At 72.6% G+C, this 44,629-nt stretch carries 45 protein-coding genes and 3 pseudogenes (1 of these 48 only partly in view); 27 read left to right on the forward strand and 21 right to left on the reverse strand.

Going from position 1 to position 44,629, the window contains the following annotated elements:
- Together ACWCXC_RS05585 and ACWCXC_RS05590 are read left to right on the forward strand one after the other, a co-directional pair.
- Positions 1-431 carry the 3' end of a phosphotransferase enzyme family protein gene (locus ACWCXC_RS05585; protein WP_450886786.1) on the forward strand. Its footprint begins 436 nt before the window's first position, so only the last 431 of its 867 coding nucleotides appear in the window; its start codon lies off the left edge, out of view; it ends in the stop codon at positions 429-431.
- Between the two features lie 42 nt (positions 432-473).
- Positions 474-977 (forward strand): DUF1877 family protein, encoded by a 504-nt coding sequence (locus tag ACWCXC_RS05590; protein ID WP_450680013.1) that lies wholly within the window; start codon positions 474-476, stop codon positions 975-977.
- Between the two features lie 55 nt (positions 978-1,032).
- Here ACWCXC_RS05590 and ACWCXC_RS05595 read toward each other — a convergent pair whose 3' ends face one another.
- Together ACWCXC_RS05595 and ACWCXC_RS05600 are read right to left on the reverse strand one after the other, a co-directional pair.
- Entirely contained in the window at positions 1,033-1,596 is a 564-nt protein-coding gene (locus tag ACWCXC_RS05595) for a nitroreductase family protein (RefSeq protein ID WP_450680012.1), read from the reverse strand.
- A gap of 66 nt (positions 1,597-1,662) precedes the next feature.
- Positions 1,663-2,100, reverse strand: coding sequence for a glutaredoxin domain-containing protein (locus tag ACWCXC_RS05600; protein WP_450886788.1), 438 nt, complete (start codon positions 2,098-2,100; stop codon positions 1,663-1,665).
- A 141-nt stretch (positions 2,101-2,241) separates the two neighbouring features.
- Between ACWCXC_RS05600 and ACWCXC_RS05605 the strand changes: the two genes are divergently transcribed.
- Positions 2,242-3,228, forward strand: coding sequence for a phosphotransferase family protein (locus ACWCXC_RS05605; protein WP_450886790.1), 987 nt, complete (start codon positions 2,242-2,244; stop codon positions 3,226-3,228).
- Between the two features lie 52 nt (positions 3,229-3,280).
- On the opposite strand, the gene ACWCXC_RS05610 is transcribed toward ACWCXC_RS05605, so the two are convergent.
- A complete protein-coding gene (locus ACWCXC_RS05610) occupies positions 3,281-3,658 on the reverse strand; it encodes a hypothetical protein (RefSeq protein WP_450680009.1) in 378 nt (125 codons plus the stop codon).
- 172 nt (positions 3,659-3,830) lie between these two features.
- Between ACWCXC_RS05610 and ACWCXC_RS05615 the strand changes: the two genes are divergently transcribed.
- From ACWCXC_RS05615 to lnt, 3 genes are all read left to right on the forward strand, one after another.
- Entirely contained in the window at positions 3,831-4,697 is an 867-nt protein-coding gene (locus tag ACWCXC_RS05615; protein ID WP_450680008.1) for a universal stress protein, read from the forward strand.
- A gap of 139 nt (positions 4,698-4,836) precedes the next feature.
- Complete coding sequence (locus tag ACWCXC_RS05620; RefSeq protein ID WP_450886793.1) at positions 4,837-5,340, forward strand: nuclear transport factor 2 family protein; 504 nt, start codon at positions 4,837-4,839, stop codon at positions 5,338-5,340.
- A 124-nt stretch (positions 5,341-5,464) separates the two neighbouring features.
- On the forward strand, positions 5,465-7,108 hold the full coding sequence (lnt, locus tag ACWCXC_RS05625) for an apolipoprotein N-acyltransferase (RefSeq protein WP_450680006.1): 1,644 nt from the start codon (positions 5,465-5,467) through the stop codon (positions 7,106-7,108).
- Between the two features lie 545 nt (positions 7,109-7,653).
- Here lnt and ACWCXC_RS05630 read toward each other — a convergent pair.
- Positions 7,654-8,553, reverse strand: coding sequence for a Gfo/Idh/MocA family protein (locus tag ACWCXC_RS05630; protein ID WP_450886796.1), 900 nt, complete (start codon positions 8,551-8,553; stop codon positions 7,654-7,656).
- 19 nt (positions 8,554-8,572) lie between these two features.
- The gene (locus tag ACWCXC_RS05635) at positions 8,573-9,808 is read right to left on the reverse strand and encodes an FAD-dependent monooxygenase (RefSeq protein ID WP_450886798.1); all 1,236 of its coding nucleotides are present in this window, start codon (positions 9,806-9,808) and stop codon (positions 8,573-8,575) included.
- Between the two features lie 84 nt (positions 9,809-9,892).
- Here ACWCXC_RS05635 and ACWCXC_RS05640 point away from each other — a divergent pair, with 84 nt between their 5' ends.
- Both ACWCXC_RS05640 and ACWCXC_RS05645 read left to right on the forward strand, forming a co-directional pair.
- On the forward strand, positions 9,893-10,576 hold the full coding sequence (locus ACWCXC_RS05640) for a TetR/AcrR family transcriptional regulator (protein ID WP_450886800.1): 684 nt from the start codon (positions 9,893-9,895) through the stop codon (positions 10,574-10,576).
- A gap of 102 nt (positions 10,577-10,678) precedes the next feature.
- On the forward strand, positions 10,679-11,122 hold the full coding sequence (locus ACWCXC_RS05645; RefSeq protein ID WP_450886802.1) for a hypothetical protein: 444 nt from the start codon (positions 10,679-10,681) through the stop codon (positions 11,120-11,122).
- A 22-nt stretch (positions 11,123-11,144) separates the two neighbouring features.
- Here the strand turns inward: ACWCXC_RS05645 and ACWCXC_RS05650 are convergent, their stop codons facing one another.
- The 7 genes from ACWCXC_RS05650 to ACWCXC_RS05680 all read right to left on the reverse strand — a co-directional run bounded on the left by ACWCXC_RS05650 (position 11,145) and on the right by ACWCXC_RS05680 (position 17,314).
- Positions 11,145-11,630, reverse strand: coding sequence for a hypothetical protein (locus tag ACWCXC_RS05650; protein ID WP_450886804.1), 486 nt, complete (start codon positions 11,628-11,630; stop codon positions 11,145-11,147).
- 220 nt (positions 11,631-11,850) lie between these two features.
- Positions 11,851-12,534, reverse strand: coding sequence for a uracil-DNA glycosylase (locus tag ACWCXC_RS05655; protein ID WP_383637603.1), 684 nt, complete (start codon positions 12,532-12,534; stop codon positions 11,851-11,853).
- Between the two features lie 99 nt (positions 12,535-12,633).
- Positions 12,634-14,211, reverse strand: coding sequence for an ABC transporter substrate-binding protein (locus tag ACWCXC_RS05660; RefSeq protein WP_450886806.1), 1,578 nt, complete (start codon positions 14,209-14,211; stop codon positions 12,634-12,636).
- A gap of 118 nt (positions 14,212-14,329) precedes the next feature.
- Positions 14,330-15,085 (reverse strand): SDR family oxidoreductase, encoded by a 756-nt coding sequence (locus ACWCXC_RS05665; RefSeq protein ID WP_450679999.1) that lies wholly within the window; start codon positions 15,083-15,085, stop codon positions 14,330-14,332.
- 20 nt (positions 15,086-15,105) lie between these two features.
- The gene (gene fabG, locus ACWCXC_RS05670; RefSeq protein ID WP_450679998.1) at positions 15,106-15,867 is read right to left on the reverse strand and encodes a 3-oxoacyl-ACP reductase FabG; all 762 of its coding nucleotides are present in this window, start codon (positions 15,865-15,867) and stop codon (positions 15,106-15,108) included.
- Positions 15,868-16,082: 215 nt separating this feature from the next.
- Positions 16,083-16,466, reverse strand: a complete 384-nt coding sequence (locus ACWCXC_RS05675; RefSeq protein WP_450886809.1) for a DUF3037 domain-containing protein — start codon at positions 16,464-16,466, stop codon at positions 16,083-16,085.
- Complete coding sequence (locus tag ACWCXC_RS05680) at positions 16,463-17,314, reverse strand: HipA family kinase (protein ID WP_450679996.1); 852 nt, start codon at positions 17,312-17,314, stop codon at positions 16,463-16,465. The genes ACWCXC_RS05675 and ACWCXC_RS05680 overlap by 4 nt, the downstream gene beginning before the upstream one ends.
- A 633-nt stretch (positions 17,315-17,947) precedes the next feature.
- On the opposite strand from ACWCXC_RS05680, the pseudogene ACWCXC_RS05685 reads away from it, so the two are divergent.
- Positions 17,948-19,125: pseudogene (locus ACWCXC_RS05685) on the forward strand (IS110 family transposase).
- Between the two features lie 23 nt (positions 19,126-19,148).
- Here ACWCXC_RS05685 and ACWCXC_RS05690 read toward each other — a convergent pair.
- On the reverse strand, positions 19,149-19,544 hold the full coding sequence (locus tag ACWCXC_RS05690) for a hypothetical protein (protein WP_450886811.1): 396 nt from the start codon (positions 19,542-19,544) through the stop codon (positions 19,149-19,151).
- A gap of 120 nt (positions 19,545-19,664) precedes the next feature.
- Positions 19,665-20,075: a RidA family protein gene (locus ACWCXC_RS05695; protein ID WP_450886813.1), complete on the reverse strand. Its 411-nt coding sequence runs from the start codon at positions 20,073-20,075 to the stop codon at positions 19,665-19,667.
- 77 nt (positions 20,076-20,152) lie between these two features.
- On the opposite strand from ACWCXC_RS05695, the gene ACWCXC_RS05700 reads away from it, so the two are divergent.
- Together ACWCXC_RS05700 and ACWCXC_RS05705 are read left to right on the forward strand one after the other, a co-directional pair.
- On the forward strand, positions 20,153-20,530 hold the full coding sequence (locus ACWCXC_RS05700; RefSeq protein WP_450886815.1) for a winged helix-turn-helix transcriptional regulator: 378 nt from the start codon (positions 20,153-20,155) through the stop codon (positions 20,528-20,530).
- A gap of 108 nt (positions 20,531-20,638) precedes the next feature.
- Entirely contained in the window at positions 20,639-21,622 is a 984-nt protein-coding gene (locus ACWCXC_RS05705) for an alpha/beta hydrolase (protein WP_450679992.1), read from the forward strand.
- Positions 21,623-22,239: 617 nt separating this feature from the next.
- Here the strand turns inward: ACWCXC_RS05705 and ACWCXC_RS05710 are convergent.
- Positions 22,240-22,332, reverse strand: a pseudogene (locus ACWCXC_RS05710) (transcriptional regulator); the annotation flags it as partial.
- 7 nt (positions 22,333-22,339) lie between these two features.
- On the opposite strand from ACWCXC_RS05710, the pseudogene ACWCXC_RS05715 reads away from it, so the two are divergent.
- Positions 22,340-22,692: pseudogene (locus tag ACWCXC_RS05715) on the forward strand (alpha/beta fold hydrolase); the annotation flags it as partial.
- Positions 22,693-22,936: 244 nt separating this feature from the next.
- Here ACWCXC_RS05715 and ACWCXC_RS05720 read toward each other — a convergent pair.
- The gene (locus ACWCXC_RS05720) at positions 22,937-23,569 is read right to left on the reverse strand and encodes a TetR/AcrR family transcriptional regulator (RefSeq protein WP_450679991.1); all 633 of its coding nucleotides are present in this window, start codon (positions 23,567-23,569) and stop codon (positions 22,937-22,939) included.
- Between the two features lie 103 nt (positions 23,570-23,672).
- Here ACWCXC_RS05720 and ACWCXC_RS05725 point away from each other — a divergent pair, with 103 nt between their 5' ends.
- From ACWCXC_RS05725 to ACWCXC_RS05745, 5 genes are all read left to right on the forward strand, one after another.
- Entirely contained in the window at positions 23,673-24,605 is a 933-nt protein-coding gene (locus tag ACWCXC_RS05725; protein ID WP_450679990.1) for an NmrA family NAD(P)-binding protein, read from the forward strand.
- 321 nt (positions 24,606-24,926) lie between these two features.
- Positions 24,927-25,493 carry a hypothetical protein gene (locus tag ACWCXC_RS05730; RefSeq protein WP_450679989.1) on the forward strand — a complete coding sequence of 189 codons (567 nt, stop codon included), beginning with the start codon at positions 24,927-24,929 and terminating at the stop codon, positions 25,491-25,493.
- A 662-nt stretch (positions 25,494-26,155) separates the two neighbouring features.
- A complete protein-coding gene (locus tag ACWCXC_RS05735; protein WP_450886818.1) occupies positions 26,156-26,278 on the forward strand; it encodes a hypothetical protein in 123 nt (40 codons plus the stop codon).
- 201 nt (positions 26,279-26,479) lie between these two features.
- Positions 26,480-27,076 carry a hypothetical protein gene (locus tag ACWCXC_RS05740; protein ID WP_450886820.1) on the forward strand — a complete coding sequence of 199 codons (597 nt, stop codon included), beginning with the start codon at positions 26,480-26,482 and terminating at the stop codon, positions 27,074-27,076.
- Positions 27,077-27,184: 108 nt separating this feature from the next.
- On the forward strand, positions 27,185-27,823 hold the full coding sequence (locus ACWCXC_RS05745) for a hypothetical protein (protein WP_450886822.1): 639 nt from the start codon (positions 27,185-27,187) through the stop codon (positions 27,821-27,823).
- Between the two features lie 468 nt (positions 27,824-28,291).
- Here ACWCXC_RS05745 and ACWCXC_RS05750 read toward each other — a convergent pair whose 3' ends face one another.
- From ACWCXC_RS05750 to ACWCXC_RS05765, 4 genes are all read right to left on the reverse strand, one after another.
- Entirely contained in the window at positions 28,292-28,531 is a 240-nt protein-coding gene (locus ACWCXC_RS05750) for a hypothetical protein (protein ID WP_450679986.1), read from the reverse strand.
- Between the two features lie 234 nt (positions 28,532-28,765).
- Positions 28,766-28,915, reverse strand: a complete 150-nt coding sequence (locus ACWCXC_RS05755) for a hypothetical protein (protein WP_450679985.1) — start codon at positions 28,913-28,915, stop codon at positions 28,766-28,768.
- Between the two features lie 149 nt (positions 28,916-29,064).
- Positions 29,065-29,211, reverse strand: a complete 147-nt coding sequence (locus ACWCXC_RS05760) for a hypothetical protein (protein WP_450679984.1) — start codon at positions 29,209-29,211, stop codon at positions 29,065-29,067.
- A gap of 184 nt (positions 29,212-29,395) precedes the next feature.
- A complete protein-coding gene (locus tag ACWCXC_RS05765) occupies positions 29,396-30,196 on the reverse strand; it encodes a DUF5937 family protein (RefSeq protein WP_450886825.1) in 801 nt (266 codons plus the stop codon).
- 228 nt (positions 30,197-30,424) lie between these two features.
- Between ACWCXC_RS05765 and ACWCXC_RS05770 the strand changes: the two genes are divergently transcribed.
- Both ACWCXC_RS05770 and ACWCXC_RS05775 read left to right on the forward strand, forming a co-directional pair.
- Positions 30,425-30,898, forward strand: a complete 474-nt coding sequence (locus ACWCXC_RS05770; protein ID WP_450886827.1) for a cupin domain-containing protein — start codon at positions 30,425-30,427, stop codon at positions 30,896-30,898.
- A gap of 90 nt (positions 30,899-30,988) precedes the next feature.
- The gene (locus ACWCXC_RS05775) at positions 30,989-31,663 is read left to right on the forward strand and encodes an SDR family NAD(P)-dependent oxidoreductase (protein ID WP_450886829.1); all 675 of its coding nucleotides are present in this window, start codon (positions 30,989-30,991) and stop codon (positions 31,661-31,663) included.
- Between the two features lie 162 nt (positions 31,664-31,825).
- On the opposite strand, the gene ACWCXC_RS05780 is transcribed toward ACWCXC_RS05775, so the two are convergent.
- The gene (locus tag ACWCXC_RS05780; protein WP_450886831.1) at positions 31,826-32,119 is read right to left on the reverse strand and encodes a DUF1330 domain-containing protein; all 294 of its coding nucleotides are present in this window, start codon (positions 32,117-32,119) and stop codon (positions 31,826-31,828) included.
- A gap of 553 nt (positions 32,120-32,672) precedes the next feature.
- Here ACWCXC_RS05780 and ACWCXC_RS05785 point away from each other — a divergent pair.
- Genes ACWCXC_RS05785 through ACWCXC_RS05820 form a run of 8 tightly spaced genes read left to right on the forward strand, consistent with a single transcriptional unit; the run spans position 32,673 to position 44,534 of the window.
- Positions 32,673-33,824 (forward strand): hypothetical protein, encoded by a 1,152-nt coding sequence (locus ACWCXC_RS05785; protein ID WP_450886833.1) that lies wholly within the window; start codon positions 32,673-32,675, stop codon positions 33,822-33,824.
- A complete protein-coding gene (locus ACWCXC_RS05790) occupies positions 33,821-36,388 on the forward strand; it encodes a lantibiotic dehydratase (RefSeq protein ID WP_450886835.1) in 2,568 nt (855 codons plus the stop codon). Before ACWCXC_RS05785 ends, ACWCXC_RS05790 begins: the two co-directional genes overlap by 4 nt.
- On the forward strand, positions 36,385-38,193 hold the full coding sequence (locus ACWCXC_RS05795; protein WP_450886837.1) for a hypothetical protein: 1,809 nt from the start codon (positions 36,385-36,387) through the stop codon (positions 38,191-38,193). Before ACWCXC_RS05790 ends, ACWCXC_RS05795 begins: the two co-directional genes overlap by 4 nt.
- Positions 38,183-40,129 carry a TOMM precursor leader peptide-binding protein gene (locus ACWCXC_RS05800; RefSeq protein WP_450886839.1) on the forward strand — a complete coding sequence of 649 codons (1,947 nt, stop codon included), beginning with the start codon at positions 38,183-38,185 and terminating at the stop codon, positions 40,127-40,129. The genes ACWCXC_RS05795 and ACWCXC_RS05800 overlap by 11 nt, the downstream gene beginning before the upstream one ends.
- A 14-nt stretch (positions 40,130-40,143) precedes the next feature.
- A complete protein-coding gene (locus ACWCXC_RS05805; RefSeq protein WP_450679975.1) occupies positions 40,144-41,661 on the forward strand; it encodes a nitroreductase family protein in 1,518 nt (505 codons plus the stop codon).
- Positions 41,662-41,683: 22 nt separating this feature from the next.
- Complete coding sequence (locus ACWCXC_RS05810) at positions 41,684-42,706, forward strand: thiopeptide-type bacteriocin biosynthesis protein (protein WP_450886842.1); 1,023 nt, start codon at positions 41,684-41,686, stop codon at positions 42,704-42,706.
- Positions 42,706-43,695 carry an ABC transporter ATP-binding protein gene (locus tag ACWCXC_RS05815; protein ID WP_450886844.1) on the forward strand — a complete coding sequence of 330 codons (990 nt, stop codon included), beginning with the start codon at positions 42,706-42,708 and terminating at the stop codon, positions 43,693-43,695. Before ACWCXC_RS05810 ends, ACWCXC_RS05815 begins: the two co-directional genes overlap by 1 nt.
- Entirely contained in the window at positions 43,686-44,534 is an 849-nt protein-coding gene (locus tag ACWCXC_RS05820) for an ABC transporter permease (protein WP_450886846.1), read from the forward strand. The genes ACWCXC_RS05815 and ACWCXC_RS05820 overlap by 10 nt, the downstream gene beginning before the upstream one ends.
- The last annotated feature ends 95 nt before the right edge of the window (positions 44,535-44,629 follow it).

The following is a 44,629-nucleotide window of genomic DNA, read 5'->3' on the forward strand; positions in this document are numbered from 1 at the left end:
CGGTGCGTTCGCCCCGGCTCGCGGACGCGGACCGCGCTTTCCTGAGCGGCAGGCTGGACGATCTGAGGCGGGCGGTCGACGGCTTCGGTGCGGCGGAGCAACTGCTGCACGGTGAACCGCATCCGGGGAACGTACTGAACACCAAGGACGGGCCGCTCTTCATCGACCTGGAGACCTGCTGTCGCGGTCCCGTGGAGTTCGATCTCGCCCATGTCCCCGAGGCGGTCCGCGCACACTACCCCGGCATCGACCAGGGGCTGCTGGACGTGTGCCGGCAGCTCGTGCTCGCGATGGTCGCCGCGTGGCGCTGGGAGGCGGGCGACGAGTTCCCGAGGGGCAGGGAATTCGGGGACGAGCTGCTGCGCGTGCTGCGCGAGGGGCCGCCGTGGCCGACGCTCGACACCGTGGTCGTACGGCTGGAGGGACGGTAAAGGGGGTGCGTGGTCCGGCCGGAGCGGGCGAGACTGCGTCGCATGGCCCTGACCCAGCAACTGGCACGCGTGTCCCCCGCGTATCTCGACCGGTGCCGTGAGACGGCCGCGTCGGCCGAGGACGGGGACCCCCGGTGGGACCCGCCGGGCCAGGACACCGTGGACCTCGGCTGGGCGCTGTGGGAACTGCTGGGCTTCTACCGGCATGTGCGGCCTCAATCGCCGCACATCGGCGTGCTCGACCGCAGCATCACGGGGGACCCCGGCAACGAGATCCCCTATCTCGACCATCCCGGGGTCTACGACGGCATCGACGGCCCTCCCGCACTGCTGACGCCCGCGGCGGTGGCCGAGGTGGCTCGCGCGCTCGCGGACATGGAGATCGACTCCTTGATGAAGAGGCTCCCGGCGTACCGGAGAGCGGGCGGATTCGCCGGATTCACCGACGACCCCGCCCCGTATCTGACCGAGCACGTCGCCACGCTGCGGAGCTTCTACGACGTCGCCGCGCTGAAGGGCATGGCCGTCGTCGTCTGGGTCGACTGACTACTCGGGCAGGGCTGCCCGGCCCCGGGTGCCGTTCTCCGTGCCCGTTCGGGGGTCACTCCTCGGACGTCCACGGCGCCGAGCGGACGTGGGCCGTGCTGTGGCGGGTGCGATGGGGGGACGGGGCTTCGGCGGCGGTGCCGAGGGCGAGCATGGAGACGATGACCCAGCCGGGGTTCGGTGCGAGTTCCTTGGTGAGCGCTTCCCGGTCGAAGGCGCGGAACTGGTGTGCGGCGAGACCCATGGCCTGGGCCTGGACGGTCAGATGGGCGACGGCCTGGCCGAGATCGTAGTCGGCGAACTCGGAGTGGACGAGGGGGGTGTCGTCGACGTAGCGGCGGGTCAGGGCGACGAGGAGGAGGCTCGCGTCGCGAGCCCAGCGGGCGGAGCTCGGGGCGAGGTGGGGAAGGAGACGCTCGTGCTCCGGTTCGCCCGGCCGGGCGGCGAAGAAGGCCCACGGCTGGGAGTTCCCGGCGGAGGGCGCCCAGCGGGCGGCGTCCAGGAGACGGTCGAGGGTGCGGTCGTCGACGACCGTCGACGGGTCGAACCGGGAGGGGCTGTAGCGCTGGGCGAGCAGGGGGTGTATGCCGTCGCCTGCCGGTTCCTGAGGGCGGGTCATGCTCGGCTGCAACCGGCCGGTCCGCTCGCTTATTCCGGTGCGCGGGGCCTGACGGGGCCGGTCCCCTCAGGGGGCGGCGGTGAGCTGTTCGCGCACCCACCCGGGGGTGGGATTGGTGTGGGGCCGGCCCGCCACGAACACCGTCGGCACCGTCTCGTTGCCGTCGTTGGCCGCCCGTACCTCCGCCGCCGCGACCGGATCGTTCCAGATGTTGACCCAGTACATCCGGCGGGCGCTCGCACCCAGCCGCAGCCGCATGCGGATGCAGAACGTACAGCCCGGCCGCCAGAGGACGACCGGCCTCCCCTCGGCGGCGCCCCGGCGCAGTGCCTCCTCCGCGCCGATCGACCCCGGGAAGATCAGCGGCGAGTTCACCACCGCGATCACCACGAAGATCAGCGACACGGCCCCCGCGCCTGCCGTGTTCCCCTCGGCGAACAGCGCGGCGCCCAGCACCGCGCCGCAGAGCAGGAAAAGGACGGGCAGGCCCCATACGCGTCTCATGCGTGCAGGCTATCGGCGCCGCCGGTGCCCGCGTCCGGCAGGTATACCGCGCGCACGGCAGCCCTTCACCCTCGACCCAATACCGACCGAGTGGTAAGCATTGCGTCGGCGCGGTCAGCGCCATCGACGAAGGGACCCGGAGTGGAGAGCATCACCAAGAACAGGCAGCCGGCCGGCGTGCTGCGCGCCATGGTCGAGCGGGCGTACGGGGCGGACCGGGTGCCGGTCGCGGACGGATGGTTCAGCGAGCTGGGGCACGGCTGGTTCAACGTCGCGTACCGGATCCGGCTGCGCGACGGGGCCGAGGTCGTGCTGAAGATAGCGCCGCCTCCCTCGGTGGAGGTGATGACCTACGAGCGCGGGGCCATGGAGACCGAACTGCGCACCCTGGACCTGCTGCGCACGCGCACGTCCGTGCCGGTGCCACGCGTCGACTTCGCGGACCGGAGCCGTGAACTGTGCGACGCCGACTACTTCTTCATGGCCTTCGTGGACGCCGACAACCTCGCCCTCGTCGCCGACGCGCTGCCCGCCGCCGCGCGCGAGGCGTACATGGAGCGGCTCGGCGCGGCCAACCGCGCGATCAACGCGGTGCACAGCGAGGGTTTCGGACCGTTGGCCGGGCCGCCCGTCGCGACGTGGCGTGAGGCGTTCACCACCATGGTGGAGGACGTGCTGCGCGACGGGGAACGGCGGAAGGTGGACCTCGGGCGGCCCTACGAGGAGTTCCGCGCGGTCCTGGCCGCGCACGCCGGCAGCCTCGACGAGGTGACGGAACCGTGCCTGGTGGAGTGGGACCTGTGGGCGGGGAACGTGATGGTCCGCGACGGACGGATCGCCGCCGTCATCGACCACGAACGCGCCTTCTACGGCGATCCGCTGATCGAGGTGGGCTTCGCCGGCACGCAGCTCGACGCGTTCGGCGACCCGGCGCCCTTCCTGCGCGGATACGGCCACGGCCCGCTGTCGGCCGCCGAGGAGGTGCGCCGGCGTCTGTACGGCATGCACCTGATGCTCGTCATGGTCATCGAGACGGTGTACCGCGGCCACACCACGACCGAGCAGTACGACTGGGCGCGGGCCCGTCTGGACGAGGCCATGGCCCTGTTCGACCCCGTCCGCCCGTGACGGCCTCGCGCACCCCCGCCCGCTCCGGCGCCACCCCCGTGCCCGGCACGGGCTACGCCCCGGCCTCTCCCTCTCCCCCGGCACCGAACTGCTCGGCGCGCAGGGCCAGGTCCTGGAGGACGTCGGCCGACGACACGTCCGTACGGCCCGCGTCGTGCACCTGGGCCAGCGTCGCGAACGCCAGGGTGAACGCGCCGACGAGCTGTTCCACCGCGCCGCCGACCTCGCGGCCGACGAGGACGACCACGTCCTCGATCGTCGCGTTCTCGGAGATGGCGATCCGGGGCATCGTCTCGTTGAGGAGGGCGGTGACGACGGTCGAGTCGGCGGCGCGCTCCTCGCGGCCGGGGTCCTCCTCCATGAGGCGGCGCATCTCGCCCGCCTCGGTGAGGATGCCGACCACGCGCTTCAGGACTTCGCTCTGCTCCATTCCGCGAGCATAGATCCCGGTATGCCCGTCACCGCGGACGCACCGCTTCCGGCCCGCCGCGCCCGGTGCTGCGACGGGACCGGGCGGCACGTAGCGTACGGAAGGGGGCATACGCCGCCCTCGGGGGACGCACCACGGATCGGCCGGACCCGGCCGGATGCAGGAGGCAGCCATGACCAGCACCGAGCGTCCCGTGATCGCCGCGGTCGACGGCTCGACGCACAGCCGCGACGCCCTCGACTGGGCGGCCCGCGAGGCGGACCGGCGGGGGCTGCCCCTGCTGATCGTCCATGTGCGGCTGCTGAGCCGCCGTACGGACCAGGAGGCGCAGCAGCGCGAGGCCGACGACCTGCTGGCGCGGTCCGTACGCCAGGTGGGCGAGACCGTTCCGGGACTGCGGCCCACGACGCTGGCGCCGCTGGACTTCCCGTCGGCCGCGCTGGTCTCGCTGAGCCGGGACGCCTCGCTGGTGGTGGTCGGCTCGCGCGGGCTCGGCGGATTCCGTTCCCTGATGCTGGGGTCCAACAGCCTCGCGACGGCGTCGATGGCGAAATGCCCCGTGGTCGTGGTGCACGGCGGGCAGCCGGACGACGAGGAGGAGCGGAACGGGACGGATGTCTTTCCGGACGTCGTCGCGGGGGTCGCGGCGGACGAGAGCAGCGAGGGCGTGCTGGAGTTCGCCTTCGAGACGGCGGCGGCCCGGCCGGGTGCGCGGCTGCGCATCGTGCACGGCTGGACGATGTTCTCCTCGATGCTGTCGGGCGGGCCGGTCTTCGACCGGGACGCGGCCGCGAACGCGGCGGAGCGGTCCCTCGCGGAGCTGACGGCGGGCTGGCGGGAGAAGTATCCGCAGGTGGAGGTCATGAAGGAGCCGGTGAACGGCTCCGCTTCGCGCACCCTGGTGACGGCCTCGGCGACGGCGGCGCTGACGGTGATCGGCCGGCGCAGGGGCGGTGAGTCCCTGGGCCTCGGCCTCTCCCCGGTCGCGCAGACGACGCTCACGCACGCGCTGGGTCCGGTGGCCGTCGTCCCGTGCTGAGCGTCCGTTGCCGGCGGGCGCTGCCGGTGCCTTCCGGCCACGGTCCCGTCGCACGCACCGGCCGGGCCGCCCACCCGGCCGGTGCGGTTCCCGACGCACGCCTCTTGGCCCCTGCGGTCCACGGCCCCACACTGAGCCGATGACGCAGCGCGTGGACCTCTCGACCGTGATGGACCGCCTCGCCGTCGACGCGGTGGTCACCGGCTACGCGGTGGCCGTGGACGACGGGGCCTGGACGGACTACGTGGCCCTGTTCACGGCGTCGGGCCGGGCCGACTACCGCTCGGCGGGCGGCACCGAGGGCCCGGCCGCCGAGGTCGCGCACTGGCTCGCGGAGACGATGCGGCTCTTCCCCGTACGGCAGCACCTCATCGTCAACCGGCGACTGGACCTTCAGGACCTGGGCGGCTACCCGGGGGACCGGGCCCGGGTGCAGGCCGACTACCTGAACCCGATGCGGCTCGTCGGCGGGCGGTCCCAGGACGGCGACGGGTCGGCCCCCGAAGCGTCCACCGCGCCGAACTTCGTCGCGGGCGGGCGGTACGTCTTCGATCTCGCCCGCACCGGCGAGGGCTGGCGGATCGAAGGGGTGACGGTCCACGAGAAGTGGCGGAGCCTGTCCGGGGATCTGGCCGGCGGCTGACCGGCCGGTCCGTGCCGGTCGGCCGCCGCTGCCCCACACGTGGGGGAAGATGCGCACACCGGGGGACGATCCGCGGGAACGGTTCCGGACGATGTCTGCCCCCGGACAGGACGAGGAGGCGCGCATGCCGAGCGGAACCGGGGCACGCGGGACGTACGGCCGGGTCCTCGGCTCGCCCGTGGGCCGGGGGGCGGTCGCGGTCCTCGCCGGGGCGCTGCCGGCGCTGGCCTTCCCCGCGCCGGGGCTCTGGTGGTTCGCCTACGGCGCCCTGGTGCCGTTGCTGCTGCTGATCCGGTCGGCCGGTACGGGACGCCGCGCGGCGCTCGACGGCTGGCTCGGCGGTACGGGATACATGCTGGCGGTGCACCACTGGCTGATGCCGAGCCTCCATGTGTTCATCGTGGTGCTGGCCGCCCTCCTCGGTCTGTTGTGGGCCCCCTGGGGGTTGCTGGCCGGGCGGATGCTGCGCGGGCCCCTGTCGGCGGGTTCCGCGGCGGCGGCGGTGGCCGTCGTTCCGTGCGGCTGGCTGATGATCGAGACGGTGCGGTCCTGGGAGGGGCTCGGCGGGCCGTGGGGCCTGCTCGGGGCGAGCCAGTGGCAGGTGGCTCCCGCGCTGCGGCTCGCCTCGGTGGGCGGGGTGTGGCTGGTGACGCTGCTGGTCGTCGCGGTCAACACGGCCGTCGTGCTCTTGGTGGCGGCGCCCGCACCGGCCCGCCGGGCGGCGCTCGGGTCGCTGGTGGTGGCCGCGTCCGCCGTGGGCGCGGTGGCCGCGTGGGCACCCCGGCCCGAACCGTCGGGCACGGCCTCGGTCGCCGTCGTCCAGCCGGGGATCGTCGAGGGTCCCGGCAGCGTGGAGCGCCGCTTCGCGCGCGGCGAGGCCCTGACGCGCTCGCTGGCGGGGCGGGACCTCGATCTCGTGGTGTGGGGCGAGAGCAGTGTCGGCGTCGACCCGGTGCGCCACCCGGAGGTCACCGCACGGCTCGCGGCGCTGTCACGCCTGGTCGGCGCGGACGTCCTCGTGAACGTGGACGCCCGGCAGACCGACGCCTCGGGCCGTACCGGCATCTTCAAGAGCGCGGTGCTCGTGGGACCCCATGGCCTGACCGGGGACCGTTACGACAAGATGCGGCTGGTCCCCTTCGGCGAGTACGTCCCGGCCCGCTCGGCCCTCGGCTGGGCCACGTCCATGGGCAGGGCGGCGGGCGAGGACCGGCTGCGCGGGACGGGCCCGGTGACCATGGCGCTTCCGGACGCCGCCCGGGATCTGCGTATCGGCCCGCTCGTCTGCTTCGAGTCCGCCTTCCCCGACATGAGCCGCCGGCTGGCCCGGGACGGGGCGCGCATCCTCGTCGCCCAGTCGTCCACCTCCTCCTTCCAGCACAGCTGGGCTCCCCGCCAGCACGCCTCGCTCGCCGCGCTCCGCGCCGCCGAGTCGGGCCGCCCCATGGTCCACGCCACCCTCACCGGCGTCAGCGCGGTCTACGGCCCGCGCGGCGAGGAGATCGGCGGCCGCCTCGGCACGGGCACGAGCGGGACCGAGGTCTACGCGGTGCCGCTCGCCCGGGGCACCACGCTGTACGCGCGACTGGGCGACTGGCCCCTGTACGGGGCGCTGGTCGTCCTGCTCGCCCTCTTCGCCACGGAGGGCGTCCGGCACGCACGTCGGCGGGGCGGGCCGGGGGCGTCGGCCGGCGGTCCCGCGCGGACGCCGGATGCGGAACGGTCCGGGGGTGAGCGCGCGGGTGCTCCCGCCGCGACAGGGCCCTGAGTCCGCGACGGGGCCCTGAGCCCGCCCGGACGCGCGGCGGGGCCGGGTCCCGCCACCTGCCCCGCCTTGGCGACCGGGTCCCGCCACCTGCCGCGCCTCAACGGGAGTCCGGGCCGTTCACCGTCACGACGGTGCCCATGGCGTCCACCGTCAGCGCGACCCGTTCGAGCCGGCGCGTGCGGCTCAGGACGAGCCGGACCGGGCCCAGAGGAAGCAGGTGAGCGCGGTGAGAACGGCGTGCGGCGCGTGGTGGACGGGGTGCCCCCGGACCATGACCACCTGGGTCTCGGCGCGGGACTCCACGCGCCGGCCGGCCGCGACGCGCCGGTTGACGGCCCAGTCGAGGATCAGGGCGCGCTGGAGGGCGTCGGGCGGTCTGCCGTCCGGCGCGTAGGAGCCCGGCGTGGCTGGAGGGCATCCCGTCCCGGTGGCTCGCGGTGGCGTCTCACCAGGTCACCTCCACGGGGCGGCGGTCTTGTCCCCGGCGCGCCCGGGGCCCTCGTGTCACGCATCCGGAGCAGTGCCCGGCCGGGCGGGCGGCGGCCTCAGGCGCAGTCGAGGTCGCGCAGGACGCGCTCGCACAGCTCGTGCGTGGCGAGGGCGTCCCGGGCACTGAGGAGCGTGCCGGCCCGCACCGCGTCGAGGAACGTCAGGACGCTCTGCTCGATGCCCCGCTGGCGGGCCACCGGCACCCAGTCGCCGCGCCGCCGCAGGCTCGGCTGGCCCTTGTGGTCGATGACCTCGGCGAGGTTCAGCACCTCGCGCTTGGCGTCCTGGCCCGACACCTCCAGCCGCTCCTCCGTGGAGCCGCTGAGCCGGTTCATCGCGCCGATGGCCGTGAATCCGTCGCCGGAGAGCTGGAGCACCACGTGGTGCATGAGGCCGTCGCGGATCCGGGCGCGGACGGCGGTGTGCTCGACCGGGCCGGGCACCAGGAAACGCAGGGTGTCGACGACGTGGATGAAGTCGTCGAGGACCATCGTCCGCGGCTCCTCCGGCAGCCCGACCCGGTTCTTCTGCATGAGGATCAGATCGCGGGGGTGCTCCGCGCACTGGGCGTAGCCGGGCGCCACCCGGCGGTTGAAGCCGACGGCCAGCGAGACGCCGCGTGCCTCCGCGAGCTCCACCAGGCGCTCGGAGTCCGCGAGTTCGTACGCGAGCGGCTTGTCGACGTACGTGGGGACGCCCGCGTCGAGCAGCCGGGCGGTGATCTCCGGGTGCACGGCGGTCGGGGCGTGCACGAACGCCGCGTCCAACCGCTGGGCGAGGAGCGCGTCGAGGTCGGTGTGGCATCGGTCGGACGGGATGCGGTGGGCGGCGGCGATCTCGGCCAGCGTGGCGGGGGTGCGGGTCTGGAGGTGCAGCTCGATGCCCGGCAGGGTGGTGAGGACCGGCAGGTACGCCTTCCGCGCGATGTCCCCGAGCCCGATGCAGCCGACCTTCACAGGATGTTCCTCTCGCTGGTCAGCGCCGCGTGTCGCGGGTCCCCTCCGGGGTGTGCCCCGCCGGCGCGTCGTTCGTCCGGGCAGCATACGCGGGGCCGGGCGGGCGCCAGTCGGCGATGCCGTCGAAGGTCCGCAGGACCAGGCCCGGTCCGAGCCGGGAGACCGCGGACATCAGGCGGTCGCGGACGGCGACGGCGGGGGCGGAGGACAGGGCGGCCAGCCGGGCCACCCGGGCGGCCGTGCGGACGACGGCCGCCGTGCGCGGCAGCCGGTCGGCGGTGTACGCGGCGAGCCCCGCGCCCCCGTCGCCTCCGGGCGCCAGGTGGTGGGCGAGGACGACGGCGTCCTCGATCGCCTGGTTGCCGCCCTGGCCGAGGGTGGGGGCCATGGCATGGGCGGCGTCGCCGAGCAGGGCGGTGCGGCCCCGGTGGTGGGCGGGCAGCGGGACGGTCATGTGGTGGACGTCGTTGCGCAGGACGTCCTCGGTCCGGGCGGCGGCGAGGACGTCCGGGACGGGGGTGTGCCAGTCGCCGAAGCGGCGCAGCAGTTCGGCCCGCTCGTCCCCGGCCCGCTCCCCCGCCGGGGCGACGGCCGCCGCGTACGCGTAGACGCGCCCGTCCTTCAGCGGCTGGGTGCCCCACAGCGCACCGCGCCCCCACGTCTCGTGCGGGGCGAAGGGCTCGGGCGGGGCCGGGACGACGACGCGCCAGGTGGTGATTCCCGCGTACGAGGGCCCGGGGTGGGCGGGGAAGAGCGCGCGGCGCACCCCGGAGTGGATGCCGTCGGCGCCGACGACGAGGTCCGCCTCGACGGTCCCGTCCGGGATGCCGACGACGGCCCGCCGCCCTCCGGCGGTGCCCCGGTCCAGGAGGCGTGCGGAGCAGCCGGTCCGCAGGGCGCCGTCGGGCAGTTCGGCGGCGATGCGGTGGACGAGGGTGGCCCGGTGGACGAGCACGAGCGGTCCACCGAACCGTTCGGCCGCCGCCGCGCTGTCCGTACGGGAGAGCCAGCGGCCGTCCGGCCTGCGCATGCCGCCCTCACCCTGCCAGGCGGCGAGTGCGCGGACGGCGTCGCCGAGCCCGATGACGTCCAGGGCCCGCTGGGCGTTGGGGGCGAGGCCGATCCCGGCGCCGACGGGCTCCAGGGAGGCCGCGCGCTCCAGGACGGTGACGCGCCAGCCGGTGCGGCGGAGCGCCACCGCCGCCGTGAGGCCCCCGATCCCGGCGCCGATGACCACCGCGTGCGGCGTCTCCATGACTTCCCCCCGCCCCCCAGGCACTACACCTGTAGTGACGCCGCCACGTTACTACAGACGTAGTGTCGCCGGTAGGTTGACCTCATGGCCGCACGCACCACCGGTTCCGCCCGAGCCGATCTGATCACCGACGCCGCCCTCGCCCTCCTCGCGGAGCGCGGCATGCGCGGGCTGACCCACCGGGCGGTGGACGAGCGCGCGGGGCTCCCCCAGGGGTCGACGTCCAACTACGCGCGCACCCGGCAGGCGCTGCTGGAGGCGGCCGTGCGGCGCCTGGCCGAACGCGAGGCGCGGGTGCTGGCCCCGGCCGAGCTGCCGCTGTCCGGCGGCCCGGCGCCGGAGGCCCCCGCCCTCGACGCGTTGATCGGGGCCCTCGCCCTGGCGCTGCACCGGTATCTGACCCGTCACCCCGAACTGCTGGTCTGCCGCTACGAACTGGCCCTGGAGGCCACCCGCCGCCCCGAGCTGCGGGCGTTCTTCGACGCGACGGGCCGGCAGTTCCGCGAACCGTTGCTGGCCCTGATGACGGCCGTCGGCTCTCCGGACCCGGAACGGCACACGCTGTCGCTGGTGGCCTGGTGCGAGGGGCTGATGTTCTCGTGCGCGGCGGGGTCCTTCCACCGGGAGGTCCCCGGCGAGGCGGACCTGCGCACCGGCTTCCGCGAGCTGCTGCGCGGCATGCTCGGGGACAGCGGCATGTCCGGAGACCGCGGCACGACCGGGGACGGCGGCGGACCCGGGGACGGCGGCGCGTCCGGGGACCGCTGAGCGTCCTCACCGCGCGCCCCGGGGACGACCGGGTCACTCGTGCGGGCCAATCGCGGCGTTCCGGCCCACCCGGCACCCCGTCCGCACTCCAGAGTGGATCAGGTGCAACGAACCCGAATCACCGTGAACATCCTCGTCGGTGTGGCCGTCACAGCGCTCTCCGGCTGTGTGTCCGTGGAACCCCGGCCGAGCCCGCCCGTGCCCTCGGAGACCCGCCACCCGGCACAGGACCTGGCACCGCAGATCGTCCGGCCGCCGGTCCGCGACACCCTGGGGGCGGTCACCGGCCCGAAACCGTCCGCCACCCGCACCGCCCCGCGCCGGGCGGCGCCCCCGCAGGTGCGGCACGACCCGCCGCGCCTCCCCCGGCAGCACCGCACACGGCCGGAGCGGGCGATCCCCCGGCGGGTGGCGCCCCCGGTCCCCGCCCCGGCGCTGCCCCGGCCGGTCGCCGGAAGCGACGTGTGCGCCCTCGGCCGGGGATACGGGCACTGGCCCGCCGGCAGTCCGCAGTCACGGATCTGCGACGACACCTACGGCCACTGACGGGCCACCCGGTCGGCGCGGGTCAGAATTCCCGCAGGCGCTGCTCCAGCCGGCCGATGGCCGCCCGGACGCCTCCCCCGTATCCGTCGTCCGTGCGGTCGTCGGCCAGGACGGCCGAGGCCGCGCGGGCCCGGTCCAGATGGAGCCGGGCGGCGGCCGGGTGCTGGAGCTTCACGTAGTCCGCGGCCAGGTTGAGGTGGAGCGAGGGGCACAGGGCCCGCACCGCGGGGGCGTCCCGGTGCCTCCGTACGCCCGGCCCGGTGAGGGATTCGGCCGCGGTCAGTGCCCGCAGGTCCCAGGCCAGCTCGTCCCCGGGATCGTCCTGCGTGTCGGCCATGTAGTGGGCGAGGGTGCACCGCTGCAGCGGCTCGCCGTCCTCGCCGATCTCGTCCCAGAGTGCGCCGAAGCGGTTGCGGGCCTCTTCCCGGTCGCCGCCGTGGAGCAGCATGACCGCCTGTCCGATCCTGGTCATGACGACGTCCTGCGACGTCTCCTGCCGCTCCGTCACCGCGTTCTCCCTCGCTCCTGTTCCGCGCCCGTCCGGCCCGGGGCCCGGCCGCCCCCGAGGAGGTCCCGGCCCCCGGGGTCCGCCCCGGGGGCCGGTCTCCACCCGTCACCGCCGGTTCGACGCTAGCCGCCGGTCCGCGGGCGCGCACGCGGGCCGAGCAGGAGGCGAAGGATGCCAAGGCCGAGCGGCTCCGGTCCGCGGGCGCGCACGCGGGGCGGGCTCAGCCCAGGTCGGGGATGCGCCAGTCGATCGGCGGGTGGCCCTGTGCGGCGACGGCCTCGTTGATCTGCGTGAAGGGGCGGGAGCCGAAGAACTTCTTCGCCGACAGCGGCGAGGGGTGGGCGCCCTTGACCACGACGTGGCGCTCCTCGTCGATGAGGGGGAGCTTCTTCTGCGCGTAATTGCCCCAGAGGACGAAGACCGCCGGGTCGGGGCGGGCGGCGACGGCGCGGATGACGGCGTCGGTGACCTTCTCCCAGCCCTTGCCCTTGTGCGAGTTGGCCTCGCCGGCGCGGACGGTCAGCACGGCGTTGAGCAGGAGCACGCCCTGCTCGGCCCACGGCATCAGATAGCCGTTGTCCGGGACGGGCAGCCCCAGCTCCTCCTTCATCTCCTTGTAGATGTTCCGCAGGGACGGCGGCGTCTTGACGCCCGGCCGCACCGAGAAGCACAGGCCGTGGCCCTGGCCCTCGCCGTGGTACGGGTCCTGCCCGAGGACGAGGACCTTGACCCGGTCGTACGGGGTCGCCTCCAGGGCCGCGAACACCTGCTCACGGGGCGGATACACCGGCCCGTCGGCCCGCTCCTTCTCGACGAATTCGATGAGATCCCTGAAGTAGGGCTTCTCCAGCTCCTCGCCGAGGACACCGCGCCAGGACTCGGGCAGCGGGTAGGTGTCGGTCACGTCAACAACCTCCGGTGAACAATCGGTTCTTGGTTCCAGAACCTACCGGGGACCACTGACAACGGGCGCCCGAGCCCCCGGGGCCGGACGCCCGGTCCGTCACCAGCTGGCCTTGCGGTACAGCTCCCACATCTGCATGACGGTCTGCGGGTCCAGGGCGCGCTCGCCGCCGCCGATGTCCTCGCCCGCGGCCACGTACAGCTTGCCCTGCCACAGGGGCAGCAGCCGGACGTCGTCCACGAGGATCTTCTGCGCGCGCTCGAACTGCTTGCTGACCGCTCCGCGGTCGCTCTCCTTGCGGGACTGGGGGATCAGCTCGTTGGTGATCTCGCTCTTCAGGTACGGCATGCCCGTGACGCTGTCCTTGCCGACGAACGGGGCGATGAAGTTGTCCGGGTCCGGGAAGTCGGGGAACCAGCCGCGCCCGAAGACCGGGTACGCGCCCTTGGTGAAGCCCTCCTGGAAGGTCTTCCAGGGCTCGCTCTTCAGGGTGATCCGGAACAGCCCCGAGGACTCCAGCTGCCGCTTGAGCTCGGCGAACTCGGGAGCCGTCGACGAGCCGTAGCGGTCGGTCGTGTACCAGAAGGTCATCGATACGGGCTCGGTGATGCCGGCCTTGCGGAGGATCCGCTCGGCCTTGGCCCGGCTCGGGTCCCCGAAGGTGTCGAAGAAGCTGGTCGTGTGAGCGGCGATGCCCTTGGGGACCATGGAGTAGAGCGGTTCGGCGGTGCCCTGGTAGACCTTGGCGACGAGGGCGTCGCGGTCCACCAGCTGGGCTATCGCGCGCCGCACGGCCGGGTTGCCGGCCGCCTTGTCCTCCGGGTTGAAGACCAGGAAGCGGATGTCGGCGCCGACGGTCTCGACGATCTGGAGGTCCTTGTTGGCGTCCTTGTTGTCCTCCAGGCTCACCACGTCCTCGGCGCCCAGACCCCGGTAGGTGGCGTCGATCTCGTTCTTCCGGAGCGCCGAGATCACGGCGCCGGACTCCTTGAAGTACCGGATGGTCACCTGGTCGTTCTTGCGGTCGGCGAAGCCCTTGTAGTCGGGGTTGCGCTTCAGGACCGAACGGTCGCCCTGCTTGTAGGAATCCAGCAGGTAGGGACCGGACCCGGTGACCTTGCCGTCGTTGCGGATCTTGTGCTTGGCGTACGCGCCGGGCGCGACCAGCGACATGGCGGGGGTGGCCAGGATGAACGGGAAGGTGGCGTCGGGCTTGGTGAGGTGGAAGATCACGACGTCGTCGCCCTTGGTCTCCACCTGGTCCAGCGAGCCGAGCATGCCGACCGGTCCGCCCTTGACCGCGATCGACCGGATCCGGTCGATGGAGTACTTCACGGCCTCGGCGTCCAGCTTCTCGCCGTTGGAGAACTTCAGACCCTTGTGCATGGTGCAGCGGTAGGCGGTGCTCGTGTGGTCCGTGAACTCGCAGTCGGCGGCGTCGGGCTCCGGGCTGGTGGCCCCGGTGGGGAAGCTCACCAGGGTCTGGAACACGTTGCGCATCAGCTCCCAGGAGCCGTCCCAGGCCGCCGCGGGATCGAGCGTGGACGGCTCACTGGTCGTCCCGACGGCCAGTTTCTGTTCCACGTCCGAGCTTCCGCCCGGGAGCAGGCCGCAACCGGCCAGCAACGACAGGGAAGCAAGGGCTGCAGCGGCCTGCAGACTGGCCCGGTAGAACACGTGCACGCTCCTCGATCAGCCATGGGTCGGCAGACGATACCGCAGCGCCCCGCCAGGTCAATCCGCAGGCCCGGCGGGGCACTTGAGTCAATCGGGGCCAAACCGGCCCAGGCCGATATCAGCCGACCCCGGCATTGAGGAAAATGCCGCCGTCGACCACGAGGGTCTGGCCGGTGATCCAGGCGGACTGGCTCGACGTGAGGAAGGCGGCGGCCCCGCCGATGTCCTCCGGGACACCGAGCCGGCCGAGCGGGTAGGCGGCGGCCGCTTCCGCCTCGCGGCCCTCGTACAGCGCCTGGGCGAACCGGGTCTTCACGACGGCCGGGGCGATCGAGTTGACCCGGACGACCGGCGCGAACTCGTGCGCCAGCTGGAGGGTCAGGTTGACCATGGCCGCCTTGCTCATGCCGTACGCGCCGATGAACGGCGAGGCCGAGACGCCCGCGACGGAGGCGATGTTGACGATGGCCCCGCCGTTCTCCTTCTGCCACGCCTTCCAGGTCTGCTGGGCGAAGCCGAGCGCCGAGACCACGTTCGTCTCGAAGACCTTGCGGGCGACGTCGAGGTCCAGTTCGGCGATGGGGCCGAAGACCGGGTTCGTCCCGGCGTTGTTGACCAGGAAGTCGACCCGGCCGAACGCCTCCATGGTGCGCGCGACGGCCGCCGCCTGGTGGGCCTCGTCGTGGGCCTTGCCGGCCACGCCGATGGCCCGGTCGGAGCCCAGCGCCTCCACGGCCTCCTTCAGCGCGTCCTCGTTGCGCCCGGTGATGCACACCCGGTCGCCTCGGGCGACGAGCGCCTCCGCGATGCCGTAGCCGATGCCCCGGCTCGCCCCGGTGATCAGGGCGACCTTCCCGCTGTCCTGCACAGTCATGATGTCCGTTGCCCTTCGGGTCAGTTGAGCGGTCCGCCGGCGACGTACATGACCTGGCCGGAGACGAAGCCGGCCGCGTCGCCGGTGAAGAAGGCGATCGCGTTGGCGATGTCGTCGGGGACGCCGACGCGCTGCACGGGGATCTGGGTGGCCGCGGCCGCCTGGAACTCCTCGAAGCCCATCCCGACCCGGGCCGCCGTCTGGGCGGTCATCTCGGTGACGATGAAGCCGGGCGCCACCGCGTTGGCCGTGATGCCGAACTTGCCGAGCTCCTTGGCGAGGGTCTTGGTGAAGCCCTGGAGGCCCGCCTTGACGGCGGAGTAGTTGGCCTGGCCGCGGTTGCCGAGGGCGGAGGACGAGGACAGCGAGACGATACGGCCGAACTTGGCGTCGACCATGTGCTTCTGCACGGCCTTCGCCATCAGGAACGCGCCCTTGAGGTGCACGTTCACCACGGTGTCCCAGTCGGACTCGCTCATCTTGAAGAGCAGGTTGTCGCGGAGCACGCCCGCGTTGTTGACGAGGATCGTCGGGGCCCCCAGCTCCTCGGCAACACGCGCGACGGCGGCCTCCACCTGGGCGCTGTCCGACACGTCGCAGCCGACCGCGAGGGCACGGCCCCCCGCCGCGGTGATCTTCTCGACGGTGTCCTTGCAGGCCGCCTCGTCGAGGTCGAGAACGGCGACGGCGCGGCCCTCGGCCGCCAGGCGTACCGCGGTGGCGGCACCGATGCCCCGTGCGGCTCCCGTCACGATGGCTACGCGCTGCTCGGTGGTGGACATGCTGCTTCTCCTCGCCCTTGGATCGCGGCTCAGCGGACGTCGGAACGTTCCCGCGAGAACGCACCCGATAACTGAGCAACCGCTTAGTACCTTCAGCAGACGAGACGCTAGAAGCCCTGGCACCCGGTGTCAACGGCACACGGAGGCAGCGGTGCATGTCACACACCGACGGCGCCGCCCCCGCGTCGTGCGGGGGCGGCGCCGTCGGGGCGGATTCAGCGCACCAGCAGGTCGAGGAGGCGTTCGACCTCGGCCGAGGGATCGGTGGTGAGACCGCTGTGCACCGGGCCGGGCTGGATCACGGTGGAGCGCGGCGCGATCAGCCAGCGGAAGCGCCGGCCCGGTTCGTCACCGGCGGCCTGGCCCGCGTACGCGCCGCCCCGGCAGACCCCCTCGACGGCGTGCAGCGCCGCCCGCACCCCGGCCAGATCGGCGCCGGGGTCCAGGGCGCGCAGTTTGCCCTCGTCCAGGGCGGTACGGGCGGCGACGAAGCCCTTGGCTCGGCAGTAGACGACCACACCGGCATTGAAGAACTCACCGCGCTCCACGCGCGGCACCACCCGGAGCAGGGCGTACTCGAAGACATCGCGTTCAGTCACGGCCGGGCGCCCTCTTCGCTGGTCCTGTCGTCGTGCCGGGGGGCGAGCCGTTCGGAGATCCAGCCCGGGGCCCGGGAGGGCCCGTCCGTGGTGGGCGCGTCCATGATGATCCGCTCGTGGATCGTGGCCGCCCGCGCCAGCAGCGCCTCCACGTACGCCTCCCGGAGCGCGTCGGTCGAGTCGAAGCCCGGTTCGTCGGCCAGCCACGCCTCCGGCACGTCGGCGGCGGCCTCGGCCAGCAGCTCCCGCGTGACCAGCGGCGCCAGCTCGGCGGCGGCCGAGGCGATGTCCGGTCCGAACGGGGCCAGCGCGTGGTCAGAGGCGTTGTACGGCTTGGCGGCGGACGCCTGCGCGCCGGGCCAGTTGTGGTGCCAGATCATGGTGGCGCCGTGGTCGATGAGCCACAGGTCCCCGTGCCAGACCAGCATGTTCGGATTGCGCCACGACCGGTCGACGTTGTTGATCAGCGCGTCGAACCACACGACCCGGCCCGCCTCGCGCGGGTCCACCGCGTACGCCAGCGGATCGAAGCCCAGCGAGCCCGGTAGGAAGTCCATCCCCAGGTTGAGCCCGCCACTGGCCCGCAGCAGCTCCTGCACCTCCTGGTCCGGCTCCGCCAGCCCGATCACGGGGTCCAGCTCGATCTGCACCAGCTCCGGCACCCGCAGCCCCAGCCGCCGCCCGAGCTGCCCGCAGATCACCTCCGCGACCAGCGTCTTGCGGCCCTGACCGGCCCCGGTGAACTTCATGACGTACGTCCCGAGATCATCGGCCTCGACGATCCCGGGCAGCGAGCCGCCCTCACGCAGAGGCGTGACGTAGCGGGTCGCTACGACCTCTTCCAGCACTGTTCCAGGCCACCCATCTCTTCAGCCCTACACTCCACGGACCACTTCTCCGAAGCGTAGAGGCGGGAATCACGGGCCAACGGCGCTGGGGTCGATCTCGGGGGTTTCGGCGGGCGCGCCGGCCTCCCCCGCTCCCCAAGAAGACCCGCTGATGGTGCCGCATCCCTTGCTACCAATTCCGGCGTGAAGTGAGCATAGTAACCGAGGGTGATCGCGGAGGGGGGTCCGCTGACCCTGCCGACGCGGCCACAATCGCCTGCACATTCCGTGACTGCGTGCCCCGGACCATCGAAGTGGTCTTCTGCGATCAGGGGTACAACGTCGATCTCGTGGTCACGCCCGGCACCACCCCGGCTGGACTCATCGGCAAGGTTGACGCCTTGGCGTAGGCGCAGACGAGCACATCGGCCGTCGGACGCGTTCGCTGAGACCTCGACGCCGACCGCGCCGACACCGCCCCTTCCCCCATTACCTTTTTGGTGGCCCCGCAACGGGGCTACCTGCCTCCGGGCCCGGCATGACTTCCCCCCTTGCTAACCATGCCTGTTCGCAGGTCGGGAGGCTCTTCGTCATGTGGATGTGGCGATCGGTGCCGTGGACGAGGCCGGGCAGAAGCACGACCGGAGGACGCACGTGATCGAGTCCGACGACATCGACGTCTTCCTCGGGCTGGACGTCCGCAAGGGCGAACACCACGCCACCGCTGTCACACCGGCCGGGAAGAAGGCGTTCGACAAGCGCCTGCCCAACACCGAGCCCAAGTTTCGCAAGCTGTTCGCGAAACTCCAGGCCAAGCACGGAACGATGCTGGTCGTGGTCGACCAGCCGGCCTCGATCGGCGCCCTGCCCCTGGCGGTCGCCAGGGACATGGGCGGCCCCGTCGCCTACCTGCCCGGCCTGACGATGCGGCGAATCGCCGACCTCGACCCGGGCGAGGCCAAGACCGACGCGAGGGACGCGTTCATCATCGCCGACGCCACCCGCACGATGCCTCACACGCTGCGCTCGGTCGACCTCGAGTAGGAGATGATCGTCGGCTTCGACGACGACCCGACCGGTGAGGCCACCCGCGTCGCGAACCGGCTCCACGGCCTGCTCACCCAGATCCACCCGGAACGGGTCCTGGGCCCGCGGCTGCAGCACCCGGCTGTCCTGGCCCTGCTGGAGCGGTTCGGTTCCCCGGCCCAGATCCAAAAGGCAGGCCGCCGACGGCTGGTCACGCTGCTGCGGCCGAAAGCGCCGAGGATGGCCGAGCGGCTGGTCGAGGACATATTCACCGCGCTGGACGAACAGACCGTGGTGGTTCCCGACACCGAAGCGGCCGCTTTGATCGTCCCGAGCCTGGCCGGCTCGCTCGCCGCCGTCCTCGACCAGCGCAAGCTCCTGGCCGGGCGGATCGAGGAACTGCTGGAGGCCCACCCTCTTTCCCAGGTCCTGATCTCGATGCCCGGAGTCGGCATCAGGACCGGAGCCAGGATCCTCATCGAGGTCGGCGACGGCAGCAGCTTCCCCTCCGCTGCCCACCTCGCCGCCTACGCCGGACTCGCCCCGGCAACCCGCAGCTCAGGCTCCTCGATCCGGGGCGAACAGCCCTCCCGCCGAGGGAACAAGCAGCTCAAACGTGCCTTCTTCCTCTCCGCCTTTGCAGCCCTCGGCGACCCGGCATCCTGGGCTACTACGACAAGAAGACCGCCCAGGGCAAGCACCACACCGAGGCCCTGCTCCGCCTCGCCCGGCGGCGGGCCGATGTCCTGTTCGCAATGCTCCGTGACGGAACCTTCTACGAACCCCACCCCGCTCGCTCAGCATGACCAGACCGCATGGCCGAGAGACTTCACGAACCTGGCTGACCTGCGAATTCTCGGTACTCGTCCACGAGCCGGATGAAGGCGTCAAGCGGAGGTTCGCCAGGCAGATTCTCCATGACCGCAGCGTCCCACCCGGTCGCCATCGACCACCCACGGGTCCTGCTTAGCCAGGAGGCAAACCCTCCACTCCCACGGTGGAACTCGAACGCCTCATCAACATCATGGACCTGAAGCGCGAGGTGGTACCCGAACATCATCACCGCCAGTTCCTGCAACGAGCCGTTGCGCACCCATGCGTTCGGCCGCTGCCGAACGGCATCCAGCAGGTCATAGACGTCGCACCACTCCTCGACGGCCCGCGCCTTCGGCCCTCCACCCGACGCCCCCACCACATCCCCTTCCCCAGCTGACACCACCAGCAAGCTAACCCTCCACCTTGACGGACTGCATAGGCCCCCCGGGCAGCCGTCTGTGCTCGGCATACCCGCAGGGTGAAGCCCGATGGATCTCACCGGATGCTGGGGTTACCTGGCTCGAAGGGGTCAGTCCAGGAGCGCGGTCGCCTCGACCTCGACGAGAACGTCCGGTTCGAAGAGGTGGTCGACGCCGATGAGGGAGGCCGGCGGCAGGGGGAGCCGTAGTCCGATCTCGTCGGCGACGGCCTCCACACCGGCCATGAAGTCGCCGATCTTCTCCGGGGTCCACTGAGTCACGAAGAATGTCAGGCGCAGCACGTCCGCGAACGACGCTCCCGCCCCCGCCAGCCCGACGGCGGTGTTGCGCAGCGCCTGGGCGACCTGTCCGGTTAGATCACCGGGTGCCACCGGGGTCCCGTCGGCCTGGCGGGCTACCTGGCCGCTGACGTGGACGTGCTTCGCCCCCGTGCCCACGGCGACGTGGTGATAGGGGACAGGCTGCAGCATGCCTTCCGGGGTGAAGTGCTGAACAGGCATAGGTTTCTCTCCTCCGAACTAGGTATCTGTAAGCTACCTAGTAGAAAAAGGGCACTTCAACGAGATCAGGTTTCGCCATGGATACCGCCGACGAACTCCGCATCGACGCACCGCACCGCGAACTGCTCGACCAGATCCTCGATAAGTGGTCGCTCAGCGTCCTCAATGAGCTCTGCGAACGCCCGTGCCGCTTCAACGAACTTCGCCGGGCCATCCCCCAGGTCACCCAGAAGTCGCTGACCGCGACGCTTCGGCGGCTCGAACGGAACGGCGTGATCGAACGCGAGGTCGTCTCCACCCGCCCCGTGGCGGTCAGGTACCGGATCACCCCCCTCGGCAAGACCCTCCGGCATCCCATCGACGTGCTGCTGGCGTGGGCCTCGCGGAACATGCCCACCATCGAACGCGCGCGCGAAGCATTCGAGGCGCGGGAAGAAGAGGAGGCCGGCTCCTGACCCCTCCCGGGGTCGGGCGTCGCGGGCCCCATGCCGCGCCCCGCGCTCCAGGCGCCGGGTGCTGCAATCCGGCGTAGGCCGTCGCGCAGCCGAGAGGAAACGAACGACATGAACACCAGGAACGCGCACGAGCGGCTCGACCTCGAACTCGCCGAGGTCCTGAAGGCGGTGCCGATGACGGAGGCTGGGGTGTTCGACCTCAGTGACCTGGAAGGCACGCGCCTCGGCGTCCGCGCCTTCGCCGAGGCGATCGCGGCGCAGATACCGGATGAGCCGTCCGTGTCGGTCGAAGAGGTCCGGGCACCCCGCCCGGACGGATCCACCCTCCCCGTCCGGCTGCTGCGGCCCACCGAGGCGGCCGGGCCGCTTCCGGTGCTGGTCTGGTTCCACGGCGGCGGGCAGGTTCTCGGGTACGCGGCCCAGGACGATCCCACCCTCAAGCACCTGGTCCTGGAGGTCGGCTGCATCGTCGCCTCCGTCGACTACCGCCTCGCGCCGGAGGCTCCCGCCCCGGCCGCCGCCGAGGACGGCCTGCTCGCCTATCGCTGGCTTCGCAGTCAGGCAGCCGCGCTCGGCATCGACGAGGACCGCGTCGCCCTGGCGGGGCAGAGCGGCGGCGGTGGTATCGCCGCCGCCACCGCGCTCATGATCCGCGACCAGGGCGATCCGGCGCCGCTGTTCCAGGCGCTGAGCTACCCGATGCTCGATGACCGCAACACCACCGCGTCCAGTCACGAGGTCACCGACATCGGCATCTGGGACCGCGCGACCAACATCCTGGCCTGGAACCTGGTCCTCGGGGACCGCGCCGGCTCCGAGGAGGTGCATCCGTACAGCGCACCCGCGCGCGCGACGGACCTCACCGGCCTCCCGCCCACCTTCATCGCGGCCGCCGAGCTCGACGTCTTCCGTGACGAGGACCTGAGCTACGCGACGCGGCTCCAGTCCAGCGGTGTGCCCGTCGAACTGCACCTGTACCCCGGCGCACCTCACGCCTGGGACCTCTTCGCCCCCGAAGCCGCGGTCAGTGCCGCGTACGTCCACGCCTGGTACGGATACCTGCGCCGCCAGTTCACTGCCCGTCAGCTCTGAGTCTCCGGTCCGGGCGGCCCGGCCGCGCCGTGACAGCAGGCAGGACGTGCTGACAGCCGGTGATCCGCCGAGGAAGCCGGCACCCACGTCGACTTCCTCGGCGTCGGCCCATGCTCTGGCTGAACAACCCAGCGTCGAGCACCCGAACCCGGCCCTCACGAACCGTAACCCCACCGGATCCGACCTCATCGGCGACCTCGACCAGGGCCACTTCGAGACCTCCCCCACCTCCTGAACCCCGGCCCCGCGCGGCCCGGTCCGGAAGGCGTCGCACATGGATCAGAAGTACTTCCTGTGCAACGACGTCACCTGCGACTGCGAGAAATCGGCTGAACCTCCCCCGCAGGAGGCATCGCCTGCTGCGGGTACCTCTCCCTCCGAGGCCCACCACACCACCGGTCGCCGGCCAGGTGGGCGAGCCCCTACCCCCCGCTCACTATCGGCGTTCGGCCCGACGGTCAAGCCGGTTGGAGCCAACCGAACACCTCGCCACCAAGCCCTGGTCATGCAAGTCGAACCTCATGGCCTTCGTGGTTCGCTGGGTGCCGGCAGCGTGACTAGGTGGGGCTATCGCATGCGGGTGACGGCGAGCGTGCCATGTCGGGCCGGATCCCGGTTCAGGCCAGCCTGTGCAGGGCCCGCGCGGCAGGTGATCCGGGGTCGACCGTGATCAGGACGACTTGCTGGTCATCCTTGGGCACGAGCAGGACGTAGAACATGATGTTCGACTACGAAGGAACACCGGTCCGCACGGCCGAGCCGCGGTGAACGGAACAAGCCTCCACGACCGCGCGGCCGGGTCCGGCCCCGCGGTGGTGCTCCTGCACGGCGTACCCAAGACCAGCTACCACTGGCGCCACCTCGTTCCCGAGCTGACGCCCCACTACACCGCCGTCGTGCCGGACCTCCGCGGTCTCGGCGCCCCCGCCCGACCGTCGGACGGCTACGACTCCGCGACCATGAGCGACGACGTCGTCGAGCTGATGAACCACCTCGGACACCAGACATATGCCGTGGCGGGTGAGGGCTGGGGAGCGGTGATCGGCTACCAGCTCGTCGCCCGCCGGAGATCCGAAAACGCCCGCCCCGGCACGGCGGGGGCCTCGCGTCCGCGACAAACGATCTGGTTCCGCACGACCACGAGGCCCCCTTGCCCCACCAGCGTCCGGCGGGTGCGGGAAGGCTCATGGCCAACTATGACGCTCAGTCACGGGTGAGCCGCAGCCCAAGAGTTGTCACCGGCGACGTCGAACGAGCTGGCGGAATGGACCGGTCGAGGCACGTCAGTTGTCACTGGTGAGGCAATCCCTCGTGTCACAGCCGCTCGTTCGGCAGGCTTTCTGTCAGCGGTACCGAGGATCCCGAATCCTCGGACGTCTCAGCAATGCCGCGCTCAGGGCTGAGTCCTTCCACAGCAAGGCGGAAAAGGCGGTCGGCCTGGGCCTCGGGGTCCTTGTGGTGTTCGGTGGCCAGAGCGATGCCGACAGCGAGGGTCAGCAGGTCGTGAAACGTGACGTGCGGTGCAACCGCCTTGTCGCGAATGGCTCGCTGGAGCAGGGGAGTTCCGGCCGTTGCGATTCTGTTCCCACAGGAGTGCGGGGAGGGTTCCTCGGCGGGGGGCTCGTAGCTGAGGGTGTTGGCGAATCCGCGGGCCGAAACGGCGTAGAAGACGAGGGCGTGGAGCCACTCCAGGAGGGCAGTGCGGCCGTCCTCGGTCGCACTCAGCCGGTGGGCGCGCTCGCACAGGCCCTCGATGCGCTCCTGAAAGACGGCTTCGAGCAGGGCGCGGCGGGTGGGGAAGTGGCGGCGCACAGTCGCCGAGCCGACGCCTGCGGTGCGGGCGATCTGCTCCAGGGACGCCTCGGCACCGTGCGCGGCGACCTCGGCTTCGGCGACGGCGAGGACGCGCTGGTAGTTGCGTCGGGCGTCCGAACGCTGACCGGTCATGATCTCCTCATTGCTAAATGGCGGGCCCCGCCATATCTTAGCGGCAGGAGAAACGGCGGGCCCCGCCGTTTTCATTTCCTCTCGTCCACGGGGAGCAGCAACCATGCCCACCAGCAGCGATACCGTCCTGGTTACCGGAGCCACCGGTCAGCAAGGCGGGGCCACGGCCCGCGCCCTCCTGGCCGCCGATGTGCCCGTACGTGCACTCGTCCGCGATCCGCGCTCGGAGTCCGCCCGAGCGATCGAGGCGCTGGGCGCCGAGCTGGTGCGGGCGGATCTCTCCGACCGGGACTCCCTCGGCCCGGCGGTCGCGGGAGTCCGCGCGGTGTTCTCGGTGCAGGTGCCGCCCATGACCGACACCAGCGTGGACTTCGCGGGCGAGCTCGCCCAAGCGACCAACCTGGTGAACGCGGCGAAGGCTGAGGGAGTACGGCAGTTCGTGCAGTCCTCGACCAGTGGAGTCGGTGAACACACCCGGGTCGCCGGCTGGGCCGAGGGCCGCTGGGCGGCGATGGAGGACTACTTTCGTACCAAACAGGCGATCATGGAGGCGGTGCGGGGTGCGGGCTTTGCCCGCTGGACGGTCATCAAGCCCGCCTTCTTCATGGAGAACCTGCCTCTGCTGGCACCCGCGGGGCCGCGCGGCGGACTGCTGACGGTGCTGAAGCCACAGACCGAATTGGCCCTGGTGGCCGTGCGGGACATCGGCACGGCTGCGGCGCACGCCCTTCGAGACCCTGACCGATTCCACCAGGTGGAGCTGGAACTGGCGGGTGATCTGCGCACGATGGAGCAGATCGCGCAGACCATGGCCGCCGCCTGGGGCGTTCCCGTGACCGCGCCCTCCATGAGCCTGGAAGAGGCCATCGCCGCGGGCATGCCGACGTGGGGAGCCGGACACGACTGGAATAACGCGGTCCTCCAGCCTGCCCGGCCCGAGTTTGCCCGGGAGCTGGGCATACCCGTCACCACCTTCGCCGAGTGGGCGGATGAGCAGCTGACACCCGTGTTCGGCGGGACGTATCCGGCGCTGTGACGCTCGCCAGCGCGCGCCGGAACGGACCGGAGCGAAGAACTGGAGTGCCCCTGCCCCGGCAGCCCCCACGTAGAGGTCGCCGACATGCAGTACACGTCGTGAGGCGGGACGGCGCTGCCGTACACCCCTGCGGGCATTCGGGGCACCCTCGCTTCACCTTGTTGGGGACCAGCCGGACTCTTGACCGCCGAAGCAGACAGCCTGCTGAGGGCTTGACTTAGCAATCCACCGATTGATGAACGCCTGATCCTGCCGCAGGTGCGGCAGGGGGCGGGCTTCGTGCAGGCTGGTGCCAAGTACTGACAACACCGCGGAGACCTGATGCACAAGACGGCCCAGCCTGTCACCGACTTCGAAGCGCCCCTCCCCCACCTCCTCGACGGCGCAGACGAAGACGAGATCGCCGTCAACGTGGGGCTGGGACTCGTCGCCCGCGAAGCCGCGGCCGTCGAGTACAACCTGCACGGGATCGATGGGCATCTTGCCGGCTTGGCCAAGGCGTACTCCGACGCGGCGGCCGTGGCCACCGGTGGCGCTCTCATCAGGCAGTGCCGAAAGCAGCTACTGGAATCCCCTCTGGCCCCTGCCTGTCGGAGCGAACTGACGCCGATCCTCGACGCGGTCGAGAAGGACTTCCGCGAGCGGAATCAGTACCTGCACGGTTACTGGCGCTTCGATGAGGAGTCACAGCAGTGGCTGACCCTGAAGGGCGCCCACGGCCTGAAGCGCCCCGAGGTCACGTTCGTGGACAGTCGCGAGGTCTGGGAGCTAGCCGACCGGTTCCGAAGCCGCGGCCAGAGCCTGATCGACTGGGACCTTCGCCATTTCGGCGAGACGGCAGAGACGGAAGACGGCCACCAGGGACTGGCCTCTGTCAAGCGGATCTAGCCTCGCACGATCCGGCATGTCATCGGGGGCGAGAGAGGAAGGCCGAACGCAACAGGGGGCGCCGGAAGCCCACCCGGCCGCAACCTGGCCGCCAAAACCTGAGCAGCGCCCCATTACCCGCGACGGCTAAGAGCGCGTCTACGCACTACTGCAGGCATACCGAGTGCGGGATCTCGACGGCAGCGAGTTGACGTGGGAGGTTCCGCACCGCACCCACGACGACGGCCTTGGCGGCCGAGCCGTTGCCGTGGAGGAGGTCGCCGGCGATGAGGGGCTGCCGGGAAGCACATTTTGCGGCCGTTGTCCTGGAAGCACTGTTGCCCGGCAAGACCACCCATACTGCCGTAACTCGCCCGACGCTGGGAATCTGCGGTACCCCAGGGCTGCCCAACTCCACGCATGGCGCGCTGCGCCCCTCAGGCGAGCTTCAGGTTGGCGGTTCACCCTCAGGCGACGCATAAGGGAACGTTATGCGCTGGTTCAGTTCGGGCAGGAAGCGTCGAACGGGTGCGACTGACGGGGACATGCTCGCTCGTGCAGTACCGCCATGGATCCACGGAGACGGCCCGCTTGCAAGGGGCGTGGAGAGCCAACGGCTCGCCGCCGCACGGGGCTCGCGTCGCGCTACTGTCCCCCCAAAGAAGATGCGTGGGGAGATGCCAGTGGACCGAGGAGAGCTGAAGGCCAGGATCGAGGAACTGATGCGCCAGTACGACAAGGAGGAGATCGACGGTGCAACCTACTTCCGGCTGATGATGGAGCTGACTACCTCCGCACAGGGGTAGCGCTAGTTGCACCGGAGTGGCGTTCCGGCGGTCTCACCGACATTGCCTGTCACCCGAGGGTCGCGGCATTGGGCGTGGACCGCTGTAGCGTCCTGAAGAGCGTGCCCGCCCGCTCGGCTGAAACGCTGCGCAAAGCACTGCGCCCCGCCCTCGAATAAGAGCGGGGGCGTCTGTCAGTGACCGACCGTAGAGTCCTGGCGCATGGACATCCACTGGGGCGACGTCGCGACCTTCGGTACAGCCGGCCTGAGCGCGGTTGCCGCCGCTGGCGCCTGGTTTGCCGCCCACCGCGCCAACACCACGGCCAACGCCGTCGCCCGTATCGCATGTGAACGCTGGCACGAAGACCGCACGCCCGACATCAAGCTGGCCTTCACCGGCCAGTTCGGAAGCAACGGCAGCATCACGGCGCACCTAGCCGGCCCGGACAGCCTTGGAGACCTGACCTCGGTGCAGCTGGAGATGGTGAACGACGACATGGACCACAGGGTCCTCAACCCGACGCCCGAGTTCACTCAGGCGGATTCGGACGCCCACGTATGGGGCCCGTTCCGATTCGCCCCCGGCATCGACGGAGCTGACGAGAACGGGCGACGGACCGGGGCAATGCCGCTTGAGATGGGTCGACGACGCCCGTTTGCAGTCGAGCGCACGCGACCTGGGCATTGGATGACGGGCGCCACTGCCGAGGGATGGCAGGACCGCTACACGCATCTCCCGATCAGGGTTCGCGTTACGTGCCGGCGCGACGAGGAGACGTGGGTGCTGGCGCGCGAACTGGAGAACCCTCCCCGCTAGCCCTTCACTCGTTGGTCACAACTCCGTCACCACCGGAACATCTTGCTCCCCCGCCTCATTTCGCGACGCTACGGTCATGCCTTCACGAAGCATCCTCGGGGGAACGCCATGCGCATCCGCACGCTCGCTGCCGCTCTCAGCTGTCTGGCCGTTGTCACGCTGGTTGGCTGCGATCCGGCTACTCCGGCAGCCGAGTCGCCCGGAACTCCGCTGCCGGCGGCAACCCCGGCTGAGCCGAAACCGTCTGCGAAGAGTGACGAGCCTGCAGAGGCTCGGACCGTCGCGAACTTTGTCGGGATGGGGCTCCAGTCCGCGAAGGACAAGGCGCAGGCCGACGGGTTCCATCTTCTCAAGTCACATGACAGCGCGGGCCGGGACCGGATGCAGGCGTTCGACCGCAACTGGAAAGTGTGCTCGCAGAACTACGCGGCCGGCAAGACGATCCCGGTCGACACCGAACTGGACTTCGGGGCTGTGAAGCTCGACGAGTCATGCCCGGCAAAGGACCTGAAGGCGCCTGAGGTTGTCGGCGGCACGATGCCGAGCCTGTCCGGTAACTCCGTGAAGGCGGCCCGCGGAGCCCTTGACTCAGGGACGTCGATCACCGTGACCGACGCCAGGGAGGGTCGCATGGTGCTGATGGAGAGCAACTGGCAGGTGTGCACCCAGTCGCCGAGCCCCGGGGCGACCCTGAACGGCCAGCCGGTCGAGCTGACGGCTGTGAAGTTCGACGAGTCCTGCCCGTAGGAATCGCCGGGCACAGGACGTCTCGGACCGCAGGTCAGCAGTCCCTGACCTCGCCAGCAGCCACGCGGCGTGCCCTTGGCAGCGCGTTCGGCGGCATGACGGCCCATGCGACCAGGCCCCTCGCAACGGCCCGGAGAGCGAGCCGCCCTCACGCAGGGGCGTCACGTAGCGGGTCGCTACGACCTCTTCCAGGGCTGGTCTTCCTGTTGTCCTGGCGGGCCGGCCCGGCCAGGCGCAGGTTCGGCAGCTTGCCCAGCCGCAGATGCCGTGGGGCCGGCACTCAGCCTCCTCGATGATCTCCCGCCACTGGGCGATGCTCTCGTTGGTAACCAACTCCCACTCAGCATCGGACCGTGTATGACGCCATATCGCGCCACCATGATCCACCAGCGGTGATCATCGGAAGACACCGTCTGGCCCAGGACTTCGCGGGCCTCCGTTTCAGGTCTTGTGACAGGGGCCGACCGGCTACGGGGCCGCCTCGCGGAAGAGGGCCAGGAGGGCTTGCGCCTGCGGGGCACTCGCGTCGAAGAACTGCGTCGCCAGTGCGGATGGCACGGCGGTTCCCTGCATGCGGACTTCATGGCACCTGAAGCAGAACGCCGCCTCGAACAGCGCCAGGTCGAGAGTGTCCGCGTACGCCCGGAGGCTCCAGCCCGGCGAGAAGCCGCAGCGGTGCTGCTCGCTGCCGGGCAAGCTCTCGATCAAGGCCAGGACGTCGGCTGCCTCGCTCCCGATCCAGTGGGCTCCTTCCCTGCCGGGATACGGGGCGCCTCGCTTTGGCGGGAGTTCGGAGATCCTTATGACCTCCAGCAACACAGCAGTGGCTACGGCTTCTGCGGGGAGCTGCATGTGCGTAGTCTGCACCGCCCAGTACCGGGGTGGTGGTGCACCTGCCCCCAGGGGGGTCCGACTCCCGCACTCACAGGCCGGATGAAGCGCTCAGCAACAGGTCTGGGGCCAGCGGGTTTTTCCGATGTCGGCGTCAAGGAGGTCGAGGAAGCGGAGTTGGACACCGCAGGTGAGCCGGACGGTCGGCCGGTCGATGACGTTGCCGATTCGCAGGGTGAGTTCGTCGAGGTGGTTGGACATCCTGCGGCCGGTAGGGCGAATCCTGTGCGGTCGGGGTGAACGTCGTCGCACACGATCTGTGGCGGGCGATGGGCCGGGTCGACACGGAGGCGGAGTGGGCGCCGCTGAACAACGGCCGGGAGGATTCCTGCTGTGCAGGGGGCATGGGGTCAAGGCGGCCGGAACCGACTGCCGCAGGTCAGGACGGTGTCGGCGAGGGCGGCGGCGGCGAGCGCTTCGTGCGGGCCTCGGTCCAGCGGGAGTTGGCTCTCGATCGGGCCGCTGGGGGCGCGCCGCCCGGCGCGCGTGCCGCTCACTTCGGGCCGGACGCATCGTCGTCCTCGCGAGTGTTCCTGCGTCGGCATCCCGGGCTGGTGGCGGGGCGGCAGTGGGGGCGACGGGCAAGGGGCGTCGTAGCCGGCGGCGCGACGAGCAGCGCGGGAGGGCCGGTCAAGGACATGCTGCTGAGGGTCGCGGTCGTCCGGCTCGGCGCCGCCGTCTTCAGGGGCGCGGCGAGGCCGCTTCCAGGAGGGTGCGGCCGGCCGGGGTGAGTTCGTGCGTGGCTGTGCGACCGGTCCGGCTGCTGTCGATCAACCCGGCGTCGCGCAGGATCGTGAGGTGCTCGCTGGCCGTCGGAGGGGTGACGCCGACCAGCCCGGCCACGACGGTTGTCTGCAGCGGCGTGGTGAGGGCGGCGAGGATCTTCGACCGGGTCGCTCCCAGGAGGCGGTCGAGGGATCTCGGGGTGGCGGGTGCCGACCAGAGGTACCGTCCGGATGCCGGGTAGTAGATCGCCGGGGTCCAGTGGTCGGAGGTGGTGCACTGCATCCGGTCGGTGATGAACAGGGACGGAACGAGAATGAGTCCCTCGGGGCAGTCGACGTCGATATCGACCGCCTTCATGACGCTGACGGTGTCGTCTCCGCACACAGCGGAAGGGTGCAGGCGCGGGAGGACCGCGCGCAGTCCCTCGCGGTTGACCTGGAGGGCTCGGTCCAGCATCTCGGCGCGCAGGGCCTGCCGCATGGACGGCCATTCCGGTTCCACCACCGCCTTCCACAGGCGACGCAGCGCCGTGGCGGCCTCGGACCTGACCCGGTCGGGGTCGTCGAGCAGCCGGCGGGCCACGTCCGTTCCGCGCCCCGTCGTGGCGTCGACCAGCTCGGCATACATCTGGTCCCTCGGCGCGGCGAGGAGTTGCTCCACGCCTTCCTCGAACGTCGGCTCGCTGGACTGCGGCGAGGGGTCGAGGAAGTCGGGCCGGTAGGCGCCATCGGCGAGGAAGACGGTGAGCGCGCTCAAGTCCAGCGGTGTGAGGCGGCGTTGACGGCGGCGAAGCCATGGATGGAAGACCGGGTGGCGCCGCTGCTCGGTCAACAGCTGCGCAAGGCTGACCACTTCGTGGATCGGCGACATCGCCCATCGCACCCTCGCGGCGCCGGCCCCCAAGCGGTAGCGGATCATCACCCCATTGTTAGGCCACCGCCGAAGTGAGCGCGAGCGGAACGTCGAAGTCCCGACACTCGGGGCATGAACAACACGGAGTCGGTTGCCTGGTTCGACGGGCAGCCCGAGCACACCCGAGAGACACGGACGATCCGGCTGGGCGCCGGCGGATCGAGCATCGAGGTCCTCGCCGGACCGGCGGAGACCGGTGGGACGGTGAGCATCTACCGGTGGCGCATGTCCCCGTCCAGCCGGGGGCCGTCCCCGCACTTCCACACGACCTTCAGCGAAACCTTCGTCGTCGAGCAGGGAGAGGTCGACTACTTCGACGGGCGGACTTGGAGAACGCTGCGGCCCGGCGACACCGCGCACGCGGCGGCGGGTGACGTCCACGCGATCCGGAAGGAGCGCACCGAACCCGCCGCCCTCCTCATGGCGCTCTCGCCGGGCGTACCGCGGGAGGAGTACTTCACGCGGCTTGCCACCGCTGACGTACGTGATCTCAGCCGGCTGCACGAAGCCCACGACAACCATTTCGCCGACGGTCCCGAGCGCTGAGGACGCCGTCGCCGGCACCTCGGTACGCCGGCGCTCGGCGTCGCCCCGGACCGCTCCTTTCCCGACCGATTACCCAGCAAAGGAAGCCCTGTGCCCAGCATCGCCATCGTCGGAGCCGGCCCCGGTATGGGCCTGGCCATCGCCCGCACCTTCGGCTCCCGCGGCTTCGACGTCGCTCTTGTCGCCCGCGACCGTGGCAAGCTCGACGACCTGGTCGGCCGGCTCGCCGCCGAAGGCATCACCGCCGCCGCGTTCCCCGCGGACGTACTCGACCATGCCGCACTCACCCAGGCGCTCAAGGACGCCGCCACCCGCTTCGGTGGCATCGACGTCCTGGAGTACTCCCCGGCCGGGAGCCTCGAATCCACGCCTCTCGCCGCACCGTCCGAGACCGACCCGTCCGATGTGCGGTGGGCGATGGACATCCTGCTCTACGGGGCCATCACCGCCACACGGGCCGTGCTGCCCGCAATGCGCGAGGCCGGCGCCGGCACCCTGCTCTACACCAACGGCGCCGGCTCGATCGACCCCAACCCGGCGCTCGGCAATGTCAACGCCGCCCAGGCCGCGCTGCGCAACTGGGTGCTCGGTCTGCACAAGGAACTGGCCGACACCGGTATCCAGGCCGCGCACGTCGCCATCGGCGTGTGGATCGGCGCCGGCGGCCCGCCCGGAGTACCGACGGCCCCGGCCGAGTCCGTCGCCCCCCTCTACTGGGACCTGCACACGCGGCGCGGCGATACCGAGCGCGTCTTCACCGCCTGACGCCGGCCCGGCCCATCGTCAACAGCGCCCTGTGATCACGGCGCGGGTCACCTCCGCCTGTGAGGGGAACGCCGTCATGGTCCGCTGCCTCCGGGTCCTCTGGCGAGTCGGGCCTCTTGGATCTCCGCGTGGCCTTCGGTGACGATCCGCCCCGGCCTCGGGTCAGTCGGTGCCTTCGACGATGCGGAAGTCGCGCTCGACGCCGTCGCAGAGGGCGTCCAGCGCCCGCTGGTAGGCCGCGCTCTCACGCGCCGCGACGGCCCGCTCGAAGCTGTCGAACTCGACCAGGACGGTGCGCTCGGCGATTCCGGCGTCATGAGCCATGACCCGGCCGCCGGCGACGAAGGTCCGGCCACCCTTGGGCCCGACGGCGAGACGGGCCAACTCGTTGTAGGCGGCCGGCTTCTCGGGGTCGGAAATGGTGCGGTAGACGCTCACCCAGTAGCCCTTGGGCATGGGAACCTCCAGTGGTGGGACGCGTGCATCCGGGGTGGATCGGTGTGCGGAGACCGGGCTCGGTGCCGGGCTCAAGGCGCGGCAGTCCGCCCCGACGGCGATCCACATGGCGTGGCGCCGGCCACGGACAGCGACCGGATCGAGTACGGCATGCTCATCGGCGCCGGCGACCGGGGGCAAGCGGTTCGATTGATCGGGCCCACCGAGATCGGCCCAGGAGACCGCTCGACCAGGCCGGGCCCCCCACCCGGGCCACGGCGGTCATCGCCGGCCGGGTCACGCCCTCGACCACGGCCGGATCGGATGCGCCACGGACCGGTCCGGGCCGCCCCCGGGTGGCGGCACATGCCAGGCCCCTGTCCCAGGGCGCTCGGTCCCCACGGTGCAGCGCGGGCGCGGCGGCGTCGAGGGGGTGGGGGCGGTCCGTGATCAATGTCATGAAAGGGGTGACGCATGTCAGCCGTGATCGTCCGGCCGTTGTCGGGTGCTCGGGCGGCGACGCAGGATCGGCGGCGGCTCGCCCGACCGACCCGATCACGGCAGGTGACACGGTTTGAACCTGGACACCCACCCCGCTGCCCTTCCGGCCCGTGCCCCAGGAGGTACGACCGGAGTCCGGCTCTACACCCGAGGGGGCATCCGTCCCGAGTGGCTGAGGAGCGCCGTACTGCCGGCGGTCCGGATGCTGGAGGAGGAGCTGAACGCGCCGGTGCTGTATCTGCGGCGGGGGTGGCTGCACGGACCGCATGTGGACCTGGTGGCCCGCCCGGCCGGGGGCGAGGGGGGCGCGGTGCTTCCCTGGGACGAGCTGGCACGGAAGCTGGACGCGGGATCGCCGGCGCCGGACGAGCTCCAGAGCGAGGAGGAATACCTCGCCCGCGCACGGGAGTTCGGCCGGCTGGAGCGGGTGGAACCGCCCTATCTGCCGATGCATCCGCACGGGCGGATCGAGTGGCTGGACGCCCCGAGGACCGCCACCTGGCCCGAGCCGTTGAACGCCCTGTGCGATCTGGTGCTGACCCGGATCAACCGGCCGCTGACGGCGGCGGTCGCCGAGGCCGCGTCGGGGGCGGGGACGCTTCCCACCCGGGTGGCCGAGGCGATGGTCGCGCTGGCGGGGGCCCATCATTCCGGCCTCGCGTTCGGGGTCTTCTCGCTGCGGAGCCACGCGGAGGCGTTCCTCGCCTGGGCGGCGCCCCGCAAGGACGTACGGCCGGTCTTCGCGCGGCGGCTCGCGGGGGACGCGCCGCTGATGCGCTCGCTGGTGCGGCAGGCCCTTGAGGACAGCGGCGGCCCTGCGGCGGCGCGCTGGCGTCAGGCGTTCCAGTACGGCATGGGGGTCTTCGACTCGGCCGTCGCGCAGGGGGCGCTCACCCTGCGGACGCTGGAGGAGCGGGAGGGCGGCTTCGACAGGACCACGATGGGGCCGCCCGGTCAGGAGGACGTCAGCGGGCACCGGGGCAGCGATTTCCACACGGCCGTGAACGCGTCGGGGGCGGTGGCCGCGACCACCGACTGGTTCGCCTCGTACCGGCTGTTGATCAATCTGTTCTACCAGCAGCTCCTGCTGCTCGACGTGGCCCCGCTCCACCGCTACTACCTGTGCTACGCCATCGCGGAGACGGTGGACGAGGTGCTGGGCGAGTCCTGGAACGACCGCCTGTCCCGGGCTGCGGCCGGCCGGCCCGCGGGGACCGTCGCATGAGGCCCCGATGTACGGGCGAGGACGGTCCCGCCGGTGAGCCGTTGTGGATGCTGCGGGTCAACCCGCTGCCACGGGTGCGCCTGGCGGACCCCGTGCTGGCCGCGCTGCTGGACGAGGTGTGCGCCGCGGAGAGCGAGGTCGAGGCCGCGGCCGAGGAGTGCTCGGCGCGGTTGCACGAGCTGATCGGTGCCACCGCCGACCCCGGGGAGCGCGGCGCGCTCATCGCGCTGCGGCGGGACATCCACAACGACCGGATGCCGCGCTCGGAGGACGATCCGGTGCCGGCGACGGCGCGCTGGCGGGCGGCCCGGCAGGCCCGGGACGGTCTGCGGGCGGCGCTGGAGCGGGAATACCCGCAGGCGGCCGACCGGGAACGGAAGCGGCTGGCCTGGCTGCTCGCCGACGACGACCTCAGGCGTGCGCTGGCCTTGGTCGCGCCGGAGGTGGCGGCCGGCGCCGACCGCTACCGGGCCGCCCTGGACGGCGGCGGGAAGCTGTCCGCGCGGCTGCGGAAGTCCGAGCGCGGTCTCGTCCAGTACGTGACCCGGGCGATGATCCGTACGAGTCCGCTCTCCCGGTTCACCGCCGTGGGACTGGCCGTTCCCGGCCCGGGGGGCGTCGCGCTCGACGACGTGACGCCGATCGGCGCGGTCCCGGTCGTGGGGCTCGACCGGATCATGCTGCACTACGTGCTCGGCGGGCTGCGTCACGAGGCGGCCCCCGACCGGCCGCTGGGCCCCGGGGACTGGGTGCAGCTGCCGCCGACCTCGGAGTTCGGGCCGGGGCGCGAGACGCTGATGTTCCTCCGGTCCGCCGGGGACACCATCCGCCGGCTCTCCGTCCCGGTCGCCGGCCCGGTGCGTCCGCTGGTCGACTCCGTGGCGCTGGGTGCCAGACAGGTGTCCTCCGTGGCCGCCGAGGTGGCCGCGACGCTGGGCTGTCCGCCCGAGGACGCGCTGAACGCCGTGCGCGGGGCCGTCGGCGCGGGCATCCTCTGCCTCAGCGACGGCCCGGAGGACGGCGCGCTGCCCTTCCGTACGATGCTCGACCGCCCCGGGCTGCCCGGCGCCCCGCTGCTGGCCGAGGTGAACCGGCTGCTGCCCGAGGTCGGGGCGGCCCCGGCCGGGCAGCGCGCCGAGGTGCTCGACCGGCTGCGCTCCACGCTCGCCGACCTCGCCCATCGGGCCGGCCGGCACGCGCGGGTCCTGGTCGAGGAGGACTACGTCCTGCCGTCCCTGACGGTGGACACCGCGCCCTGGACCGGCGCCCTGGACGACCTGGCGGCGGGGGTGGAACTGCTGTCCGTCTTCGACCGGCTGCACGACATCCGCGCGGTGCTCTCCGCGATCTTCGTGGAGTGGTACGGGGAGGGCGCCGAGGTGCCGCTCGTGGCCCACGCCGAGCGGATCGCCGCCGAGGTGTACCGGCGGGGCGGGGCCGTGGACGGCGACATCCCGCAGGACGGCGGCCCGGCCGACGGGACGCTCGGCCGGCTGCACGGGCTGCGGCGGGACGTCCTCGCCCGGATGCGGGACCTCCTCACCGCCGCCGGGCCGGGCGCCCGGGAGGTGGCGCTGTCCGCACGGGAGGTCCGCGAGCTGGTCGCCGGGGTGCCGGACCGCTTCCGGCAGGACCCGCTGGCGTACGGAGTGCTCGTCCAGCCCTGGCGGGACCGGCTGGTCCTCAATGACGCGTACGCCGGGCACGGCATGCTCTACGGCCGGTTCCTCGGCGCCGACGAGGAGTTGGGCGGCCGGGCGCTGCCGCATCTGGCGGAGCGGCTGCGGCGGCAGTACGGGGCCGACGGCCGGCGGGTCGTGGAGGATCTGGGACTGCACCGGCTCAACGTCAACGCCCACGCCCGGGTCCTGCCGGACGGCATCGACGCCGAGGGCTGGTCGGCGCTGCGCCTGGCCCACGACCCGGCGACCGACGCGCTGTGCGTGCGCGACGCGGAGGGCCGCGATCTGCGGGTGCTGTCCCTGGGCAGCGGGCACCCCGAGTTCCTGCCGGTCCCGGCGCGGATCGCGGCCTGGCTGGTGAGCGGCGGCCGGTTGATGGAGGACTTCGTCGGGGACTGGCGGGCGACGGCGGGGGACGACGCCACCGCCACCCGCGCCTGTCCCCGGATCCTGGTGGGGAAGACGGTGCTGGCCCGGCGCCGCTGGTACGGCGGGGCGGAGTTCGCCGAGGCCGTGTCCGCCGGCCGTGAGGAGACCGACCGCATCCGGGCGCTGGCCCGCTGGCGGGCCCGGTACGGCGTCCCCGCCGAAGTGGTCCTCAAGACACCGCTGGAGGCCACCTACGGCACCGAGGCGCTGCAGGCCGCGGCGGCGGCCGGCTTCGGGGCCGAGGAGCACAGGCAGCGGCAGAAACCGCAGTACACCGACCTGGAGAGCGCCGTGGCCGTTCGGGTGCTGCCCCGGCTCATGGACCGGCGGAGCCCCGGCTATCTCGAAGAGGCCCTGCCCGCCGTGGCGGACTCCCGGCACGCGGCGGAATGGGTGGTCGAGATCGCCCGGACCGCCGGCGCCCCCTTCACCTACGGAGGAACGACCGCATGACGATGAGGGCACGCCCGTATCTGCACTATGCACCGGTCTCGGGAGGCGTCTACTTCAGCGGGCCGCACACCCAGTTCGTCATCCTGGGACCCCCGGTCATGCTCACCGTCGCGGACGTCTGCGTGCCGCTGCTGGAGACGGGCACCACGGAGGACGCGATGGTGGCGGCCCTCGGCTCGGAGCGGGCCCGCCCCGCCGTGCGCAGGCTCACCGACGAACTGCGCGCCCGCGATCTGCTGCTGGACCCCGGACGGTTCACCGTCGAGGCGCCGGACGCACAGACCCGCGAGCGCTTCGGCGAGGCGCTCGCTCATCTGGAGGCGTTCGGCGACGACCCGTACGCGGCCTTCGCCGCGCTGCGCGCCGCCCGGGTCCTGCTGTACGGCCCCTGCTCGGCCGTGCTGCCCGCCGCGCGCGGTCTGGCCCGCGCCGGGGTGGGGCGGTTGGTGCTCGCCCCCACCGATCCGCAGGACGCGGTGGCGACCGCGCGGCGGCTGGGCGCGAGACTGCTCACCGGCGGTGCGGCCGGCCCGGACACCGCCCGAGGGGCGGACGCGGTGGTCTGGTGTGCCGAGGGCGCCGGTGTCGCGACGGCCGCCGTCCGGCTCCTCGAACTCCCGGACGGCGTACCGCTGGTCCCCGTCCGCCTCGGCCCCACCGCCCTGGCCGGGCCGGTGGTGACCGGAGGCTCCGGCGCGGAGGCCGCCGACGCCCTCGCGGCCCGGGCCGACGGCTGGGCTCAGGTCCTGGAGACCGGGCCCGCGCCCCGGCCGGGAGCCGACGCGCTGGCGGGGGCCCTGGCCGGACAGCTGGTCTTCGAGACGCTGGCGGGGGTCGGTGCGCCGGGCGCCGCGCATGTCGTGCACGGCGAGGACCTGTCGGCCGACGGGCTGCGTACGGCGGCGCACTCCACGGCGACCGGGCCGGCACCGGCATCGGCGTCGGCACCTGCGGGAGCCCCCGCATCGGCGGAGGCCGCGCGCGCCGCGACCGCCGACCCGGCGCTCCAGGACGTCGTCGCCCCGCTGTCGGCGTCGTGGACCGGGCTGTTCGCGCTGGCCGAGGGCGGCGATCTGCCGCAGCTGCCGGTGGCGCTGCGCGAGGCCCGGCTGCCCGGCGGGGCGGAGGGCGGGGTCGTCGCCTGGGCCGGGGACCAGCAGGGCGCCACCGTGGCGGTCGCGCTCGACGCGCTGCGCCGGCCGGCCGGTCCGGACGGGACGGACGTGGCCGGTGGCGCGGGGACCACCGAGGAGCTGTGGCTGCTGGACGGGGCGCTGCGGGTGCTGACGGAGCGGTGTGTGCCCAGTGAACGGCCGCTGCCCGCGCGGCTGTCGCCGGCCACCGAGGTGGTGCGGCGCGCCCTGGCCGAGGAGCACGGACTGCCGGTGGCGGTGCGGCTGCGGGAGGTGCCGGGCGTCGGCTGGACGCTGGCCCGTGCCGTGCACGCGGAGACCGGGGAGGTGTACGGGCACGGCTGGGGCGCGACCGTGGAGGAGGCCGTCCACGGGTGTCTCGGTACGGCGCTGGCGGTGCGCGTCGCGGACCGGCTGCGGCCCGGCGCGGCCGTGGCGGAGGTGCACACGGGGGCGCTGCGGACGGCGGGGCCGCAGGCGCTGGCCCGGCTGCGCGCGGAGATCGGGGAGCACGCCGGGGAGCCGGTAGGGACGGCGCTGCGGGCCGATCCGGTGCTGGGCGCCCTGCCTGTCTTCTACGGCCCGGTGTCGCTGGGCCCCGTCCCGGACCCCCCGCGTCCGTCCCGTCCCGACGTTCCGGCGCACGCCGAGGAGCCCGTCCATGCCCGCTGAGACGACGACGGCCCCCGACCGCCCGCGCCCCGGCCCCGAGGTGCTGACCGGGCCCGATCTCCTCGGACCCGCCGCCGGGGAGTGGGTGCGGGCGCTGGGCCCGGTGGCGGCGGCCCTGCCCGGCTCGCTCTCCCTCAACCGCGGCTGGAACGCGGAGTGGGAGCGGGCGCGGACGGACGCCGCGTCCGCCACCGGCCGGCCGCACCTGTCGGTCCGGTTGTTCGGCGGCGAGGTGCTGATCGGCCCCTACTGGGTCCCGGGCGCGGAAGGCGGCTGCGCGGGGTGCGCGGAGCTGCGCGCCCGGGTGGTCGCCGGCCATCCCCTGGCCGCCGACCCGCTGATCCCGGTCTCCCGTCCCGCGATGCGCCGCCCCTTCCTCCTGGAGATGCTGGCTCCCGCCCTGCGGAACCTGGGAGAACGCCCGCTCGGGGCGGGCGAGTTGTACGCGCTCGGCGGGCCCTCCTCACGGCGCCATCTGGTACGGCGCAGCGCCCGCTGCCGGGTGTGCGCGACCGGCCCCGACGCGGCCGGTCAGGCTCCGCCGGCCCCGCTGCCGGCGCGGCGGGTGCCCGCCGGCGCGGGCGGTCCGACGCGGGGCGCGGACGGTGCCGGGCTGCTGGCCCCGGGGCGGCTGCGGGCCCGGACGGTCGATCCCCGGTTCGGTCCGGTCGACCGGGTGGTGCGCGAGGCGCTGCCCCCGTACGCCATGAGCCTGGCCTCCCTGCCGGACTCGCTGGCCATGGGTTTCGCCCGTGCGGGGAGCTTCGCGGACGCGGAGCCGGTCGCCATCCTGGAGGCGTACGAGAGGCTGGGCGGCTTTCCCCACGAGGCGGCCGTCGTCGGTCCGGTCGCCTACCGCGATCTCGCCGGCCGGGCGCTGGATCCGGACACGCTCGGGCAGTACACGGAGCAGCAGTTGGCCCATCCGGGCTGCCGGGTCACGCGGTACACGCCGGACACGCCGATGGACTGGGTGTGGGCCAGGGACCTGCACGGCGGGCCGTCGTCGCTGGTTCCGGCGGAGATCGGCTTCTACCAGTACGACCACCGGTTCCGGCGGGCGTACGACACGGTGCGCCGCACCGACTCCCGCGAGCGGACCTTCCACTTCCACGACTCCTCCAGCGGCTGCGCCCTGGGATCGACGCCGGAGGAGGCGGTGCTGCACTCGCTGTTCGAGCTGGCCGAGCGGGACGCCTTCCTCAACGCCTGGCACCGGGCCGCCCCGCTGCCGTCGATCGCGCTGTCCTCCGTCACCGATCCGGCGTCGCGGCGGCTGCTGGACCTCGTCGACGCGCGCGGTTTCGATGTGCATCTGCTGGTGGCGACCGACGACATCGAGCTGCCGGTGATCTGGTCGCTGGCGGTGAACCGGGAACGGCCCTTCCCCGCCAGCTTCTCCGCCGCAGGATCCGGCGCCGACCCGGTCTCGGTGGCGCGCACGGCCCTGTGGGAGCTGACGCAGCTGGTGACCGACCCGGTGACCTGGACGCGCGAGGACATCGAGCCGATGTACGCCGATCCGTGGCTGGTGGACCAGTTGCACGACCATCTGAAGCTGTACTCGCTGCCGGAGGCCCTGCCGCGGGTCACCACGGTGCTCGGCGGTCCCCGGGTCGCGCTGCGGGACGCCTTTCCCGGCTGGCCGCACCGGCTGCGGGAGGCCGCGCGCGGCGATGTGCGCCGGGCCCTGGACTTCACGGCGGGACTCTTCGCTGCGGCCGGTCTGGAGCGCGTCCTGACGGTGGATCAGTCCACGGTCGAGCACCGGGACCTGGGGCTCGCGGTGGCCAAGGCCGTCGTGCCCGGCATCACGCCGATGTGCTTCGGCCAGCCCCAGCAGCGGCTGTCCGGGCTTCCCCGGCTGGCGGCCGCGGTGGCCGGCGGCCCGGCCCGCAACCGTACGGCGCCCTACGACCCCCATCCGTTCCCGTGACCCCGGAGGCAGCTGTGAACGTACCGGAAGGGCCCGCGCCGGACGGGGCGGGGCCGGTGCCGGAGGGCGTGGACACCATGGCCCGCGACCGGATGTGGTACTTGTACGCCGCCGGGGCCGACCGCCCGCCCGTGCCGCCCGTGCCCCCGGGCACCGAACCCCCGCCCGGTGTCCCGGTCTCCGCGCTGCCCGTGGCGCCCCGGCTGCCCGACGCGGCCCGGCCCGACGACCTCACCGCGCTGCCGGCGGGGACGGTCGACCTCCTGGAGGACACCCCGTTCCCGGCGGGCCGGATCGCCGGCCTGCCGGAGGACCGGGCGCTGGCCCACGCGCTGGTCGCGGCGTTCGGGGTGCAGCGCCGGGAGCCGGAGAACCCGTTCAACGACCACCGGGGGTACGCCTCGGTGCGCGCGAAGTTCCCGGTGCAGGTCCTCGTCAACGACCGGGGCAGACGGCGGGTGTTCGATCCGTACCGGCGGGCGCTGGTCGGGCTGTCCGGCGCATCGGACGCGCCCTCGGCGGCGCGCGAGGTGCTGCTGACCGGGCGCTTCACCCGGCTGCCGGCCACGTACCGCTGGTACCGGGGCTCGCTGGTGCAGTTGGAACTCGGCATCGCGCTGCGCGCGGTGTGCGTCGCCCTGGAGCTTCTGGGGGTCGCGGCGCGGGTGCGCCTTCCGGGGCCCGGGGCCCGCGAGCGGCTGGCGGAGTTCGGGCTGGCGCCCGGCTGGGAGTGGACCCTTCCGGTCGTGGTCGAACTGGACGGGGAGGCGCCCGGGGAGGCGGCCGGCCGGGCCGGTGCGGCCGAGGCGGTGCCGGACGCGGTGATGGCCGATGTGGTGGAGATGAACCGCGCCCAGTGGTTCCCCGGCGCCCCGGCCCCCGTGGGCACGGCCGTCCCGCCCGGCACACCGGACACCGGCCTGTCCTGGGCGGAGGTGCTGTGGCGCCGCACCTCGGGCCGGATGCCGCGCGGTCTGTTCGGGAACACGGCCCGGCCGGGCCCCGTGGCGGGCTCGGTCCTGGACACCGCGCGCGCCTGGCTGCTGACGCCGCCGCCGGGCGCCGTGCTGGGGGCGGCGGCCGGGGCGCTGCGGGTCACCGCCGTCACCCAGTCGGTGACCGGCCGCGCCGACGGGGTGTACGAGGTGACGGCCGGGGCGTACACCCCGCGCGCCGCCGGCCCCGGCGTGCCGGCCCGGCTGGAGGAGATCTACGGCTACCCCCTGGCACCGGGCAACGGCTGCGACGTGCGGCACGCGTCGGTGCTGTGGTTCCTGTCCTTCCGGCCCCGGGAACTGGCGCGGGACCTGGGCGCCGGCGGCTGGACGGCGGCGCAGTACGCCTGCGGCTGGGCCGTGCACGGACTGACCCTGGCGGCCGCTTCGGCGGGCCTGTGCGCGCGCCCGGTCCGGGCGTTCCGCGAGGTGCCCGCACGGCGCGTCCTCGGGCTGCCGGACGACGAGACGGTCGTCCTCGCAGTGATCAGCGGGACGTCGCGGTTCAGCGGCCCGCTGCTCGACCTACGGCAGTGACAAGAGAACGGAGACAACAACGGTGCAGTCCCCCACCACCGGGAGCACGGCGTCCCGGACAGCGCACTGGCTGCCCTCCGGGGCGTCGGCCTTCCGCGAACCGGACCTCCCGGTCCAGTGGCGCTCCTGGCACCTCCATCTCGGCTCCATGGCGAGGTCCGCGCACGACCGGGTGGTCACCGAGGTGATCGGCCCCGCCGTGGACCTGTTCCCGGACCGGCCCTGGTTCTTCATCCGCTACTGGCAGCACGGGCCGCATCTGCGGCTGCGGATCGGCGGGCTGAGCGCCGCCGAGACGGCACGCACCGAGCGTCTGCTGCAGGACCGGCTGGGCCGTGCGGCGCGGCTCCGGGAGGGCGAGGAACCCATCGACCGGAACACCTATCTGGGGCACGCCCGGCGGCTGTCCGCGCTGGAGGACCCGCGCGGCGGTGCCTGGCCGGCCGGTCCCCGGGACCCGGGGGTCCACCAGGACGGCTATGTGCCGGAGACCGAGCGGTACGGCGGGGCCGCCCTGATGCCCGCCTCCGAGCGGCTGTTCCAGCTCTCCAGCGAACTGGTGCGCGCCTTCCTGCCCCGGCTGCCCGACGTCCGGTCGCGGTCGGCGATGGCGCTGCGGGCGGCGATGTCCGCCGGTACGGCGCTGGGCGGCCCGGTCGATCAGGCCATGTTCTACGCGCGGGGACTGGACGCCCTTCGGCAGATGGTGGGGGCCGGATTCCAGCTGTCCACCGAGCAGTTGGACCGGCTGTGCGGGACCGGCCCGCGTCCGGGCGGCACGCCGCCGGCCGTGGACCCCGCCCAGCACGGCCCGTTCGCGCTGTGGCACACCCTGCTCGCCGAACTGGCGGACCGGGTGCGGGCGCAGGGCACGGTCGAGCACCCGGGCGAGGTCTTCTTCTCCCACGTCCACATGCTGCACAACCGGCTCGGGCTGACCATGGCCGAGGAGCTGCAGACCTACGCACGGCTGGTCCACCTCTTCCCGCTCGCGGCGCCCGGCACGGCCGGTGCCGCCCCTCGGCCGGAACCCAAGGAGCACTGATGGCCCGCACCCTGCTCACCGCGGCGGACCCGTCGGCGGCGCCGGCCGCCGACGCACCGCCCCCGGCCGTCCGGACCGTGCGGATGGCGCGGACCTACGGCGGCACGACCGCGCTCCACCCCCTCGACCTGGAGATCCGCGCCGGCGAACTGGTCGGCCTCCTCGGGCCGAACGGCGCCGGGAAGTCCACGCTGCTCAGCCTGCTCGTCGGGCTGCGCAGGCCCTCCTCGGGCCACTGCGCGCTGTTCGGCGGCGATCCGCGCTCCCCGGGGCAGCGCAGGTTCATCGGGGTCACACCGCAGGAGACCGGGCTGCCGCCCACCCTGCGGGTCGGTGAGGTCGTGGACTTCGCGGCCGCGCACTACGAGAAACCGGTCCCCCGGGGCGAACTCCTGGACCGCTTCGGCCTGCTGGACAAGGAGCGCCGCCAGACGGGCGGTCTCTCCGGCGGCGAGCGGCGCCGGCTGGCGGTGGCGCTGGCGTTCGTGGGGCGGCCCCGGATGGTGTTCCTCGACGAGCCCACCACCGGGCTCGACGTGGAGACCCGCCGCACCCTGTGGGAGGTCATCCGCGCGTTCCACGCCGAGGGCGGCACCGTGCTGCTGACCAGCCACTATCTGGAGGAGGTCGAGCATCTGGCCCGGCGGGTGGTGGTGCTGACCCGGGGGCGGGTCGCCGCCGACGACACGGTGGACGCCCTGCGCGGGCTGGTGCGCGCCCAGCGGGTCAGCCTGCTGGCCGACGAGGTGCCCGCGCTGCCCGGCATCCTCGGCTCCGAACGCGTCGACGGCCGGGTGCATCTGCTGACCCCCGACGCCGACGCGCTGGTGCGCGAACTCGTCCGCAGCGGGGCGCCCTTCTCCGGACTGGAGGTCCGCTCCGCGACGCTCGAAGAGGCGTTCCTCTCCCTCGCGGAGGAGACCGGCACCGACGGCGCCCCGGCCGGGGCGTCCACGACGACACAGAGGGGAAGCGGCCCGTGGCGATAGACACCCGGGAGACGGCGGGCGGTTTCGAGGAGGCGCCCGCGGCCCCGCCGTCCGGCGCGTGGGCGTCCGGCGGGAGCGTGCGGGCGGCCGTGCGCACCCAGGTCCGGATGACCCTGATGCACGCGCGCTACCAGCTGCTGCGCACCATGCGCATCCCCATCGCCCTGGTGGGCACGGCGTTCTTCCCGGGCGTGTCGATGCTGTTCTTCGTCGTCCCGGCCGCCGGCGACGACCCGGTGGGCGCGACCTACGCGACCGCGGCGATGATCGTCTTCGCGACCATGATCAGCAACCTGTTCGGGCACGGGATCGGGGTGGCGGAGGAGCGCCAGCAGCCGTGGGACCTCTACACCCGCACCCTGCCCAGCGGCCCCGGCCCGAAGTTCGCCGGGCGGCTGCTGTCCGGGCTGCTCACCATGCTCCTGTCGATGGTCCCGCTGCTGGTCATCGCGGCCGTGGCGACGGAGGCCACCACCACGGTCGCGGGCTTCCTGACCGGGGTGGTCGTGGTGGTCCTGGTCTCGGTCCCGTTCACCCTCATGGGGCTGACGATCGGCTATCTGCTGCCGATCCGGGCGGCGTTGACGGTGGTCCAGCTGACGTTCTTCCCGCTCGCCTTCGCCGGAGGGCTGTTCTCCGGGGCGGGCCGGGCACCCGGATTCATCGAGACGGTCGCGCCCTTCACCCCGACCCGGGGGGCCGCCGAACTGATGTGGGCGGCCGTGGGCGACTACCGCCTGAACCCGGTGGCGGCCGTCTCCTTCGCCGTGTGGACGGTGCTGCTGGCCGTCCTCTCGGTGTACGCGTACCGCCGCGACGAGGGCCAGCGCTTCCACTGACCCGGGTACGGAGGCGCGAGGTCAGCGGGACGACGGGACGGGAGGTCGGCGGGGCACGGCACGGAGGCACGGCGCCGCGCCCGGCCGCATCGCCC

It is taken from the genome of Streptomyces sp. NPDC001515 (assembly GCF_053597115.1).

Excerpts from the sequence above, each read along its gene's own strand:
- ACWCXC_RS05590 (WP_450680013.1), top strand. The coding sequence starts at position 474 with ATGGCCCTGACCCAGCAACTGGCACGCGTGTCCCCCGCGTATCTCGAC.
- ACWCXC_RS05595 (WP_450680012.1), bottom strand. The coding sequence starts at position 1,596 with ATGACCCGCCCTCAGGAACCGGCAGGCGACGGCATACACCCCCTGCTC.
- ACWCXC_RS05600 (WP_450886788.1), bottom strand. The coding sequence starts at position 2,100 with ATGAGACGCGTATGGGGCCTGCCCGTCCTTTTCCTGCTCTGCGGCGCG.
- ACWCXC_RS05610 (WP_450680009.1), bottom strand. The coding sequence starts at position 3,658 with ATGGAGCAGAGCGAAGTCCTGAAGCGCGTGGTCGGCATCCTCACCGAG.
- ACWCXC_RS05615 (WP_450680008.1), top strand. The coding sequence starts at position 3,831 with ATGACCAGCACCGAGCGTCCCGTGATCGCCGCGGTCGACGGCTCGACG.
- ACWCXC_RS05620 (WP_450886793.1), top strand. The coding sequence starts at position 4,837 with ATGACGCAGCGCGTGGACCTCTCGACCGTGATGGACCGCCTCGCCGTC.
- lnt (WP_450680006.1), top strand. The coding sequence starts at position 5,465 with ATGCCGAGCGGAACCGGGGCACGCGGGACGTACGGCCGGGTCCTCGGC.
- ACWCXC_RS05635 (WP_450886798.1), bottom strand. The coding sequence starts at position 9,808 with ATGGAGACGCCGCACGCGGTGGTCATCGGCGCCGGGATCGGGGGCCTC.
- ACWCXC_RS05640 (WP_450886800.1), top strand. The coding sequence starts at position 9,893 with ATGGCCGCACGCACCACCGGTTCCGCCCGAGCCGATCTGATCACCGAC.
- ACWCXC_RS05665 (WP_450679999.1), bottom strand. The coding sequence starts at position 15,085 with ATGACTGTGCAGGACAGCGGGAAGGTCGCCCTGATCACCGGGGCGAGC.
- fabG (WP_450679998.1), bottom strand. The coding sequence starts at position 15,867 with ATGTCCACCACCGAGCAGCGCGTAGCCATCGTGACGGGAGCCGCACGG.
- ACWCXC_RS05695 (WP_450886813.1), bottom strand. The coding sequence starts at position 20,075 with ATGCCTGTTCAGCACTTCACCCCGGAAGGCATGCTGCAGCCTGTCCCC.
- ACWCXC_RS05700 (WP_450886815.1), top strand. The coding sequence starts at position 20,153 with ATGGATACCGCCGACGAACTCCGCATCGACGCACCGCACCGCGAACTG.
- ACWCXC_RS05705 (WP_450679992.1), top strand. The coding sequence starts at position 20,639 with ATGAACACCAGGAACGCGCACGAGCGGCTCGACCTCGAACTCGCCGAG.
- ACWCXC_RS05720 (WP_450679991.1), bottom strand. The coding sequence starts at position 23,569 with ATGACCGGTCAGCGTTCGGACGCCCGACGCAACTACCAGCGCGTCCTC.
- ACWCXC_RS05725 (WP_450679990.1), top strand. The coding sequence starts at position 23,673 with ATGCCCACCAGCAGCGATACCGTCCTGGTTACCGGAGCCACCGGTCAG.
- ACWCXC_RS05730 (WP_450679989.1), top strand. The coding sequence starts at position 24,927 with ATGCACAAGACGGCCCAGCCTGTCACCGACTTCGAAGCGCCCCTCCCC.
- ACWCXC_RS05740 (WP_450886820.1), top strand. The coding sequence starts at position 26,480 with ATGGACATCCACTGGGGCGACGTCGCGACCTTCGGTACAGCCGGCCTG.
- ACWCXC_RS05745 (WP_450886822.1), top strand. The coding sequence starts at position 27,185 with ATGCGCATCCGCACGCTCGCTGCCGCTCTCAGCTGTCTGGCCGTTGTC.
- ACWCXC_RS05755 (WP_450679985.1), bottom strand. The coding sequence starts at position 28,915 with ATGTCCAACCACCTCGACGAACTCACCCTGCGAATCGGCAACGTCATC.
- ACWCXC_RS05770 (WP_450886827.1), top strand. The coding sequence starts at position 30,425 with ATGAACAACACGGAGTCGGTTGCCTGGTTCGACGGGCAGCCCGAGCAC.
- ACWCXC_RS05780 (WP_450886831.1), bottom strand. The coding sequence starts at position 32,119 with ATGCCCAAGGGCTACTGGGTGAGCGTCTACCGCACCATTTCCGACCCC.
- ACWCXC_RS05790 (WP_450886835.1), top strand. The coding sequence starts at position 33,821 with ATGAGGCCCCGATGTACGGGCGAGGACGGTCCCGCCGGTGAGCCGTTG.
- ACWCXC_RS05795 (WP_450886837.1), top strand. The coding sequence starts at position 36,385 with ATGACGATGAGGGCACGCCCGTATCTGCACTATGCACCGGTCTCGGGA.
- ACWCXC_RS05800 (WP_450886839.1), top strand. The coding sequence starts at position 38,183 with ATGCCCGCTGAGACGACGACGGCCCCCGACCGCCCGCGCCCCGGCCCC.
- ACWCXC_RS05815 (WP_450886844.1), top strand. The coding sequence starts at position 42,706 with ATGGCCCGCACCCTGCTCACCGCGGCGGACCCGTCGGCGGCGCCGGCC.